Consider the following 57,671-nt stretch of genomic DNA (forward strand, 5'->3'; position numbering starts at 1 on the left):
AATTCGCCATTAACAGCCACAGCAAAAGGCGCAACCGCACCAAAACTTTGAAGTACCTCAACGAGCGCTTTGCTATTAACATTAAGTAGCTCGCCATTAATTGTAATGTTCATTTTATTCTCACTCTATTCGTGAAACTACTTGCGCCACTAATGCCGGTGCCAGCATATAACCGTGGCGATACAAGCCATTAATGCTAATTACATTGCCAACTTGTGATACTTCTGGGCGGTTATCGCTAAATGCAGGGCGTAATCCGGTTTGAATATTAAGTAGTCGTGCTTCGGCAAATCCGCTGTGTACGGTATAAGCCGCTGAAAGTAACTCAAGAGTTGATCGCACTGTTGCGGCGCCGCTATCTTGCGATTCTATTTCGGTCGCACCAATTACATATTCATGATTCGGTTTAGGCGCTATATAAATTGGGTAACGCGGATGCATTAAACGCACAGGTCGCGTTAAATTTACTTCAGGTGCATATAGCCTTGCGACTTCACCGCGCACACCTCTAAGCGGTTTATCACTTTTAGCACCAAGCCCACGACAATCTATAATGTAGTCAAATGGTCGATTATTTATTTCACCGTTTTTAATGGTTACGCGCTGGTTAAACACACACTTAACTTTGCGCTTGTTGAGCATGGTAAAACTTGCTTTATAAAAGGCTTGGTTATCTATTTGCCCCTCGCAGGGTAAAAATAGACCTTGATTAAACCGATTAGCAAGCTCTGGCTCTAACTGCGCTATTTGCTGAGCATTCAATACCTGAGCGCTTTGCCCTGCTATGGGCTTTATTCTCTGAGTAAAGCTTTGTAGATCGCCTTTATCTTGCTGATGCGCAACGACCAATGTGCCTTGCTGCTGAAAAAACACATCCCCCTCAAGTTCACTCACTATTTCTGGCCAGCGCTTCATTGAATCAAGCCCCATTAAAGCTAAATCAGCCTCACACAATACCGACTCAGCCAGCGGGGCAAGCATTGCTGCTGCCACTTTACCGGCGCTATTTGGGGTTTGCTCATCGTCTGCTTCAAACACCGTTACATGATGCAACTTACTTAGCTCAAGGGCAGCTAAGCGCCCTGCTAAACCAAAACCCACCACAGCAATGTTATAAAACATAAAACCTCCAAAAGCAGTTATTAGTAGGTGCGAACTCACTCGCACTTCTTCAATGTTAAAAGAAGCGAGGTATAAAACCTCACCTACATCTGTATCTAACTTCTTGCTATACCGCTTTGTGGTAAATTTCTGAGCCTGTTTGCTTAAACTGGGCAGATTTAGCTTTCATTTCGGCTTCTACATCAATCATTTTGATCTCAATAGCCTCGCCAGCGTCATTTGGATCAATACCGCGTGTTTCTAAATCTTTAGCGTAATCGCGTACTTCTTGGCTAATTTTCATAGAGCAAAATTTAGGACCACACATAGAGCAAAAGTGAGCCACTTTGCCTGACTCTTGCGGAAGGGTTTCGTCGTGATACTCACGAGCTCGGTCTGGATCTAAACCAATATTAAATTGGTCATGCCATCTAAATTCAAAGCGTGCTTTTGATAGCGCGTTATCACGTTCTTGCGCACCTGGGTGACCTTTTGCTAAATCGGCGGCATGCGCTGCAATTTTGTAAGTAATTAAACCCTCTTTAACATCTTCTTTATTTGGCAGACCTAAATGCTCTTTAGGAGTTACATAACAAAGCATTGCACAGCCGTACCATGCTATTTGAGCGGCACCAATACCAGAAGTAATATGGTCATACCCTGGTGCAATATCGGTCGTTAACGGCCCTAAAGTATAAAAAGGCGCTTCGTCGCAATGCTTTAATTGCTCGTCCATATTGGCTTTAATCATGTGCATTGGCACATGCCCTGGGCCTTCAATAAATACTTGTACATCGTGTTTCCACGCAATTTTAGTCAGTTCACCTAATGTGCGCAGCTCACTAAACTGCGCTTCATCGTTGGCATCAGCAATAGAACCTGGGCGAAGGCCATCACCTAATGAAAAACACACATCGTATTGTTTTAAAATTTCACAAATGTCTTCAAAGTGCGTGTATAAAAAGTTTTCTTTGTGATGCGCTAAACACCACTTAGCCATAATTGAGCCACCGCGCGACACAATACCGGTTACACGTTTAGCTGTCATTGGTACGTAGCGAAGCAGTACACCGGCATGAATAGTAAAGTAATCAACGCCCTGCTCAGCTTGCTCTATAAGCGTATCGCGGAAAATCTCCCACGTTAAATCCTCAGCCACACCGTGTACTTTTTCAAGCGCTTGATAAATCGGTACTGTGCCAATAGGTACAGGCGAGTTACGTACAACCCATTCACGCGTTTCGTGAATGTAACGACCCGTTGATAAGTCCATCACGGTGTCTGCGCCCCAGCGGGTAGACCACACCATTTTTTCTACTTCTTCTTCAATAGATGAGCTAACCGATGAGTTACCAATGTTGGCGTTAACTTTTACTAAAAAGTTACGGCCTACAATCATAGGTTCTGTTTCTGGATGGTTTATATTATTTGGTAAAATAGCGCGACCACGGGCTATTTCATCGCGTACAAATTCTGGGGTAATAAATTCAGGAATACTCGCGCCAAACGACTCGCCTTTATGCTGCGCTGCTAATAATTCTTTACGAATTTCTGCACGTCCCATATTTTCGCGAACGGCTACGTATTCCATTTCAGGGGTAATAATCCCTTGGCGTGCGTAGTGCATTTGCGTTACGTTTTTACCAGCGACACCACGGCGAATTTTTGGAAGGTGATCAAAGCGAATATGATCCAGCCCTTCATCTGCCATGCGTTGCTGCGAAAACTGCGACGTCACTGACTCTAAAACCTCAGTGTCACCACGGCTTTCAATCCATTGTTCACGAAATTTTGGTAAGCCTTTGCGCACGTCTAGTTTAAAATTAGGATCGGTATACGGGCCCGACGTATCGTAAACACGAAGCGGATCGTTTGACTCATAAACAGGGTTTTCATCTGTGCCGCCAATAAACGTGTCACTTAACGTGATTTCACGCATACCAACACGCACGCCTGGTTGAGTACCTTCAACGTATACTTTATGAGAATTTGGGAACGGTTGACCCGTTAAGTTATAAATATATTCAGACGCGGCAGCACGAGTTTCTCGGCGTGACGCTTTATTTGTAGTATTTGACATGACTTGCCTCATTGCTTAAGGGTTGTCTTGTCAGATATTCCGAGGAATAGAGAAAGATCGTAAAGTAGCGTACATGCTACTTTGCAGCCTAAAAAATAAATCACTTTATTGTGCGCATAAAAAAAGACGCACAAGCGTCCCATTTTAGGCAGCTTGTTCCCTACGCAGGTATTAACCTGATCAGGTTCACGGATCCCGCTTTCGCGATCTCAGCCAAAAACTAATTCCTTAGCTTTGGCACTCCGACAAGTATTGATATATAAATTTTGTTCGTCGATTCGAAGATATTATTCAACAAATCTGCGCTGAGTGTACGTCAGTTAAAAACTGCCCGCAAGGGGCTGTTTTTCAAAAACTTAAAATTATTTAGGGATAAACACAAATGTTTGCTCGCCTTGCATGACTAATTGCTGGTCTTGCATTTTAAGCTCGGCACCTTGCTTTAAGGCTTGTAATAACTGCTGCTCAAACTCATCAAGCTCTTCGCCGCACGACTTGCGCGTCATTCCTAATTTACTTACGGTAAGGTTACTTTCTTCAAGCGAGCCTTCACCAAAAAATTTGTTACAGCCAGCAAAACCGTTTACTTGCAGTGCTTCAATAAAGCTCATTGATGCATTAAACGAAGGTGGAATTGCTAAACCATCAACACGTGATAATTGCCATTGGGTGTATTTAAGCTGCTCACTGGTAACCGTCCCTGTTGATGCGCAACCAACACATAAACCGACTATAAGCATCGGTATTGCTGCTAATTTCATGCTACTACTAACTAATTGTCTAATTAATGTAATTGTAACAATATTTATGCCCTTTATCCGTTAAAAATGCATGTTTTAAATGTAAATTTTTGTTCTATGATAGTTCAAAAGTTATGCGATTAAGTACTAAGTTGTAGTTTTAAATACGTTATCTATTTGCTCTGGTAAAAACGGTCTACCTTTTTCATTAACAGACGTTCCTATAACCAGTGCATTGAGCATTACTTTTTCATCGCTTTTACGTATAACCGTTTGCTTAAACGCAAATTTTAAACGACTAATACGCTGCGGCTCCACAGCCACATAAAATTCATCACCTGGTAATAGTGAATGTTTATAGTCCATTTCGCTGCGCATCACGACTAGGTTAATTTTATCTTTCGCTAATTGAGCAAAATCAATACCGTGTGCGTACAAAAATTCATGGCGAGCATGCTCTAAATAATTAAAATAGACGCTGTTGTTTACAATGCCTTGTAAGTCACATTCGTAATCACGTACCTTGAAGTCAACTTTAAAGGTCATATTAGTAATCCTGATTATTTAACGTATAATTGCCGCGTTTATAGCACATGTGTTTAAATAATTGCTACCATACGAGTCCCTAAAATGGAGTTAAGTAACCCAATGAACTTACGTTTGTCTTTAATTACTGCCGCACTTTTACCGCTGCTTGGTGCACCAATTGCAGCTAACGCTGATGATAGCGACCTAGAAAGAATTGTTGTAACCGGCGATTTTCAGCGCGAAAGCATTCAAACTTTAAGCGCGAGTGCGAGCTTATTCAGCGAAGATGAAATTAATCAACGTGGTGCAAGTTACTTAGACGAAATGTTAGGCAGTACCGCCAATGTAAATTTTGCATCTGGTGCGTCGCGCGGTCGTTATATTCAAATTCGTGGCGTGGGACTTCGTTCACAATTTGTAGACCCTATTAATCCATCTGTAGGCTTAGTTATTGATGGTATTAACTATTCTGGCCTTGGTGGCAGCTCATTATTATTTGATATAGACCAAGTAGAAATTTATCGAGGGCCACAAGGTACACGCTTTGGCGCAGACGGTATGGCCGGTATGATCCAAATGGGTTCAGCTAAAGCCACAAGCGATCCAAGCTTAAAATTACAAGTAGGTGCTGGCACATACAACACCCGCGAAGCAGGTATTGCAGCAAGCACAGGCTTAACACATGACACTAGCGCACGCGTTAGCTACTTTCGTAGAAAGTCAGACGGTTACGTAGATAACCTGTACTTAAATGACGAAACACAAAATCAAGACGAGCAAGTAGCGCGTTTTAAATTAAACAGCCAGCTTACAAAGCATTTAAATACTGAGTTAAACCTTCACTATATTGACATAAACAATGGTTACGATGCGTTTACGCTTGATAACAGCCGCAATAGTGTTGCCGACGAGCCAGGGCAAGATAATCAAGAAAGCTACGCTATAGGTGTCAAGAATACTTACACGGGTTTTGACGCTTTTGATGTAAATCTAAACCTATCTGCTATTGATACCGAATTACTTTACAGCTTTGACGAAGACTGGGTATGTAACGATACAAGTGAACCACAGTTATGCGCTGCAGGCTTACATCCTGATGGATACAGCTATGAAGACGCTTACTATCGCGATCGTGATGATAGAGCAGCTGAATTACAGCTCAGTGGAAAATTAAAAAATTGGGTCTTGGGGGCATATTACCAAGTGCGTGATGTAGACCTTGACCGTCAACGTAGAAAATTTTCTGAATACCAAACCTTTAATTCTCGATATGAAGTAAGTAATACTGCGATTTATGGCCAAGTAGAGACATCAATTGGTCCAAAAACTACATTAATTACTGGTTTACGTGTAGAGCAATACCAAGGTGACTACACCGATAGCAATGGCTTTATAGAAGATACTGACGATGTAATGGTTGGCGGTAAAATTGCGCTAGAGTATCAGGTAATTGATCGTACGATGATCTACACCAGCATTACGCGTGGCTACAAAGCTGGCGGTATTAATTCAGAAGCATTGGCTAAAGCAAAAGATGAAGGCTTAAACCTAAGCGCTGATTTTCTCCAGCAGCACACCAGCTTCGACCCTGAGTATTTATGGAGTGGCGAATTTGGTGTTAAAGGTTCATCGCTTGATGACAAATTTACACTTCGCTTAGCCGCATTTTACATGCATCGTGACAACATGCAGTTAAAAGGATGGTTAATAGAAGATCAACAATTTACCAGCTATGTTGATAACGCAAGTTCTGGTAGCAATTACGGACTAGAAGTTGAAGGAAGTTACCAACTAACCGATAATCTGTTTTTAACAGGCAGTGCTGGTTACTTAAATACTGAAATAGACGATTTTGTTGCTAGATCTAATATCTATCAAGCCCCTTTAAACCAAGACGGTCGCGAGCAAGCACAATCGCCTAAATATCAATATGCGTTTACTGCTCGCTATAACTTTACAAGTGAGCTTTACGGTATGATTGGTGTTGAAGGGAAAGACGATTACTACTTCTCTGACAGCCATAACTCACAGGCACCAAGCAGCAACTTAGTTAACTTAAGCTTTGGCTACGAAGCAGACATGTGGGCAGTACGCGCATGGGCTCGTAACGTGTTTGACGAAACAGTCCCTACTCGTGGCTTTGAGTTTGGTAATGACCCACAAGATGGTTACGCAACGCATACCTATACACAATTAGGTGAGCCTCGCGTAGCAGGTGTTACGTTTACACTTAATCTGTAAAGCGTAGCCGTTAGCTTTCAAATGAAAGCGACAGCAAGTAAATAAAAACACCGCGTTAATTTAAACGCGGTGTTTTTATTTGTAGGTGAGGTTTTATACCTCGCTTTTTTATAAAGTTAAATTACATGAGCGCGAAATAAATTCGCACCTACAAATATTCCATCTACGCCTACAAGCCAGCATCACGCTCTTTGCACATCAAACGCGATTACATCTTTAATTTTATCTTTATTTGTTGCGAGCATTACAAGCCTATCTATACCCAAAGCCACTCCTGCGCACTGTGGTAATCCATGCTCCAGCGCTTTAATTAAACGCGTATCCATTGGCACTTGCTTTAAACCGTTTTCAGCTCGGTATGCGTTATCTTCATTAAAACGTTTAGCTTGCTCGCTGGCATTTGTGAGTTCGTTAAAGCCATTCGCCAATTCCATATTTTTATAATAAAGCTCAAAGCGCCCTGCTACACGTGTATCGTGTTCACAAATTTGTGCAAGTGCCGCTTGAGAAGCTGGAAAGTGATACACAAAACATGGCTTATCTTGTCCTATTGTGGGCTCTACTTTCATACAAAATAATAATTGCAGTAAAGTATCTTTATGCGTTTCATTTTGGGCTATATCAGCAAATCCATGCTCACACGCTAGTTGCTTTAATTGCTCTATGTTCGCTGTTAACGGATCGAGTCCAAGTGCTTGTTCAAACGCTTGCTGATAGGTAAGCCTTGTTGCCGGCTCGACATCTAAAACAAGCAGCATTAGCTCATCCATTTCATCCATAAGTGCAAATTCATCAAAGCCTGGGCGATACCATTCAAGCATTGTAAATTCAGGATTATGATGACTACCTGCTTCTTCATTTCTAAATGCTTTACAAAGCTGAAAAATAGCGCCTGAGCCTGCTGCTAACAAGCGTTTCATAGCAAACTCTGGAGATGTTTGTAAAAAAAGAGGGAGCCCACCAGCATGCCCTGGACCTACAAATGTGGTGTTAAAACTGGCCAAATGCACATCGGTTACACTGGCACTGCTTAAGCTCGGCGTTTCTACTTCCATTACATCACGTGCATAAAAAAACTCACGAATGCTACGTAATATCGCTGCACGTTGTTTTAGTGTTTCAATGCTTGCGCTTGGGGCCCAAAGATCTGCTGACATATTTTCTCCAAAAAAAATCCCAGCTTAAGCTGGGATTTTATAAACAATGTTAAAGCTTACTTAACACGGCTTACGTATTCACCGTTACGAGTGTCTACTTTAATTACTTCGCCAATTTGTACAAATAATGGAACTCGTACTACAGCGCCTGTGCTAAGCGTTGCTGGTTTACCACCAGTACCCGCTGTATCACCCTTAAGGCCAGGATCTGTTTCAGTGATCTCAAGCTCAACAAAGTTAGGTGGTGTAACAGCAATAGGGCTGCCGTTCCATAATGTGATTGTACATAAATCATTTTCAACTAACCATTTAACTGCATCGCCTAGTGCTTTTTCGTCAGCAGCAATTTGCTCAAATGTTTCGTTGTTCATGAAATGCCAAAATTCGCCGTCTGTGTATAGATACGCTAAATCTGTATCCATTACATCAGCACCTTCAACTGATTCACCCGATTTAAAGGTTTTTTCAAGCACCTTACCAGAGATAAGTTTACGGATACGAACACGGTTGAACGCCTGGCCTTTACCAGGTTTTACCATTTCATTTTCTAAGATACTGCAAGGCTCGCCGTCCATCATAATTTTTAGGCCGCCCTTGAACTCGTTGGTGCTATAATTCGCCATCGTTTCCTCTATTTATATTTTTTCGAGTAATCTACATGCCAATGATACAAAGAAATGAAGCAAATTTGCATAAAAACTGGCAAAAAGAATTAGCAAATGTAGTTACCTGCCCAGAAACCTTGCTTGAAATGGTCGGTTTATCGAGCCAAGTCCATGAAAACGACCTAAAAGCCCGCAGTTTATTTCCGGTACGCGTGCCTATCCCTTTTATAAAAAAAATACGCAAAGGCGATCCAAACGATCCTCTTTTATTGCAAGTCATGCCACGCCATCAAGAATTTTTAACTAAGTCGGGTTTTAATAAAGATCCCCTACTTGAGCAAGATAACGAACAACCCGGCCTTTTACATAAGTATAAATCGCGTGTTTTAGTAATGTTTAAAACCGGCTGTGCAGTCAATTGTCGTTACTGCTTTAGAAGGCATTTTCCGTATCAAGAAAACCAACTTAATAAAAAAAGCCTGCTTGAAACACTAAGCTACATAAAATCTGATGCCAATATAAACGAAGTGATTTTAAGTGGTGGCGATCCGCTGATGGCCAAAGACGATGCAATAAGTTGGTTTTTAGATGAGCTTGAGCAATTACCACAAATTAAACGAATGCGAATTCATAGTCGTTTACCTGTTGTTATTCCTGCACGTATTACCGATGAGTTATGTGAGCGATTAGCAAAATCGCCATTAAAAATTATTTTTATTAATCACATAAACCACGCCAACGAAATAGACGCTGACTTTAAAGCTGCTATGCAAAAGCTTAAACAAGCAAACGTAACGCTTTTAAACCAAGCTGTAATTTTAAAAGATGTGAATGATACGCTCGATGCGCAAATAAATTTAAGCGAAGCGTTATTTGACGCAGACGTATTACCGTATTATTTGTATTTGCTCGATAAAGTTGAAGGGGCCAGCCACTTTGATATTAACGAAGAAGACGCGATAAAAATAATGGCAGAGCTATTAAAAGCCCTGCCTGGATTTTTAGTGCCTAAATTAGTGAGAGAAATAGGTGGTCAAAAAAGCAAAACACCTATCGACCTTAAGCTAATTTAAACATATATATTTACGTTGTTACCCAATGATGCAGTTACCGACTTAGCCGGTGTTTGTGCACTTGACGATTGTGCAGCACCTTCAATAAGTGCAAGTGCTGCTGCGCCATCTGCTAGTTGCTGCTTTTTAGATAAAGCAGCGCTATAAAGCTCACTGCCTTGGCCTGAGCCAGAAACAGCGGGTAAACTTGTGCCTGATATATTCATATAACAAACCTGACTTTTAAATGTAATCCAAGTATTATGTCGGCCATGCAGTACAAAGCTTTAGGAAAACCATGGATTCAATTATTGAACAACTCAATACTAATTTAAAAATTGTTTATCGTCAGGCGCTTGATGCCGACAAAAAACTCGATGAACTACAACAGCAAGGCCATGGCAAATTTAAAGCCTTATTTGCACAAGATGCTGGTTTTAGCTTTGAAGCTAAACGCTTTAAGCCGTATGTTCTTGACGTAGCCGCTGACGTTGAAAGCTTATCTAACGATGGTTTTGATGAAGAAAAACTTAAAACAACCGTTATTAAGTTACAACAAATACTCACGCTGTTAGCTACTTTTAAGTAAAGCTTAAAAATAAAAATGCCGCTATTTAGCGGCATTTTTATTTTAAGTTAATCTAAACTTGGTAATATTTGCTCACCAAACCATTCTGTTAATAAGCGTTTTTCGTAATATAGTGATTCTTCGCGGCCCATTTTAATTTTATCCATAAAGCCCATATCTTTGAGCTCCACATCAGTATCTTTACTAAGCACTGTACCGTCGTTATCGGTTAACGAATAATTAAGCTTAATTCGTGGAAAGTATATTGATTTTACTACGCGAATTTCCTCCATACCACCATAACGCACATCTCCCGCTAAATCTAAATCAGTAAACTCTACGTTTAACTTATAATCTTTTGGTAGTTGCTCAGCTAATTTAGACATATGTTTTTCAAAACTTGCCGCAATACTTTTGTGATACGAGCCCTTAGCTTGGTTAGACGCTCGCACATCACGATAATCATTAAAGTCATTCCATTTAACAACAGACTCACCAGCATGGGCAAGCGCAGGTAATGCGATACACATTGTTGTTGCTATTTTTTTAACTAAATTCATATCTTTCTCCAAAGAGGTAAACCAATCACAAAAGTGTGGATTGGAGTAAACTTAGTATTAGCTATTACTAAAGCTATTTTAGCACTTGTTTATTAACTATAACTTAATCTTACCAATCAAGTGTTACTTGTTTTGCACAAAATGTAATCAAAAGCATTTAATGTGCTGATATCAAAAAAATACGATTAAAATCATATAAATTACAGATAAAACATGTAAATCACCTCTATTTATGGTGAAATTAACTTAATTGATAAAAGGTACCCACGGAGCTTTCATGACTATTTTAGTAACCGGTGGCGCAGGCTATATTGGCTCGCACACTGTTTTAGAACTTTTACAGCAAGGTAACGATGTTGTTGTTATTGATAATTTAAGTAACTCATCACAAGAATCACTTGCGCGCGTAAAAAATATAACAGGTAAAGAAGCCACTTTTTACCAAGGCGATATTCTCGATAAACCCTTTTTAGATTCTGTATTTGCAAAGCACACGGTTGATAGTGTTATACATTTTGCGGGTTTAAAATCAGTAGGCGAGTCGGTTGCAAAGCCAGTTGAGTACTATCAAAACAACGTTCAAGGTACGCTTACGCTTGTTGATGCGATGCGCGATGCGGGTGTATTTAAATTGGTATTTAGCTCGTCAGCCACGGTTTACGGCGACCCAGCAAGCTTACCAATCAAAGAAGACTTTCCTGTGGGCGGTACTACCAACCCTTACGGCACATCTAAACTAATGGTTGAAATGATGCTACAAGATATCGCTAAATCAGATGAGCGCTTTGCGTTTGCTATTTTGCGTTACTTTAATCCAGTGGGTGCACATGAGTCGGGCTTAATTGGTGAAGATCCTAATGGTATTCCAAACAATCTTTTACCGTTTATCGCACAAGTAGCGGTAGGTAAATTAAAGCAACTCGCTGTATTTGGTGATGACTACGACACAGTTGATGGCACCGGTGTGCGCGACTATATACATGTTGTAGATTTAGCGATTGGTCACTTAAAAGCGCTTGATAAAATTGCCAGCAGCACGGGGGCATTAGTTTATAACCTAGGTACTGGTAATGGTTACTCTGTATTACAAATGGTTAATGCATTTATTAAAGCAAGCGATCAGGCTGTACCCTATCAGGTTTCACCTCGCCGCCCTGGTGATATTGCAGCGTGTTATGCAGCGCCAGAAAAAGCACTTAATGAACTTGGCTGGGAAGCAGTGCGCGGTATTGATGAAATGATGCAAGATACCTGGCGCTGGCAGTCAAATAACCCTAACGGTTATAAGGGTTAAGCAAAAACGGCAAGTGAGAAAACATAGTAATTATGTAGTTTTGCTTCTCTAAAGCGCAGCGACCTCTTAGCCTCTTTGTGAATAAATCACTTAAAACCTTATTGCACAAAGAGAAGAAAAAGAGGAATAAATGAGAAGAAACCAAAACCTAGAAATTACGAGCTTCGCGCGTCACGCCAGCAAGCTGCGCATCTACAGGTAATTAAACCATAGCGTTAAGTTTTGGCTGTAGGCGTAGCGCTTGCTCTCGCGAAAAGCGCAGCTTTTAATTACTTATATTTAAATACTTATATCCAGTATGTAATAACGAGTATATTCGTTATGTCTGTGCCCACTGTCTTAGTAAGTTATGGTACACACCTGTTAATTGAATAATCTCTGGGCTATCTTCTACTTTGCTGCGCAAACTTTGAATCGACATATCTAAATCAAATAACAAACCACGTTTTTCGTCGCTGTTTACCATGCTCTGTAACCAAAAAAATGAGGCTAATCTACGCCCACTCGTTACTGGCATTACACGATGTAAACTCGTTGAAGGGTACAACACCATACTGCCTGCTGGCAGCTTTACGCTATGTGAGCCATAAGTATCTTCAATAACAAGTTCACCGCCCTCATAGTCTTCGGGGTCGTTAATAAATAACGTCATTGATACATCTGTACGAATTTTTACTGGCGTACCCGGCACTTGTCTAATTGCATTATCTACATGTACACCAAACGATTGCCCGCCTTGATAGCAATTAAATAACGGAGGAAAAATTTTTGCAGGAAGTGCAGCCGACATAAACAAATTACTACGCGCAAGTGCTGCCATAATAATATCGCCAAGCTCTTGGCATTCAGGACTATTTTCAGGTAGCTGTAAGTTATTTTTTGCTTTGGTTGATTGATGACCTGCGGTAATACTGCCATCGGCCCACTGCGCTTTAAGCAAAACCTCATGGCAATACGCCACTTCTTCTTTCGTTAATAGCTCTGGAATTTTAACTATCATGTGCGCCCTCTCACATTTTCATCAAATAATTAAGGGCAGGTAATAGGCCTGCCCTTATGCTTACTTTTGTTTTTTAATTTGTTTTAAAATTAAAAAGAGTAGCTCGCTGTTAAACTAAACTTACGACCATCACCTGGTACAAAGTGTCCACCACCTAACTGATCAACGTAATCTTTATCACCTAGGTTTTCACCATTAAACTGCAGGCTCAAATCTTTTGATATGTCATACGCAACCATTAGGTCAAAAATAGTATAACCTGGCGCACGAGAGCGTGTTGACGTAGTGCCGTTGTAACGCTCACCTACATACTGCGCACCTAAACCAAACGATAACTTATCCGACATATCGTACGTAGTCCAAACACTCGCGCTATTTTTAGGCGTACGTGCAAGCTCGTTACCGATTTGAGTTGCGTCGTCGCCTAATGCTTCTGTTACTTCGCTATCTTGGTAAGTGTATGAAGCAATTACAGTCCACTCTTTAGTAATTAGGCCCGTTGCTGAAAGCTCTAAACCTTGAACGCGCTGCTCACCACCGAGTATTTCGTCACTTGAGCTATCTGCAAATGGGTCATCAGTACGGGCATTGGTTTTTTCAGTACGGAAAAGTGCAGCATTAGTCTGCAGGCGGCCATCCATTAGGCTCCACTTAGTTCCTAATTCATAACTGCGGCTTTCTTCTGCGTCTAAATCAGCTGCATTTGAACGCGTAGATACCGTTAGGCTTTCAGCCGATGGGTTAAATGAATTACCTGCGCCTAAATATACACTGCCATTTTCTGTAGGTTTATAAACTACAGCTGCATTCCAGCTAAATAAATCGTCACTTGTAGAAATTAAAGCGCTTGGATCATTGTAATCGTTGTGATAATCCGTAGTGAAGCTATCGAAGCGAATTCCACCTGTAACTTCCCATTGCTTGTTAAGCGTCACTGTATCAAATGCATAAATAGCTTGGTTTTTAGCTTTAGCTTCAATGCTTGTACCGTTACGGCCGTACACACCCGTAAATGCAATTGTTGCATCAGGGTTGTATAAGTCGTTACGTATTCCATCTTCAATTAGGTTATCAGGCGTAGTGGCAACAAAGTTATGGCGTGTAAACGTTTCATTTGCAAGTTCAACACCCACTACAACATCGTGAGTAAAGCCAGCAAATTCATAGTTACCAATTAAATCAACTTGAAGTGCAGCAAGTGAATTTTCTGTATCACGTGTTTTTTCATCTGCAAAGGTAATATCAGTGTCTGTTGTAACCGAGAAATAACGCGGTGCAGTTGTTACTGACTCACGCTTAACTTTACCTAAACGACCTTGCACACGTAACGTAGTATTTTGAGAAAAATCATACTCATAACGAGCTGTTGTTGAGTAAGCTTCAATATCTTCGTAATCACGGTAAATATTACCGTAAAAGTTATCAAAGTCGACAGGAGAAGGTGAGCGTGCACTATCTGCAAGTTCAGCTACTGGCGTATCACTGTAAACCCAAGGAATACCATAATCTGGTAAATTGTCTTGGCGTTGATACTCTAGGTTTAAATCAAAACGGCTGTTTGTACCAAGCCCTGTTGCAAATGCAAACGCAACAGCATTTGTTTCATTTTCAACATGGTCACGACCTGCAACATCACCTTTATCAGTAAGAAGATTGATACGTAGTGCGCTTGTATCGTTTACTTGAATGTTAGTATCAAAACGACCACGGTAATCGTTTTCTGTACCTAAACGTAGAGAAACGTCGTTAAAGTTGTCTAACTTCGCCTTTTTACTTTCTAAATTAATACTACCACCTGTTGCGCCACGACCTGAAACTGCAGAGCCTGGGCCTTTTGCAACTTCAACGGCTTCAATGTTGTAAATATCACGTGTGTAACCTGCAACATCACGAATACCATCAACAAAAATATCATTTGTTGCACTAAAACCACGAATCGACATGCTATCGCCAGTAGGTGAGCCACCCTCACCTGCTGCTAAAGAAATACCTGAAACATTACGCAAAGCATCACGTAGGCTATCTACGTTTCTGTCTTTCATTACCGCTTGGTTGATTACTGTTACCGTTTTAGCTGTATCGAGTAGCGGTTGAGTGTATTTATGCGACGTTGATTTTTCTACAACATAACTAGACTCAGTTTTAGTTTCTGCTTTGGTTACCGATAGTTCTTGAACATCCTGTGCACTTGCCCAAGTTGAAAGCGTAGCTGTAACAACCGCTGCAATTGGCTTCACGTACGCATTTCCTTTATTCGATGGCTTACTCATGGTTACTCCGTAGTTTTTATTAAGCACTTAACTATTGTTAATTTAAGGTACATATTTAATTTCGGCGAAATCCTACCACTCAAACAATGCAATGTAAACGATAACTGTTATCAATTGCATTGTTATGTGAATTCCTATATTGTATACACACTCAAAAATTAACAGTAATTACGCCCTTGTAATTGCTTGTCGTAACTTTCAGGATTGTTGTTAAGTAATGCGAAGCTTAATTAAACCAATTAGCGTAGTTATCGCGCTTTGTAGCACTATGGCAGTAAAAGCCGACACTGTTAGTGAGCTAGAACAACTCGTTAATAAATGGCTACAAATAGAAAATCAAAACACAGAATTAAATACTCATTGGCTTGAACAAAAAAGCAGTATGGAGCAAACCTTAACGCTTCTTAATGCCGAGCAGCAGCAACTTAGCGAGCTTAATCAGCGTAGAAAAAAAAGCACCAGTGAGCTTGCCCAAAAACGCGAACAGCTTGTAACTCAGCAATCAGAACTTGAAAATGATCAACAGCAATTAAATGATCAACTAGCACGTATTTCTAGGCAATTACTTTCATTACAAGTGCAACTCCCCCCGCCACTTTTGAGTAGTTGGAAAAACGCTGGTGATTTAAGCGATTCAAAACTCAGTACAACTGACAAATTACAAACAGCACTAAAAATGCTGACTCTACTTAATGATTTTCAACAACGTATTTCTATTCACGAAATGGCTATTAAGCATCCTGACGGGCAAGAAGTATGGGTTAAGCAGCTTTATTTAGGTGCAGCTCAAGCATGGTTTGTAAGCGAAGACTTAAGTTACGTAGGTATTGGTTTTCCAAGTGACTTAGGTTGGCAGTGGGAGTTTGATTCAAGCATTAATGCAGAACAAGTTGCACTGGGTATTGCTGTACAGCAAAAAAAGCGCGCTGCTGATTGGGTAACACTCCCAATATTAAGTTATGTAAATAAAAACCAGCAAGGGGCTAAATAATGGCTACTAACAGCATAATTAAAGTATTTAGCGCCACAGTTTTACTTTTTAGTGCAAACATATCTTTTGCAGCTAGCAGTGATGATGCTAAGCAAAGTATTTTAAGTGATATTAAAACAGCGCAGCGTACTCTAAGTAAAACTCAAAATAGCATTTCAAAAGAGCAAGCCACCCTTGCAAAGCAAATTTTTACCAAGCAGCAATCGCTCAGTAAATTACGCGAACAAGCAGCCGTTAATCGCCGCCTAGCTGACGAAAACACATTAAGCCTTGATCAGTTACAAACCCGATTAGACACTTGGCAACAGCAGCAGCAATATCAATTAAACTTACTTAGCCGTTTTGTACGCCAAAATACCAGCAATAGTGCTAGCAGTAACGAGTCGGCTAATAGCCAAAACGAGTTATTAAGCCGTGTTGTATCGCTAATTAATAATCAAGAGCAGGCACTTTATCCACAGTTAAAAAAACAATCGGTTGTGCTAAGTAATGGCGAATTAAGCCAAGCTAATACCCTTCAAGTCGGGCCTGTTGCATGGTTTAGTACGCAAACACCTAAACTTATGGGTTTATTAAATTTAGATGATGAATCTAATGCATTAAAAGTAGCGTTAGTACAATCAACAAGTGACGACAACCCACTCGATAATACTTTAAAGCAAAACGGTGTAGGCTCTACATTACTTACTTTTGATCCTAGTTTAACGCACTTAGTAACTAGCCAAGCCCAACAAGAAAGTCCGCTTGAACACCTAGAAAAAGGCGGTTTATGGGCTATCCCTATTATTTTATTTGCCTGCTTTGCACTTACCATTGCGCTATTAAAAGCCGCACAGCTACTGCGTTTAAGTAAAATTAAAATGCACTCTCAAATGCAATTACAGCAACTTTTTAAAGCTGAAAATAGCAGTGAATTTGCAGGTATGCAGCAGCAGCTATTTAACTTAACGCTGCAAAGCGAAAAAGGCCAAGTACGAGACGATCAATTATTTAATCAGTTAATTCATGATAAGCATAAACTCGATAACTTTATTGGCGCTATTGCCGTTACTGCAGCAGTAGCCCCACTACTTGGGTTATTAGGCACTGTTAGCGGCATGATCGAAACATTTAAAATGATGACCTTGTTTGGCTCAGGCGACCCAGAAGTTGTATCGGGCGGTATTGCACAAGCACTTATAACAACCGAACTGGGTTTAGTCGTGGCCATACCTGCATTGGTATTAAATGCACTGTTATCGCGTAAAGCAAAAGCGTACTACAGCCAACTAGAAGGCTTTGCATTACAGCTAAGCCAACTAGAAAAAGGAGATAACAATGTTTGAAAAGATAGTTAGTAACCCTATTTGCTGGTGTATTCTTTTACTCGCTTTATTTGTATACCAGCTGATTTTTCATGACTTACTGCACCTTAAACAATACCAAGCGCAGCGCAAAGGTTATTGGCAAGAAGTTAGCTCTATTTTAACTGCAGCGCTTCCGCTACTTGGTTTATTAGGCACCATTGTTGGTTTGCTTGATACATTTAAAGTAATGGCGCTGGGCCATAACGAGTTAATGAGTGACGCCATTGGTGACGCATTACTAACAACTCAACTTGGCCTAGTGTGCGCTATTCCTGCATGGTTAATGCAAGCTTACTTAGCGTATTCGCAGCGTAATCCTAAATTACATACGTTAAGTAAGCAGTTAGGGTAACACTATGCAATCACGATTAAAGCACAAGCTAGAGCAAGAAGCGGGGCAACATATTGATATGTCGCCGCTACTTGATGTGGTATTTATATTGCTAATATTTTTTATTGTTACAACCGTATTTGTACGCGAAAGCGGCGTTGAGGTTGATAAACCACAAGCCGTATCGGCCAGTCGTCTTGAGCAGCAAGTTATATTTTTAGCAATAACCGACAACCAACAAGTATTCTTTGATGGCGGCCAAATTGGTGTTGCCGGTGTACGTAGTAGTGTCGAGCAAATGTTAAAACAGCAACAACGCCCTGTGGTTATTCAAGCTGATAAAACAGTACCTACTGAGTTACTTGTTCAAGTAATTGACGAAGCAAAGCTGGCAGGCGCAGCGCAAGTTAACTTGGCTACGAAACAATAATATGCACACGATTAACCCGCTTCAAAAAACAAAAAACAATCGCCATCCGCTGTTTGCATTTGGCCTTAGCCTCATTGTGCTTAGTGCTGCATTACTGCTTTTATGGCTTGGGCAACTTGCAGAGCATCATATCCAAGACAAAGTGGTTGTACGTGAGATTGCCATGGTGGCACTGCCACCTCCCCCTCCTCCATCTATATCGCAACAGCAAACAAATGAGCCAATGCAAAGCTTAGCGGTAGAAGGTGCCGGCGCGTCAATCCAAGCCGTAAAAATTAAGATAAACAGTGATTTAAGTATTGTAAAACCCGATACACCCAACGTAAAAGTAAGCGCGCCACAATGGCAATCAATGAGTGTAAATTGGGATGCATTTAGCTTAAATCAACTCGATGGTCTCCCCACTTTACTTACTCCCGTCAAGGCCGTTTTACCAAAAAGCTTAACCCGCCGAGGTGTTGATGTATTTACTGTAAAACTCGATGTATTTATTGATGAAAGTGGCAAGTTAAGTTTAATTGAGGTAGTACAAAACCCATACCCTGAACTTAAACCAGCTATCGACAAAATTATTAAACAAAGCCGCTTTAGTGCACCTAAAAAAGAAGGTGAAACCGTACGCGCTCGCTTTATTTGGCCAATCGAATTTAAACCTTAAGCCTATTAAAATGAAAAATATGAATATATTTAAAACGCTAAAACCATTAACTCGCGCAGTTATCACTACTTTAATGTGCTCACTCCCTTTATTAGGTGTAACTAGCGTGCATGCAAGCGCTGCTAGTACGCCATTAAAAAGTGCGCCACTAAAAGTAACTTTATCGCCTAGCGATCCAACATGGCAGTTGGCTATAAATAATAAATTACTAGGCCCTACAGAGGTTCTTATTGAGCCGACCGAGCGCGGTTTTGCTCGCCAAGTACAACCACTATTACAAGCCGGTAATTACAGTGAAGTTGCGGCGCTATTTAAAGGCCGTGATATAAGCCAAGATAGCACTGCTTTAAACTTATTACGTGCACAAGTTCTGCTTTCAACAAAAGACTTTAATAACGCTGAACTAGCTTACTTAGCGTGTTTAAAAGCTTCACCTGATTTAGTAAAAGCACACCAAGGTTTGAGCCTTTTATACATGCAACAAGCAAAGTATGACAAAGCACAAACACACCTAGTTCACAGTATTGAACTTGGCCAAGCTGACGCACAAAGTTATGCGCAACTTGCTTATATACACGTGCAGCATAGCCAACCTTGGAGCGCAGTAGCGGCGTACCGCCAGGCGCTAATGCTAGCGCCAGAAACAAGCCAATATCAACAAGGGCTATTGTTTGCGTTAATTGAATCGGGTGATTTAAGTCAGGCAAGTGCGTTACTAAAAGAATTACTTAATAAAAGCCCTGATAAAGCTGAACTTTGGCTGCAACGTGCACAAATAGCATTACAGCTTGATCAAAAAAAGCAGGCGCTAGCTGCTATTGAAGTGGCCTTAAAACTCAACCCTAAAGATGCCAGTAACCAGCTTTTAGCAGCCCAGCTGCATTTAACTGAAGGCAGCACTGAACGCGCAGTGAGTTTATTAAAGCAAGGTTTAAAACACGCCACTAAACAGCAGCAAGTTGAAGTTATTAATACCACGATGCAAACTTTAGGCTGGCTTGTATCTCAACAAAAATGGGATTTAGCTAAAGAGCTAATAGGCAGCGCAAAAAGATTAACTAAGCGGCTGCCCCGCGATGAACAAGCGCAGTTTTCTGTATACAGCGCACAAATTGCTATGCAACAAGGTAATACTAAACGTGCTCTTAAAAGCTTAAATAATGCACTTAAAATAAACCCGAATTTAGGTGATGCCCTACTTAGTTTAGCAAGTATATATCGTAGTAAAGGTCAACTTACCCAAGCTAAACTTATGTATGTTCGTGCACAAGCTCTGCCTGATTACCAACTATCGGCGTGGCTTGGATTATCGCAAATAGCAATTGATTCTAAAGACTACCCGAGTGCGCTAAAGCATCTTAGAAAAGCATTACAAGCCAATCCACAACGCCAGGACTTAATTACTAATATTCGCGCCCTTGAGAATATAGTGCGCCAAGAAGGGTAAGTTTAACACCGTGGTTAAATTTACTTGTATAAGCACAGCTTGCTGGCTGTGACGAGCAAAGCTCGTAATTTCTATATGCAATAAGATCTTAAGTAATTTGTTCACAAAGAGGTTTAGAGGGCGCTGCGCTTTAGAGAAGTAAAAATATATAATTACTATTGTTTTATGTTTTCTCATTTACTCCTCTTTTACTTCTCTTTGTGCGATAAGTTTTTAGATAATTTATTCACAAGGAAGTTTAGAGGGCGCTTCGCTTTAGAGAAGTAAAAATACATAATTACTATTGTTTTATGTCTTCTCATTTACTCCTCTTCTGCTTCTCTTTGTGCGATAAGTTTTTAGATAATTTATTCACAAAGAGGTTTAGAGGGCGCTTCGCTTTAGAGAAGTAAAAATACATAATTACTATTGTTTTATGTCTTCTCATTTACTCCTCTTTTGCTTCTCTTTATGCAATAAGATCTTAAGTAATTTATTCACAAAAAGGTTAAGAGGGGCTGCGCTTCTCACGTGAGCAAGCTTGTTTACAATCAATATTAAGCGTTACCAATTTTGCATTTCGACTATGCGTGATTGCGTGCGCGCATATTCAAAGCTCAACTTTTTACCTTTATATAAATGTTCAATGTCGGTTTGCGCATTTATTACTAGCAATTTATGGCAATCGTAAAATTCATCGACTAAGGCAATGAAGCGCCGTGCTTCGTCGTCAAAAGTGTGCTCATCAAGTGTTTGTTTTTCGCGTTGGTAGCTATCTTCTATACCGTGAACAATAACTTTACCCGTTGCTTTAACACCCATTTGCGGCACGTTCGATACATACAACACATCAAATTGCGTTGCTAAAAACATATAATCGTTAGCACTACGCGGGCCGGAGCATAGAGCCATAAAATCAATCATCAAGGCATTATCGGCTCTTAATAAATAAGGTAAATCGCGCCCATGCACACTAACTGTATTGCTGGATGTTACAACCGGATACGAAGCTAAAAACTCATTTTGAAAATCGCGTTTAGGTAAATTAATAAAATAGTGACGACTGTTTTTACCATATCTAAAACGGTGATCGTCCTCCCCTGCTACGTTAATTATATGACAATGGTTATTAATTAAATCGATAGTAGATAAAAATCGCGCTCGTTGTAGGCCGTTGTAATAAAGCAGCTCTGGCTTTGCGTTCGATGTGGCCACCAGCACAACACCTTGTTCAAACAATGCATTGAACAATCTGGCCATAATCATGGCATCGCCAATGTCGCTCACAAAAAACTCGTCAAAACACAGTACTCGAATATTTTTAGCCCACTGTTTTGCAATTAGAATGAGTGGATTTTTTTGACCTTGTAGCTGCGAAAGTTGGGCATGCACTTGTGCTATAAAATGATGAAAATGCAGCCGCTGCTTTTGCTCAATAGGTAGGTTTTTATAAAATAAATCCATTAACATGGATTTACCACGCCCTACGGGTCCATATAAATAAATGCCTTTTATTAAAGGCGCTTTTTGCCACCATGATGTGTGAGCTTGAAGTTGCTCGCTTAGCGTATTTAAAGCTTCCACCGCATTTTGCTGCGCAGCATCAAAACACAGTTCACCTGTGTCTATTTTTGCTTGGTAAAGGCTTAAAATTTGTGTGCTGTGCACTGTCATGGTATTTCACTATCGGCTATAATCGCGCCCATTGTAGCCGACTAAAAATGTGAACCAAAATGAAATTCCCTTGCCGCTTAGATAAATTTATTAGCCACTTAGCTGAAATACCGCGCACGCAAGCTCGCGCTAGTATTAAGCGAAAAGAAGTAAGCGTGAATGGCGAAGTAATCACATCACATAATTTTCAGCTAGCCCAGCAAGATGAAGTATTGCACCAAGGTGCACCTTTGGTATTTTTAGGTAAGCGCTATTACATGCTAAATAAACCTGTTGGCTATGTATGCGCTAACAGCGACGAGCTACATAAAACTGTTTTTGACTTACTTGATGAGCCAAATATGAGCGACTTTCACGTGGCAGGTCGCCTTGATATAGATACCACAGGGTTAGTTATTATTACTAATGATGGCGATTGGTCACATAAAATTACGTCGCCTAAAAGCAATAAATTTAAAACCTACCTAGTCGAAACTCAAGAGCCTATTACCGATGAAGCCCTTGAGCAATTACGTACAGGTGTCATGCTGCATAACGAAAAAGATTTAACCCGCCCAGCTATTGCCGAACGACTTGCTAATTACGGACTGCGTTTATCAATAAGTGAAGGAAAGTATCATCAAGTTAAGCGTATGCTTTACGCGGTAGATAACAAAGTGGTTGAGTTACATCGCGAGCAGATTGCGGAGATTACCCTAGATGAAAACTTGGCCAGTGGTGAATATCGATTATTAACACCCGAAGAAATTAAGTTATAAAAGCGCTTTAAAGGAGCCTAAGGCTTGGACTATTAGTTAAAACAATATAGCCAAACTTTTACTTGAGCCTGTTGGCTTGCTCTACTAAAATAGCGCCCTTCAAAATTACTAAGGTCGGCCGTGTTAGTTAACTACAATCCCCCTATGAGTCCGTATTTAACGATACTTTTTCAGGATGACGACTTACTGATAGTTAATAAACCAAGTGAGTTATTAACTGTCCCAGGTAAAGATCCTAAACATGCCGACAGCTTAATTAATCGTGTTAATCGTGTTTTTCCAACAGCAAGAATAGTGCACCGCTTAGATATGGCGACTTCTGGCATACTGTGCCTTGCCATGAATAAAGCAGCGCACAGACATTTAAGTATGCAGTTTCAAGAGCGCGAAACAGCGAAACGTTATATCGCACGTATATACGGACACCTTGAAGCTGAAACAGGGTCAGTAGATTTACCCCTTATTTGTGATTGGCCTAATCGCCCTAAACAAATGGTTGATCACGACAGAGGTAAACCTTCGCTTACGCATTTTAAAATACTTGAGCGTGAAGAAAATGCAACCCGTGTAGAGCTAACCCCCATCACTGGTCGCTCGCATCAACTACGTGTGCATATGTTAAGCTTGGGTCATCCTATTTTAGGTGATAGACTTTACGCCCATAAAGAGGCGCTTGCTGCTGCTCCTCGCTTACAATTACATGCTCAAATGCTGAAGTTAAAGCACCCTAAAACTGAGCAAGTACTTACTTTTGAAGCTGAGCCAGAATTTTAACCGGCGCAAACACTTCTTAAATTATTAAACTTTTAGATGACCTTGCCGATACCTAACTAATTGTCATTAGTTAGGTGCGTTATGCTATTTTCACGGTTTTTAAAGGCAGCTTTTTTTATACAGCTCAGCTGTGCGCTACTTTTAGCTAACCCTATTAGCGCGGCTGAACATATTGCTCCACCTAGCCTATCAAGTATTGAAAATAGCGATATTGAGCGACTACTTCCAAGTGATGAAATAAAGCCAATATTGGCGGGTGAAACAGAATTTTTAAGCCTTTACAGCGAGTATATGAGTAGTAATTTTAGAGGTATCGTAATACTTATACCCGATTGGCATTCTTCACCTACCAATAATTCAGGTATGAGCTACTTGCGCAAAGAGCTTAATAATTTAGGTTACAGCACCTACGCAATGACAGTGCCCGACATTGACTGGCAAGCAAGTAAACTGGCCGAAACAATGCCCAGCGAAACCGAAGCTGCGCCTAGTAAAGCCGATGAGCCTGCATCACCCGACACAGCAACAAACGCACAATCACAGCCTGCAAAAATCAAAGGTGAGCCTCATTACGTTAATGCAATAGAAAAAGTAACTGACGACATACTTGATGACTATAAAATAAATCTCATTTCTCGGTTTAATGCGCTGTATCAAACCGCTATGGAAGATTCGAGTAATATAGTGGTTATTGCACAAGGTACTAGTGCGGGTGTGTTGTTGGAGTACTATGCAGACTTTCCGGACGAGAGACTAGATGCGTTTATAAGTTTAAGCAGTTACTTACCTAATACTAAACGTAACGAAAGTTTGAGCCAAACAGCGTCACTTGTTACACCCGCCTTGCTTGATATTTACTACGCAAATGACAGCACAGACACTTTAATGAGCCTTAAAAGTCGTCAGCGCTGGGTTAACCGAAACGCAAAATTTGATTACCGCCAACGCCAATTGTTTGGCCTGCGCGATCAACCAGGTCAACACGCACGCCTAACAAAAGAAATAGACGGGTTTTTACGCCGACTTTTTTAAATACTCATAAGCGGCTTGAATATCTTGGCTCTTTTTAACAGCCAATTCCATCATATGCTTTGGTAAACCTTGCGACACTAATTTATCTGGATGATGTTGCGACATAAGTTTACGGTACGCTACTTTTATATCACGCTGCGTTGCATCGCTATTTAAGCCTAATAACGCCAATGCTTGCGCACGGTTCATATTATTATTTGGCGGTACATGATGGCCAGAACCCTCACGGTAGCTACTACTTTGACCTTGGTTTTGTTGCTGCTGATTAAAGCGCTGTTGTTGCTTTCTAAAGTTAAACTCAGCTTGATAACGTTTTAATACAAATGCAAAGTGTGTTTTAGAAATCCCTAACTGCTTACTTACCTCTGCTAATAATTGCTTTTCTTGTTCAGCTAATACCCCGTCAGAAAACGCCATTTGTATTTGTATTTCTAAAAATAACTGTATTAGATCGTTTCGTTTAGCAAAGCGTTCTTTAAAATCGTGTACTGTTTCTTTAAGTGAAAAGTCACTCTCTTTACCTGACTGAAATGCATGCTGTGCTTCGCGGCGCTCTTCCCCCTTTAAACCCATTTCGTCCATGAACAAGTTAGCCGCTTTTATATGTATTTCGCTCACTCGGCCATTCGATTTTGCAATGTGCCCCATAACAGCAAAGCAGCTTGAAAAGAATAAAGCTTGGCGCTCGTGAACATCGTCACCACTAAATAAGCTAGAAAAACCGCCTGCTTTATCAAAGTTATTTTTTAAGCTTTTATCAAATAAATGACCTAGGTATAAACCTAAAATAGCACCAAATATTTTGCCAAACATAAAGCCAAAACAAAAACCGAGAATTTTTCCCCACATCTATAATACTGCCTTCTTAAAAATTGAGTTGTTACGCCTCAAGGCGCGTGTTTAATTGGTTTAAACGCTCTGGTGTACCAATGTCATCCCACTGCCCTATGTAGAGCTCAGTAGAGACTAAATGTTCATTTAGCTTTTCACGTAAAATAGGCCCTAAAGGGCGAATACCTTGCGTTAATCCTTTAAAAAAATCAGCCTGATACCGGCCAATCCCCGAAAAGGTATATTTTTGACTCTCGGCCGACAAATGGCTCAATGCAAAGTCGCCATCTGGATTGTGTGGCGGGTTTTCTATAAGCACTATGTGCGCCTCACCGGGTTGCAAATGAAGTTGCATTAGCGCGCTTACATCGTAGTCAGTGTATACATCGCCATTTATTACAATGAACGAGTCGCCCAACAACGGTAACGCTTCAATAATACCGCCGGCAGTTTCAAGGCCACCTTCAACTTCTTGGCTATAAAGTATATTTACGCCCAATTGACTGCCATCTTTAAAGTAGTCTTTTATTTTATCACCCTGCCACGCAAGGTTTATTACAATATCGGTAATGCCGGCAGCTTTAAGGTTATTTATATGGTGCTCAATAAGTGGTTTTTCTGCCACTTTTAACATTGGCTTTGGCATATTTTGCGTTAGCGGCATCATTCTTTGCCCACGCCCTGCAGCTAAAATCATCGCCTTCATGAGCGCTCCTTTGCCAACTTTTCAGTCACTTTTGGCACTATGGTATTCTTTGTCCACTCACTCAATGCTTTAAGCTCTGGGTAATTTGCTGCCACTTCAATAATGTAATCAAGCGTCGGTAAAATATTATCTAAATAACCTGTTTTACCATCGCGTAAATACAATCGACAAAATATACCCGCAGCCTTTAAGTGGCGCTGTAATCCGGTTAAATCAAACCAATATTTAAACTCATCGAATGAAGTGTTAGCCAGTAAATTTTGAGCTGTAAATTCTTGATAAGCAAAATCAAGCAAACTTGTTAACTCTTGCTCTGGCAATTTAAAGTAGCAATCGCGTAGTAGCGATACTAAATCGTAGCAAAGCGGCCCGCGTACAGCATCTTGATAATCTATAATGGCCCACTGGCCGTCACTATTCATAATATTACGGCTATGGTAATCACGATGAACGGTAACCGTAGGTTGCTCAAGCATGGCCTTTATTAATAGCTCTGAACTTGTTAGCCACATTATTTTTTGTTCTGCACTAAGTAACTCATTAATAAAGTCGCTTACTAACCATTGGCTAAATATATCAAGCTCTAGCTTTATAAAATCTTCGTTATACGCTTGCATAGCAGAAGCTGTGGGCGTTTTTGCCCATTGAGCGCTTAAACTAATTAATGCTTGATAGTGCTCGGTGCGGTTTGCATCATCAAGCATATCAGCTAGGTGCGTACTGCCTAAGTCACTGAGAATAAAAAAGCCCTGTTTCTCATCACTTGCAATAATAGTGGGAAGTAAAAAGCCTTGCTCTACAAACACCTGGTTTAGCGAAATATAAGGTTCGTTATTCACTTTTTTTGGATCTGAGTCCATCACTATTAAATGTTTATTATCGTGATTTAAACGATAATAACGGCGAAAGCTAGCATCCCCCGTGATCGCGTTTAAAGTATGCGACTTGGCATTAAGGTGTGTGTTTATAAATTGTTGTAAATTCTCAAAGCGTGTCATTTTATTAGATATCTATTTTTATAGGTCAATTACTGTAATTGCCATTATTTTCCTTTATTATGTGTATATTATATTAAACACAAAGTATTAAGGTCGATAAATGAGCAAAACCTGGGGCATATTGATGCTAAGCGTAGTTAGCGCACCATCGCTTGCCGAAACTGAACTGGCACACAACCTTTGTGGCATTTCAATGCAAACCAGAGCTTGGCAACCACTTGAAGGCCTTAACCTTGGTGAAGTTGATATCCAAGCTGATGATGTTGAGCTACTTGGCACTCAAAGCGCTGAATTTACCGGCAATGTTGATATTAACACCCTTAAGATGAGTTTGTCCGCACAAACTGCGTTGATAGACAAACAGCGTGGTTTATTAAATGCAACGGGACCAATTACTTATCAAGACTACGTAAGTAAAGTAAACAGCACCGGATTAAATGCCGATTTAAATAATTCAGAAGTCAGTTTGTTAGGCGCCGACTACAGCCTAACCGAACAACAAGGTAAAGGCGGCGCTGAAAAGCTCACTGTTAATCAGTCTGGCCTATTACTCATGAATGCAAGCTTTACTACTTGCCCAAGTGACACCCCAGCATGGGAAATTGAAGCTGACGAAATAAACCTTTCACGCGAAGAAGGCTGGGGCGAAACATATAACGCCGTATTGCGTATTTTAGATACACCGGTTTTATATTTACCTTATTTTACATTCCCGCTGGATGAGCGCCGTAAATCGGGCTTACTTACCCCGACCATTTCAAGCTCTGACAAATACGGCCTTGAAACAATTACGCCGTATTATTTAAATATTGCACCTAACTTTGATGCCACTATTACCCCTCGTTATATGTCTAACAAAGGGCTGCAATTACAAACAGAATTTAGATACCTAACAGAGCAACACGAAGGCTTAGTAGGGATTGAATACTTAGATAGTGATGATTCTGAGCCTGATTTGAATGAACGCTACATGTTTCATTGGCAACAGCAAAGCTACCTAGGTGAAAACTGGCGCGCAAACGTTGATGTAACCAATGTGAGCGATGATAACTACATCACCGACTTAACTTCAAACTACGCAAGTAAAACCGATACTCAATTGTATCGTACTGGTTCACTTACCCATTTAGGTGATACATGGCGAACCGATATTAAAGTGCAAAACTTTGAAGTACTCGGCGATCACTTAGAGTCATACACTGCAATACCACAAGTTAATTTTACGCAAACAGCGCCTTGGCGTTTTGATAATTTTGACTTTAGTGTGTCGGGCGAGATTAGTCATTTTACTAATGATTCATCAGAAGTGGCCATAGACAGCGCAACTCGTGTACACGTAGAGCCAAAAGCACGCTACAACTACGCTACGCATGCGTGGTCATTTTTATCTGAAGTAAGCTTATTACAAACTAATTATAAGCAAAGCGGAAACTTAACCGGCACGCAATACAGCGATACCGTATCGCGTACTATCCCAAAAGTACGTTTGTACTCTCAGCTTAACTTTGAGCGTGACGCATCTTACTTTTTTGAAGATGGTATACAAACACTAGAGCCGCAAATTCAGTATTTATATACACCTAATAAAGATCAGTCAGACATTGGCTTGTTTGATACAACCAAACTGCAAGATGATTATTATGGTTTATTTAGAGACGTGCGCTTTTCGGGTGTTGACCGTATAGCAGCTGCTAATCAGTTTACTTTAGGTGCTACAACGCGCTTATTTGATAAAAAACAAGAAGAAGTGTTTAACTTTAGTGCGGGCCAAATATTTTATTTAAGTGACGATGCCAAGCCAACAGAGCAAGGCTTAAACTCAGACACTAATTATAATGCACTATTTGCAGCTCAAACCATGTTACATTGGCACCGCCGTTGGTACCTCGCTGGAGGTATTCAATATGATACAGATGGCAAGCAAATGGTACAGTCAAATGTAACGCTTGATTATAAAGGTGATAATAATCAGCTAGTACAATTGAACCATCGCTATGCAAATGATGTCTCAGGAAATACAATCGAGCAAGCAGGTGTATTTACAAGTATTCCTATTAGCGACGAATGGCAATTTATTGCGAGCTATCATCGAGATCTTGAAAACAACAGAAGTATCGAAGTATTGAGCGGGTTACAGTATGAATCATGCTGTTGGGCTATCCAAATTACTGGCCATCGCCAAATTGAAACTGATTTAAATCAGTCAATAGGACAAGAACAAGCAACTTTTGATTCAGGTATTAGTTTGAATTTTGTATTAAAAGGACTTGGCAGTAAAAGCCGTTATGATGCACAAAAATTATTACAACAAGGTATTTTTGGCTATCGTAGACCGTATTTTCTTAGTAACTAGAGTACTATCAGCAAGAGTAGTAAAAAGAATATGAATTTAAAAAAATTATTAACATCAGCAGTTTTAAGTGCCAGCCTTTGTCAAAGTGTAATGGCTGCACCAGTAGAAATAGATAAAGTTATTGGCGTTGTAAACCAAGGCGTAATTTTAAAAAGCGAAGTAGACACCATAATTGATCGTGTTAAAAAGCAAGCACAAGAACAAGGCCAGCAATTACCAAAAGATGAAACACTTCGTGTACAAGCTGTAGAGCGTTTAGTTAATCAAGCGCTTATGATACAAATGGCTGAGCGTATGGGATTACAAATCTCAGACAGCCAACTCGATCAAACTCTCGCTAACATGGCAAAAGAGCAAGGCGGAACAATCGCCGACTTACGCCGCACTATTGAAGGTTCGGGCGAAAGCTTTCAAGCTTACCGTGAAGAAATTCGTAAAGAAATCACAACGCAGCAAGTAACACGTGCAAGCGTTGATCGTCGTATTTATATTAGCGAACAAGAAGTTGATAACCTTTTAAAAATTATGGAAACCCAAGGTCAAAGTGCTGAAGAGTACGACATTGGTCATATTTTAATAGATATCCCTAACGATGCGACAGCTGACGAAATTGCTGATGCAAAAACACGTGCAGATAAGGTTATTGAGCTATTAAACGATGGCCAAGAATTTAAGCGTATTGCTATTTCATCATCAAGCGGCTCTAAAGCACTTGAAGGTGGACAACTTGGTTACATGGGCATTAACGAAATGCCATCGCTTTTTGCTGAAGCAGTAAAAGGCCAAAAGAAAGGCGCTATTGTTGGCCCACTTCGCTCTGGTGCAGGTTTTCATATCATTAAAGTACAAGACGTTCGTGGTCTACAAGTTGTAGAAACAACTGAAGTACGTTCACGCCATATACTTATTAAACCTTCAATTATTTTAAGTGAAGAAAAAGCACGCTCAATGCTTGCAGGCTTTGCAAAAGACTTACGTGCAGGAACAGCCGACTTTGGTGAACTTGCTAAAGAGTACTCAGAAGATCCAGGCTCTGCACTTAAAGGTGGCGAGTACGATTGGACAGATCCAACTACCTACGTACCTGCGTTTAAAGATACATTACTTTCTCTTAAAGAAAATGAAATAAGCGAACCGTTTAGAACACAGTTTGGTTGGCATATTGTGCAGTTACTTGGTAAGCGTGTAGCTGATAAAACTGAACTAGCTAAACGTAACCGTGCTCACGGTATGTTGTTTAACCGTAAATTTAAGGAAGAAAGTTTTAACTGGCAGCAAGAAATGCGCGAGCAAGCTCACGTTGAAATTTTCCCTATAGACCAATAAATATGACTCTAAGAATTGCTATTACACCGGGTGAACCAGCCGGTATTGGCCCAGATTTACTACTCACGCTTGCTCAGCAAGCGTGGGACGCTCAACTAATAGCGATTGCTGATGGCAAACTATTAAAAGAGCGTGCAAAGCATTTAGGCTTAACAATAAATTTAATTAACTTTGATGATAATGCCCCTGCCATAGCAGCACCTGCGGGCAGTTTGTATATTCATCAGGTTGATTTAGGTGCGGATGTAGAGCTTGGCGTACTAAATGACGGTAACGGCCAATACGTGTTAGATACCTTGCGTATAGCAAGTGAAAAAAACATGGATGGCACGTTCGATGCGGTTGTTACGGGCCCTGTTCACAAAGGCATTATTAACAAAGCGGGCATTTCATTTAGCGGACACACTGAGTATTTTGCGCAGCAATCAAATACTGCAGATGTAGTTATGATGCTTGCAACTGAAGGTTTACGCGTTGCACTTGTAACCACGCATATTCCACTTGCGTATGTATCGCGTGCCATTACTCCTGAGCGCTTAACTAAAGTAGCGGGTATTTTAAATCACGACCTACAAACTAAGTTTGGGATAGAAAAACCACGTATTTTAGTGTGTGGCTTAAACCCACATGCGGGTGAAGATGGCCATTTAGGCCGTGAAGAAATAGAAACAATCACCCCAACGCTTGAAATACTTAGAAGCGAAGGGATGAATTTAATTGGCCCACTACCGGCCGATACCTTATTTCAACATAAATACCTATCTGAAGCAGATGCAGTACTTGCTATGTATCACGATCAGGGATTACCTGTGCTAAAATACAAAGGATTTGGTAAATCGGTAAATATTACCCTTGGCTTACCATTTATCCGCACCTCAGTTGACCACGGTACTGCACTCGATTTAGCAGGGACTGGTACAGCTGACGTTGGCAGTTTTGAATTAGCGATCCGCGAAGCAATTAAGCTCGCCCAAGAAAAAGCACAAAATCAATGACCGATAAAGTACATTTAGGACACCGCGCTCGTAAGCGTTTTGGGCAAAACTTTTTATTTGATGAATCTATCATCGATAAAATAGTCTCTGCGATTGATCCTAAACCAGAAGACAACTTAGTAGAAATTGGCCCCGGCCTTGGCGCAATTACTGAGCCAGTAGCCGACTTAAGCGGCCATTTAACGGTTGTTGAATTAGATAAAGACTTAGCACAACGATTAATTGAACACCCATTTTTGGGTCCTAAATTAACCGTTAACCAAGGCGATGCAATGACGTTTGACTTTGCAAGCTTGGTTCGCGATGACAAAAAATTAAAAGTGTTTGGTAACTTACCTTACAATATTTCGACACCGTTATTGTTTCACCTTTTTGAATTTTCAGATCATATTGAGCACATGCACTTTATGCTTCAAAAAGAAGTAGTAAAACGCATGGTAGCAAGCCCAGGTAGTAAAACATTTGGCCGCTTAAGCGTAATGACTCAATACTACTGTAATGCAATGCCGGTTGTTGAAGTACCACCTGAGTGCTTTAAACCAGCGCCAAAAGTTGACTCTGCTGTTATTCGTTTAATACCTAAAAAGCCAGAGCAACGTACAGCAAAAAGCGTTAAAATTTTAAACACCGTGTGTTTAGAAGCATTTAACCAGCGCCGCAAAACGCTACGTAATAGTTTAGGTAATTTACTTACCGCAGAAGAACTAACTAGCATTGGCATTGATATAACGCTGCGTGCTGAGCGCTTATCTTTACAACAATTTATTGATATAGCTAACTGGATTTATGACAACAAGCAGTAACATTGGATCGCCTGTAAAGGTATCTGTAGAAACATTTTACGTAGAAGGTCAATCTCAACCTGAGCTTGAAAAATATGTATTTGCTTACTCGGTAACAATTAAAAACCATAGTTTATGCAGTGCAAAATTACTGAGCCGCTATTGGTTAATTACCGACGCAAATGGCAAACAAGTAGAAGTTGAAGGCGAAGGCGTTGTTGGCGAAATGCCAGATATTGGCCCAGGCGAAAGCTATAAATACACCAGCGGTGCAATTTTAGATACACCTGTAGGTACTATGCAAGGCCATTACACGTTACGCAACGAGTTTGGCTCTGAGTTTCAGGCGCCTATTAATGTGTTTCGTTTGGCTTGCCCTAACATTTTGCATTAAGCACTTAGATGGCAGATTATGCGATAGGTGATTTACAAGGGTGTTTTAGTGAATTTAACACCCTTTTACAACGGGTTGATTTTAACCCAAGTAAAGATCACCTATATTTAGTTGGCGACATAGTTGCTCGCGGGCCTGACTCCCTAGCCTGCTTAGACTATATTTATCAACATCAAAATAGCATGACCATCACTTTAGGCAATCACGACCTTCACATGGTTGCCTGCTACTTTCTTAACAAACCTATAAATCCAAAAGATAAATTAAACTCAATATTTGAAAGCCCTAAATTGGCTAACTACATCGCTTTTTTACAAACCCAGCCATTGGCTTTAGAGCTTATAAAACATAACTGCTTTATATCTCACGCGGGGTTAAATCCCGATTGGTCTGTTGAAAATGCGCTAAAAAAAGCTCAATTTGCACAAAGCTGTTATCAATCAAGTAACGCAAAAGCGTTTTTTGAACACATGTATCAGGCTCACCCAGCTAGGTGGTCTAACACCCTTGATGACTTTGCAAAGTTTAGATACATAGTGAATTACTTTACCCGCATGCGTTTTTTAACAAGTGATAACAAACTCGAGCTTAATGCAAAGGGTGCAATAACCGACAACGACACTCTCACTCCTTGGTTTAACCACCCCAATATAGCTAAATCTAAACACGATATTATTTTTGGTCACTGGGCCGCACTTGAAGGTAGAACAGGTAATTCACGGGTTCACGCCCTAGATACAGGCTGCGTATGGGGTAACACCATGAGCCTAATGGAGCTGAGTACTAAAAAAGTAATCGTAGAAAATTCCCACCTTTCGTCTAAATAAACTGAAAAAAAACAATACATCTGTTAGATTTATCAATTAATAGTTAAAATTAATTAAAGTAATTGATTTTAATTACTTAACTTATTGGTACAAACGCCGATAAGTTTTAATTGAAGTACTTTTTGAGTGGAAATCTTATGAACCTGACAGTAAGCCAGCGTATTTGGGGTGGTTTTATATTTATCACACTATTATTATTAATAATTGGTGGTAATTCCTTAATAAAAATTGCAAATATTGACCGTTCCACTCAAAAAGTGAACCAACTATCCCTCCCAGCATTAAATAAAAGCTCTGAGCTACAAGCCGAATTTATTTTAATGAGTAAAGCCGCACAAGCGAGCTTTTACACAACATCAGCCAATGAGCTTGCGCCAATAAAAGCTCAGGTCCTTGAGCAAAAACAATTGTTCAACACGCTGCACCGTGAGCTTCAAGACGTAGTAAAAAACGATGCTGCGCTTAATCAAAGTAGCCAAAATGTAGAAAAAACCTACTTAAGCTTTTTAAGCACCGTCGAAAACTTATTAGAAGACAAAGCAAAACAACTAGCATTAAATAAAACATTAAAAGCACAATTAGAAAATATAGAACTAAGTGCAGAAGATGCTAACTCTGTTGTACTCGATATTACCGACATTGACGGGTTTGAACAAAACCACCCTCGCGCTTATCAAGCTGCAAATAATTTAGAAAACAACTTTATGTCGGTAGTTAGTAACAGCACCGACATGCTAACAGTTAAAACGCTTAATACTCTCGATATTGTTAAAAACGAGCAAACGTATTACCTTGAAGAAGTAGTACGTACCGTTGATTTAATTAAGCCAGCAATAGAGCAAACGCATAGCGACTTATATTCAAGCCTAAAAGAGTATGTTGATATTTTAGAAAATAACATCAAGGGCAGTAACAGCTTAGCGGCAAACAAAAAACGTTTAATTGATTCGATTACGCTTACGCAATCAGAGCTTGCACAGTCAGAGCAAGCCACCAAAATGGCACTTAACCAAATTGACGAACTAGTTAATCAAGCGAGTGACGTTGCGTTTAAATTACAACAAGGTGTGCGCAGCGACGTTGACTCAGCTAATTTATGGACCTGGGTTGGTATGGTTATAGCCACTCTTTTAGCAATTGTGATTGCCATTATTACTGTTAGCCGCATTACTAAACCACTTGCCGAAGTTAATCGCATTTTAGATATTGTTGCCAGTGGCGACATGACACAACGTTTAGACGACAGCGCTCAAGACGAGTTTGGCGAACTATCTAAAAGTTGTAATACACTAATTGACAGCCTACGCAGCCTAATTAAAGGTATTATTTCGCGCTCGACTCAGCTTGCAGCAGCATCAGAGCAAACATCAGCCATTACCTCAGAATCAAGCCAAGCAATTCGTAACCAGCAAGCACAAGTTGAACAAGCCGCAACGGCAACAACCGAAATGAGTAGTACATCGCAAACAGTTAGTAACAGCGCTCAACAAGCACTTAGCGAAATTAAAAATGCTGATAAAGAAGCTGAACGCGTTAAAGGTATTTCGAATAACAATAAAGCAACGATCGAACAGCTAGCACGTGAAGTAGACGATGCCTCACAAGTTATAAATAAACTGCATCAAGATAGCGCATCAATAGGCAGCATTTTAGATGTAATACGCGGAATAGCGGATCAAACGAACCTACTTGCACTAAATGCCGCAATTGAAGCTGCGCGAGCTGGTGAATACGGCCGAGGCTTTGCTGTTGTAGCTGACGAAGTGCGCTCTCTAGCGAGTAAAACTCAAGAGTCGACCCAAGAGATACAATCAATGATTGAGTCGCTACAAACAGGCGCTGAAGCTGCAGTAACGGCAATGAGCAAAGGTAAGCAACGCGCTGTATCGTGTGTTGAGCAAACCGACCTAGCAAGTAGCGCACTTGATTCGATTACATTTGCAGTTTCGCAAGCCCACGACGTAAGTGAAGAAATTTCGACTGCCGCACTTGAGCAACAACAAGTAGCACAAGAAATTAGCGAACGCCTTGAGTCGATTGTAGCCATCGCAGAGCAAACAGCCGAAGGCGCAAACCAAACTAATATCTCAAGTTCAGAAGTAGCAAAACTGGCTGAAGAGCTTCGCTTGTCGGTAGACGAATTTAAAGTTTAGGTTTACTAAAACGATTAAAAAACCCCGATGGTACACAGTACCATCGGGGTTTTTTGTTTATTAGGGCTTTAAAGTGAGGTATAAAACCTTACCGGTAAGCGCCGCTCTTACTCACGTAAAAACGCAATTTTAAACATTTATATTACCTGCTTTTGCCTTCACTAAAGTGCAGCGCCCTCTTAACCTTTTTGTGAATAAATTACTTAAAACCTTATTGCACAAAGAGAAGTAAAAGAGGAGTAAATGAGAAGAGACTAAAACACAGAAATTACGAATTTTGCTCGCCTACAAGTAAATTTAACCACAGCATCAAACTTTCCAGGTAGGCGTGAAGCTTGCTCACGCGAAAAAAGTAGCTTTTAATATTTATACTTAATAGACTACCTACTTTTGGCTTCTCTAAAGTGCAGCGCCCTCTTAACCTCTTTGTGAATAAATTACTTAAAACCTGATTGTACAAAGAGGAGTAAATGAGAAGAGACTAAAGCACAGAAATTACGAATTTTGCTCGCCTACAAGTAAATTTAACCACGGCGTCAAACTTTCACAGTAGGCGTGAAGCTTGCTCACGCGAAAAGCGCAGCTTTTAATATTTATACTTAATAAATAACCTACTTTTGGCTTCTCTAAAGCGAAGCGCCCTCTTAACCTCTTTGTGAATAAATCACTGAAAACCTGATTGTACAAAGAGGAGTAAATGAGAAGAGATTAAAGCACAGAAATTACGAATGTTGCTCCCCTACAAGTAAATTTAACCACGGCGTCAAACTTTCACGGTAGGCGTGAAGCTTGCTCACGCGAAAAGCGCAGCTTTAAATATTTATTACTAATAGCTTACCTACTTTTGGCTTCTCTAAAGCGAAGCGCCCTCTTGACCTCTTTGTGAATAAATAACTTATAAATCTATTTTTTGTAGGTATAACTTATTAAATGCGTTCGCCACCTGCTTTATAGCAAAACACTACATGCAAAACGCGCTCGAATTTAACGGATAGTCTATCACCTGCGAATGATAGCCTACTCCTATATATCCCCACTAATATATCGCTTTTTTCTTCCTTACTTAGGCGTTTATTGCTAACCTCGCGTTAACGTTTTTACTTAAACAAATTTTTGCTAACGGAATAATTATGCTCAAAAAAATATCACTGTTTATCGGGATGGCAATCAGTGCAAATGCTGTTGCTAAAGGTGGCGTATCACCCTACTTACCTTTAAATCAAGCCCCAGAACTTGAGCACCAAGTACAACGACTTTTAGCCGTAAGTAAAAACACACATATTATGAGTAAGCCTTATAAGGCGCACGATATTTATAGAGTACTTCAAACAGTTAGGCATACTTATCCAGAGTTATATCAAACACTTTCGTACCAACTTAGTCCTTATATTCAAAGCGACGCGGGCACATTTGCAAGAGTAACGCTTGCTGCTGGCACAAAAGATAAAACACTACCTAACCAACGCGGCCAAACCACTAAAACCAACTTGATAGTTGAAGGCGGCGCTTACGCTAACTTCGGGCGTTACTTTGGTGTAAGTGCTGCAGGCATAGCCAACGAAGACGAAATATTACCTACACAAAGCTTTTTTTACCTTGGTAATAGATACGCGCAGCTAGATGTAGGTTACCGTGAGCATTGGTACTCGCCATTTAACGACAGTGCCATGCTATTAAGCACACAAGCTAAAACAACGCCTTCTATAACGCTTAGTAATGTAGAGCCAATAACCAGCTTTAATATTCGTTACGATATGTTTATTAGTAAAATGACAGAGCAAAGCGGAATTTTAAAAGAAGGTAAGCAAACAGGTGTGGCAAGAGTTTATGAACCAGGTAAACCATATTTATTTGGCTTACATACTAGTTTTGCAGCAACCGATAACTTAACAATAGGCTTAAGCCGCTTAATGCAGTTTGGTGGCGGCCCACGAAGCGTTACAATTAAAGATTTTACAGAAGGATTTTTTACTCCTGGCGCTAAAGATAACGTAGGAAGAGAAGATGCTGATGAGCTTGGTGAAAATTTTGAGCTTGGCGATCAACTAGGCTCAATTACTTTTGCCTATAACAATAGTATTTATACGCTACCGTTCGAGTTTTATGGTGAAGTTGCGCTTGAAGACACCCTAGGCGGCTCTCGCAATAATGCATATAGCTTTGGTGTTTACTTACCGTTTATTGCTAATAACCACAGCTTAAGGTTTGAACACAGTAATTGGCAAAAACTTTGGTACGCCAATGGTATTTATTTAGACGGCAACCGTAATTCAGGTAATGTAATTGGCCACTGGGCAGGTGATGAACACGACTACACCGACTACACTCCGGCTAAATCGATGAGCGTAAACTGGCATTGGCAATTAAGTAAAATAGAAAGCTTAAATACCACTATTCGTATGCTTGAAAATAAAAATGAAGGGTATAAAACAAGTTACGAACTGCAAACAGCGTACACACGCAAGTTGAGTAAACCAATAATGGGCGCTAAAAGTTGGGGAGCTGAGCTGTATCAAGGAAAAGATGTATACGGGGAAACGTTTGCTAGGTTAGGTGTATTTGCTAATTTTTAACACCCTATAAGTGCGAATTTATTTCGCGCTCACCTAACCCAACGTTACCAAGGCGAGGTATAAAACCTCACCTACAATATCCCCTGTAGGTCCGAATTTACTTCGCGCTCATCTAACCCAACTTTACTAAAAGCGAGGTATAAAGCCTCACCTACAATATAACACCCTGTAGGTGCGAATTTACTTCGCGCTCTCTTATTTTAAAAACCTCTGCTATCTTTAAAAAAGTACTGTACGCCTGTAAAAATGTATCGTTCTAATTTATTGCGAAAAGGCAGAGTGTCATTAACAAATAAGTTTTACACAATCGCACTACTGACGCATTCATTAACAATATATTGAATTATTAGCTTATCCACTAATTGGCAACATGCGAATACCAAGGCCAGCAACAGGGATAACGGCTTTCACGGGTAGTCCTTTATCTTTTAAATAAACAGATTATGTTTAGAAAGAGGCTAAACAAGGGAAGTAATAAACCATCATTATATTAATGAGTAAGTACTTTTTCAGTTTTGATATTAAGCTTTTTTTTAGATCTAATTAAAGTATCAAGCTTTTTTTCAATAAAAAAGTAGCATAACCAACCAGATAGTAAGCTTGCCCCTATCATAGAAAAAAAGTACAGAACTGAAAGATTAATTATCCCTAAATATTTAAAAATGAACGTTATTGCAGCAAGTGTAAATGGGTGCACTAAATAAAGTGAATAGGATGACATCCCTAATTCTAAATAAAATTTCTTTTTTCTAACTCTTGATTCCAAGCTAACAAAACCAAGAAAAACAAAAAACATTGGCACACCAGAAGTTAGTGCTTTTCCAAATATTGCGTTGTAGTAACCACTTTCATTCATAAAAATTAAAAGAGCAAAACCAAATAGTAGCAATAATAATGAAATACTAGCTTTAAATTTATACTTTTTAATAAATTCAAACGCTAAAATCCCCATAATAAACTCTAAAAGTAAAGGGCTTGTAATAAACTTTAATATTGGTAAATCAAAATTAAGTATCATTCCAAAAATAAAAAGGGTCATCAACACTATTGACGTAAATAATTTTTGCTTTCCTTTATCAAATAGAAAAAGAGAAAAAATAAAATAGAAAAAAAACTCATAACTCAAAGTCCATCCATTATTTACAAGGTACTTTGTTCCATCAGGAATAAGTAAATAAGATGAAATTATGGAGGTAACCCCGCCAGAAGAATTCACTAAGGAGGGGTTTATAAAAAAAATAATTAACGCAACCGAAGTCATCAACCAATACAAAGGAATTATTCTAATAACTCTTTGCTTCATAAACGTAGTAAAGTTTATTTTTTTATCTTGCACCGTTAGGCACATTATAAAGCCTGAAATTATAAAAAATAAATCGACCCCATAGCCACCAATATTAAACCAGCTAAGCAAATCAGATCCATTATTTTCAAGTTTAAAACTTGTATGAGTAAGTAAAACCATAAAAGCAGCTAGAGCTCTAAGGTATTGAATTGAAAGGTACACGTTAAGTCCATTTAGTTAGTTAAGAGTAAAAGCTTTTGTACCACTTAATAAGCTCACTTACGCCTTGCTTAACATCAACTTGCGCTTTATAGCCTGTCGCATTAAATAAATCCGTAGTATCAGCATAAGTTTTATAAACATCGCCGGCTTGCATTTCACGGAAGTTCTTTTTAGCTTCAGTACCTAGTTCAGCTTCAATGGCTTCTATAAACTTCATTAGGTTTATTGGGCTACCGTGACCAATATTATAAACCGCATACGGAGCGGAGCTAGAAGCAGGTGAACCGGTTTCAACTCTCCAATCTGGGTTTGCTTTAGGTATAACATCGGCAGCACGAACAACACCTTCTACTATGTCATCTATGTAAGTAAAGTCACGCCACATATCGCCGTTGTTATTTATATCAATAATGTCGCCGGCAAGTATTTTTTTAGTAAAAATATACGGTGCCATATCTGGGCGACCCCATGGGCCATATACAGTAAAAAAGCGTAAGCCTGTTGTAGGTAAACTATATAAATGAGAATAGCTATGCGCCATTAGCTCATTGGCTTTTTTAGTTGCAGCATAAAACGACACTGGGTGATCGACACTGTCGGTTGTTTCAAACGGTGTTTTTTCGTTTAAGCCATATACAGAGCTAGATGAAGCATAAACCAAGTGTTTAACTTTATTATTACGACACCCTTCAAGCACATTTAAGTGCCCTACTAAATTAGAGTCTGCATAAGCATCAGGGTTTTCTATTGAATACCTAACACCGGCTTGCGCCGCTAAATGTATTACTTTATCAAACTGCTGTGTTTTAAATAACTCGCCCATTACTGGGCGTTCACTTATATCAAGCTTAATAAATGTAAATGCTTCATGGCTTTCAAACTGCGCTAAACGAGCTAGTTTTAAATTTACATCGTAATAATCGTTAAGGTTATCAATACCGACTACTACATGACCGGCCGCTAACAATTTTTGACATGTTGCCGCGCCAATAAAACCTGCAGCACCCGTTACTAAATATTTCATAATTTCCTAATCTTTAAGCTGATAAAGTTGAAAGTTGAAAGTTGAAAGTCGAAAGTTGAAGACTAAAAGCTTAATCCCAAGTTTCAATAATTTTCATCAAGGCAGATATCATTTTTGATAACTGCCTAGACTCTTACATCCAGGTCCGTACTTTTACCTCAATGCCTTTAACTTTTTAAAGCTATGCTTATTTGCTAACGCGCCAGCAAACAAGGCGCCTACAACAATAATATCGCAATTATACGGCTGAGTCGTAGGCGTAAAGTTTGCGCACGCACGAAAAAGCCTAAACGCACCAGTAAGCAAGGCGCCTACAACAATAACATCGCAATTATACGGCTGAGTCGTAGGCGTGAAGCTTGCTCACGCACAAAAAACACTAATTTCAACTATAAGCCTTTAACCTAACTGCTATTTTTTTTATTAATCGCTACCAAACAAATCGCGAGTATAAACTTTGTCTGCAATATCGCTAAGCTCTTCAACCATACGGTTAGATACAACAACATCAGATATTTGCTTAAACTCGTTTAAGTCTTTAATTACACGTGAGTGATAAAATTCATTTTCTTCAAGTACTGGTTCGTAAACTACTACCTCAATACCTTTCGCCTTAATGCGCTTCATAATGCCTTGTATAGCAGAGGCTCTGAAGTTATCAGACCCTGTTTTCATTACTAAACGATACACGCCAACCACTTTAGGGCTACGCTTAATTATTGAGTCGGCAATAAAGTCTTTACGTGTCGTATTAGCATCAACAATTGCACCAATAATGTTGTTTGGTACATTTGCATAGTTTGCACGTAGCTGCTTAGTATCTTTTGGTAAGCAGTAACCACCGTAACCAAACGATGGATTGTTGTAATGATCACCAATACGTGGGTCTAAACTAACACCCTGTATAATTTGCTTAGAGTTTAAGCCATGCGCTTCAGCGTAGCTATCAAGCTCATTAAAGTAAGCTACACGCATTGCTAAATAAGTGTTTGAGAACAACTTAATAGCTTCGGCTTCTGTTGAGTCAGTAAAAAGTACTTCAATATCTTCTTTTATAGCGCCTTGCTTAAGTAAGCTTGCAAATACACTTGCGCGATCACTTTGCTCACCAACAACAATACGCGATGGGTATAGGTTATCGTGTAGCGCTTTACCTTCACGTAAAAACTCTGGCGAAAATATTAAGTTACTAACGCCTAACGCCTCTTTAATACCTTGCGTAAAACCAACGGGTATAGTCGACTTAATAACCATAACTGCATTTGGGTTATGCGCTATCGCATCTTTAATTACAGCTTCTACAGAGCTTGTATTAAAGTAGTTATTTTCAACATCGTAATCGGTTGGTGTAGCAATAATTACAAAATCAGCGTTTTTGTATGCTGCTACTTTGTCGGTAGTTGCTGTAAAGTTTAAGTCACTACGTGTTAAAAATTCACTAATTTCGGTATCGACAATTGGTGATTTTTTATCATTCAACAGTGCTATTTTGTGTTCGTCTATATCTAATGCGACCACTTCATTGTGTTGTGCTAGCAACATAGCGTTAGAAAGGCCTACATAGCCTGTACCTACTACGGCAATTTTCATATTATTCCCTAATTTAATTAAATGTTAAAATTCCAAAGTTACAGGATAGGTTAGCCTTGCTCCCATAGCTGACCATAGCTTATATCAGCTTCAATTGAAGAAAATGCCTCAAACCCATTTCCTGGTGTAAAAGTCATCTCTCCAAAGTATATTCGGTCTTCGACGAGATAAAGATCTACCCTTACATAATCGAACTCCTTCGCTAACTCAAGTGCAATAGCTTTTAAACGGTTCAAATTTAGTTCAGAAGGTAAGTCGTAGTCCCCGCCTTTATACATTAAATCATAATCCAACCTACGGTAATCAAGTGTGTATAAATTTCGCTTATGACTAGAAAAACGATCAAAGTCTATTTGCAAAAAACCCTCGTTACAATTAAAAATATGAAATTTAAAATCTTCAATATCATTCCCGCCATTCTCTATAAGCTCTTCAATTATTAGCTTTCTTGGAATTAGATCATATTGCGTTTCCCCCAATATTGAGCCCTTATAAGATGAACGCATTGCTTTATTAAACTTCCACTGCAATTTAGCTATATTAATTACAGCTTTATTTTTTACAATTTCTAAATGCTCCTCTCCGCTCCCGAAATTAGTTTTAATGACAAAAGAGTCAGGGAGGTTATCAAATTCGATTTCGTCGAATGAGTTATAAACTCCTAGAAGTGGAATTAAATACTCGCTACCGACTATGTCCTCAACAGTTTTACGAACAAAGTATTTATCAGAAAGTTCTGAATATTTTTCTAACATATTTAACTTTCTTACCTGCAACTTTTCTGTATACTTTTTGGGCTCTTGGAAATTAATAAGCTGCCTATGCTTGTAAAAATAATAGAGCGACACTCTTAACTTCAAAGGCATCAGCAATGCCAAAAATACAATTAACCTATAAAAAACAGTCATTTTAAACCCTTTAACCTATTTAATAAATGCCCAATAACAATTCCCCGAAACTCAGGATTAAGCAGTAAAACTTCTGCCTTTTTTAAGAAACCGGCAAAACGGGTTATTAAATTGCGTTTACTTTCAGAAGTATTATTTATAGGGTTTCTTTCTTCCACTACTCTAGTACACTCACGATGCCACTTATCTTTCGAATACCCCTCCACTTGCAGATCATAAAAAAACCTTGGTTCGATAATGGAACTGATAACTTTTCCCTCAACCGGAATTAGTTTTACAGGTAAGTAATCTATCGTGATATCAGCAGTAGTAAATGATAATTTTAAAATAAGGGAGTCATTGAGGAATGATTTATTTTTATGATTAGGTAAATCAAAAATAAAGTTACCTAATGAATAAAATATATACTTATTATCCGCTATTCTTTCGTAAGGCTGGATAGTGTGAGAGTGGTGGCATATTATAATATCTACTGAATATTTAAAAAGACTTTTCAAAAAATCTCTTTTTTTATACCAAGGATAAATAGTATATTCTTCACCACCATGGAAATTGAGCACGACCCAATTAACATCACTTCGGACACTGTCAATAGTCTTTTTTAAAATTTTTTTATTATAAACTGCTAACTTATCAATACAAGAATTCGTCATACTTTTGAATTGCTGAGTGAAACCAATTAAAGCAACCTTTACACCACTTCTTTCAATTATCTCAACTTTGAATAAACTTTTATCCATTGTACCGATATGTAATAGACCTGCCCCTTCAATGAGACCTAGTGTCTCAATATAACCAGACTCTCCGCAGTCAAATATATGATTATTTGAAATATTTAAACAACTTATATTACAACTTTTTAAGTAGTGAATGCTCTCGACTGGGCTTTTTACTTCTAAATCTTTTCTTAACGAGTTAGTTGATGTGACAGGGCCTTCCAAATTAATCACCGTCAGGTCGCTGTTGTCAATAAAGTCCAGAATCGAACTTGACATTATAGGAGATGCCCCTCTTACGTTACTGGCGTAGGCCCCCGTAAAACTAACATCGCCTGTAAAATTAATACTTAGCATTTACTTTCCATTTAATTTAATTAACTTTGCAGGTATACCACCATAAATTCCTGGTTCATAGAAAGATTTAGATAGAACAGCGCCACCTGCTAGTAAACTTGATTCAGGCAATCTCCCCCCAGCCAATACGAGCGCATTGCCAGCAATCCAAGCTCCAGCCCCTATAAATATTTCTTCGCGTTCTGACTCTCCATAACGGTAGCTTTTTTCTAATAACGTATGATTGCCTGACACTAAGGTACTTCCAATGCCAACCATTACTTCATTACCTAATATAATTTTTTCACATGCGTTTATTACCACATTCGTTGCTATATAAACGTCATTACCACACGTTAAATTAGGCAAACAAAACAACCGAGCCCCAGAAGAGACTTGAAAGTTTTTTCCGCACTCACCCATAGCTAAACTATATAACCCTCCCCTAAACCTCATCAAAACGCCTATATCGGGAAGAAAGAAGGTAAACGCCCAGATAAACCAAGCATACAAAAGAAATAACTTATGCTTCATTTTTATAGCCTATTATATCTAAAGTTCGCTTTATCCAATATTGTTGATTCGATAAACACTGCATTTTTTCAGCTCCTTTCTGTAACTTAGATAGAAGCACTCTGTCGTGGATCAATAGTTCAATGGTTGACAATAAACCAGCACTGTCACCTTGTTCAAAGATTAATCCATTATCACCATGAACTACAAATGCTTTTACTCCACCAACTTTTGATACTATAACTGGCTTTTTATAGGCCCATGCCTCCATAATTACACGTGGAAAACCCTCATAGTAATTATTTGAAGGTATAACAACAAGAGTTGTAGATTCTAGATAGCTAGCCAATTCTGAGTGAGGTAATTGCCCTTTGAAAAATACACTACTAGAAATACCTAGTCGATCAACTAACATCTTGGATGCCTCCAAATCAGGTCCATCACCTATAACTGTTAGCTGAACACTGCCCCCTAACTGACTCATTGAATTTATGAGGTCGAAAATACCTTTATCTTCGACCACACGGCCTATGAACAATAGCTTTATAACATCTGTATTACCTTGATTAAAGCTAGTATTAATAGGAGGCTTTTTTATCATTAAGTCTACAAATTGATATGTATTATTTGGTGCATATTGGTTACTAAACTTCTCCAGCGTAGAGCCCGTACACAAATTGATAGTATTTTTATGAATACAAATTTGACTCAACTTATAACGAATAAAACGAGACAACAAGTACCCAAAAACTTTTTCGATTGCAGAGTACTTACCATCCTTCCAAGTATTAGAAGCATCTGCACACATGTGATGTAAAACCTTTTCACCCGCCTTTAAAGCTCTTAGCCCAAAAATAATACTCCCAATGGAAGGGGTTCTAATCCAAAAATATGAACCACTATGTTTAGAAATAATATTATCAGCAGCTAACTGATAAGACTTTAAATAACCTTTCTTGAACAGACTTTTTAATGCAAAGTCTTTCGTTGAACGATAAGAAGGAAATGAATGGAAGTGGCTTTGATCAACTTCAGTACTGAAATTACGAGGCATTAACTGAACCTCGTAAGAAGGTGAGCATACATATACATTACTTTTACCTATAGCATCTTGTAAAAAAGCTGCGGATGTTGGCTTGGCAAAAAAAGTTTTATCAAATTTTTCATAAGTTTCACCAACGAATGCTATAATTTTCATATATTCCTCAGAAAATAAGGTTTAGAAGTAATAATTTAGAATTAGCTATCGCTATAAAAATCAGAAAAAAAATAAAACCACTTTCGCTTTTTTTTCCAACTGATTTATAGAAGCTATATAATACGAATGGCTCGACCAACATATAAACCACGTTATACCTACCTGATATTATTGAGTACTTATAAAAAACAAGACTAAACACCAGTAATAAGGCTCCCAGGTATACCATTGGAGAATATTCAACAGGCCCGGATTTTTTATTTAGTAAAACTAATATAAAAACTAGCACGCTTGACATATATACTAAAGAAGAAGTAGAGCGAATAACCATATGCTTAGAGTCCTCTTCAGCATAGTAATAATATCCCATAAAGATTAGAATGTAATTCACCAAAACACTTAAAGTAAGTAAGAGAGCAATGTAGAGTAGTAAGCTTTTAAAGTTTTTTGTAAAGGTAACTTTCTCATTTACGTTTAGCATCTTCTTCAAAAAAAACGACAGAAATAGAAAAATAGAAGTAGCATTATGAAATAAAGCCGCGCCAAGAGAGTACATATAAAACCGTCTTTTATTTATAAAAAACTTAAAAATAACTAAACATAGCAAAGTAGCAATACCAAACCTAATTTGCGTACCTAAAAGCCCCTGAGATAAAAACAATAAATTAGGAAAAGCTAATATAAACACATAAGGGTTTGAATATAACAGTGCTATAAAAATCAACTCTATGAAGATTAATACGCTCCAAAAACTCTCAAACGGCAACATGAATGACCTAGATATATCTTCGAGAAATGTATAACCTAATTCAAATTGATTCCATACTTTCTCATAATTATCTTTATAGCCTCCGTAATCTAAGTTCTGAGCACTATCAAAATTAATAAAATAAAAAAGTATTGGTAAAAATAATAGATATAATATAGCGCTATAGAGCAATTCTTTATTCATAGTTAACTTTCTAGTTCTCACAACCCAGCACACCTATCATTTAAATAGCACCAATAATATTTAGTAAAATTCTTATCTTGTATTAAACCTTTATAACAATCTATAGGAAGATATGATTTTCTAAATTATTATAGCCCAATAAAGATTGTACTTAAGTTATACAAGTACATGTAAACAGCGATGTATAGAGTCTACTAAGGTACAATCCACTTTAACTAGCTATTAAAACTAAAATAGCCTCTTATTATTTTTTTCTTATAATATTTTTCATTTGAAGAAACATCAATTTCCCCCATTCAAAAGAGTTAACAAAATCGAACTTATAAATGGACTTCAGTAAAAATTTGAAACTATACCTCATATTACTTGATTTTTCAGGGCGAATATTTAATAAATGTTTCTCAGCTTCATTTAATAAATTACGACTTCCAACACTTCGATTTACAGCTCTTTCTTTAAACCAAACCTGTTTAAACTTATGATCTGGTGAAAAAGAAAATCCATCTGAGAAGATCCTTTGCTCATATAGAAAATCACTTACAGATATAATCTCCCCCAGCTCACTCAACCTAAAGAAAAGATCCCAATCTGCGCAATACTTAAATCTTGCATCATACCCTCCCACCTCCTCGTAAGCAGTTCTTTTGTACATTACTGTTCCATGGACAAATGGCATATTTTTCTGCAGCTGAACATTACTACTATTTTGTTTAGGCTTAAAATATCTCTTTCTAAAAGGGTAAGCAGCCGGGTATTGAATTGTGCCGGAACCTACAGCTACAGCTGATTCATCTGCTATGAAAGCTTCGACAAGTTTAGTAACTCTCTGTGGGTTGGAAATATCGCCAGCCCCATGAATCGCAATAAACTCCCCACTTGTATATGCTATCGCATTACGGATAGTTTGGGTAAAACCTTGGTTTTCTTGGTGTATAACCTTTACTTTATTTGATGAGTAACGCTCCAATATTGGCACAACATCCTTATCTGTACTCCCATCATTTATAATCACTATTTCAATATTGTTATATTCTTGATTAACTAAACTTTCTACTGAGTCAGCAATATATTCAGCTCGATTATACCAGGCGCATACGACTGATACTTTAGGTAAACTATTTTTCATTTTTTCCTACTGATTAAAATTAGAGGTGCGGACAAATACCTACTCATGCTAAAAAGCGTAACTATATAAATATGGCTGAGCATTAGAGTAAATAAACAGGGTGTAGTAACTACTTATATGAACCGATAGCTTAGATAACACCATTAAGAACAGAGATAGTTAAATCATTTTTCACTTTCAATTATTTTAGCTGGTATACCAACAGCGGAAGTGTTATCAGGTACACTCTTAGTCACGACAGCATTTGCTCCTATAGTAGCACCATTACCAATAGTTATATCTCCGATAACTTTTGCCCCTGCAAAAATCACTACATCACTACCAATCTTAGGGTATAATCCCCTCTCACCTTCACCAACTCTTGCAGCCCCCAGAGTAACGTTTTGGTATATAGTAACGCGCTCCGAAATAACTACTCCATCCCCTATTACAACCCCTACGGGATGAGGAAACTTTATACCAGCTCCTACACTAGCTTTCGCGGACAAGTAACAAGAAAAGTTTCTATTAATTTTTTTTATACAAAAAATCGCTATATAACTAAAAAAAAAGCCTCTTTTAGTATATCTTAAAGCTCGATAATAAAGCTTTTCTATAGGCTCGCCAAATAAAAGCTGCCGTATTAAACTTTTCAACACCAATCATACCCTCCATTAAAAGTAAAACTAAATTTCTAACATCAATTATTTATGCAATCAAAGTCTAAAATTAAATTTTCGAAAATAGCATTTAATTTTCACCTAATTTCTTAATCTCATTTTTTAGCACTTTAAAAATCAAGTAAGTGATAAAAAAATAGTGGGCTGTTAGTAGAAAGGAATATAAAAATAGTGTGTTCTCTATAGCTAACCCCAATAAAATTGAAAGTGAAAATAGCCCTATTAATAGTAGGAATCTAGACAGATTAATCCAAAAGTAAAAGGAGTTACGAGCATATACATTTAAGATGTTTATTAATGGTGCAGATGCTAAATTAGCAACAAGGTATATAGCCATTATTCTTGCGTATTTTCCTGCATCAACCCATTCGTTACCGAAAGTAATTTTGAATATCACCTCACCAAAAACTATAATAAGAATAAAAGGTAATAAACTTACAAGTAACAATTTCTTTAAAAGATCACGTGATATTTTTTCGATCTTGATTGGATTTTTACGTCCTATAGTTGCTATTTCACCATAAAATGCTTGACCAACAGTATTCCCGATTAAGCTTATTGGAAGACTTAATACCATGAGCGCTAAGCCTACTTTTCCAGCATCTTCACTTCCATAATAAGATGCATAAAATAAAATAGGCATATTCATACTTAGAGAAAGAAGCACTTGGGAAGGTAAACGGTACTTTGGTATATCGGCATAATATCGAGCTATAAAAAGCATTTTTCTTGTACTAATTATTTTTTTATTATAGTTTGTTAAATAGAACTTAAATAAAGTAATTACAGAGCCAGCCTGAACAAGGGTTTGGCCTATTATCAAACCAATAGGCCCTATACTCATTAAGCCGAATAATATTTTACTCGCAGTTCCCACAAAAGACTGTAAAACATTAGCTTTCGATAGTAATTTAAATTCTTTACACCTAACAGCCCATGTATTAAGTATTTCAACTAAACCAAGTAAGAACACACTTATTGGTAGCAAGTACCAATAAGGGTTTAATACATCTAAATTAAGTAATTGAAAAATTGATGGGTAGCAGAAATAAGTAATAACGAATAGCAAGCTACTAACTACACTTAAAATTACCAAACACAGCATGCTAGAGTTAAGTGCATAACCTAAAGTTCTTGGTAGTGGAATTACGACACTATAACGAAGTGAAGAAAAAGCTAGTAAAACTCCAGAGAGAGAAATGAAAGCCGAGAGCACCCCCATATCTATAGGCGAATATAGCCTTGTAATTATGGGGATACTCAAAATACCTATTAGCCTCGCAGCAATAGAACCTGTCACCAAAGCTAAAATATTGCTATAAAGATTACCCATTAGCTGTTTTATATTCCATATTTATCGGTTTAGGCTAACAAAGTAAGAGCAGCCTGATCTGCATCTATAAGAGCACAATTTTCAGATACATATTTGGCTTCTGACTTTAACCGAAATCCCGTTTTAGCCTGTACCCTGTCCAAAGATAGAAGGATTAAATTCAAAATATCAATGGCTTTAGCATTTCCATCATTAACAATAAAATTTGCGTGTTGAGTAGATATAGATGCGCCGCCTATTTTATAGCCTTTCAAACCAACATCTTCTATTACCTTACCTGGTGGTCCAAAAGTATCGTACATAGCGGGGTCACTAATAAAAACAGAGCCACAACTTGGCTTTTTCCTAGGAAATTTTTTTCTTCTAGATTTAAGTATATTTAAACATTCATGCCTAATTATTGATTTGCTCTGAAAGTTTAATCTGATCTTCGCGCCTATCACTAATTCAGTATTAGATTGAAAAATGCTATTACGATATGAAAACAAGCACTCATCTCTACTTCTCGTGATTAAACTACCGTTCTCATCTAAAGAATCAACACTTATTAAATTATCTGAAAAAGACTTTCTTTGGCTACCTGCATTCATATATACCGCCCCACCCAAGCTAGCAGGAACACCAACGAGGTGCTCTATCCCTGAAAGACCGCGGTTAACACACTGCCTGACTACATAAGGTAAATATGCCCCCCCACCCACAGTGAGAACATTTCTCTCAAATTGACATGAAGAAAACTTAGGACCGAGCTTTATCAGCCCCCCTCGGACCCCTGCATCAGAAAATAACAAGTTTGTTGTATTTCCAATAACTATTGATGGTAAACCCAATTTTTCAAGATATACTAGGGCTTCCTTTAACTCTAAAATTGTATCAACTATAAATAGGAAGTCAGCCTTCCCACCAACTCTCCAATAGGAAAACTCTTTAAGCGAAATATCTTTATATAATGCCATAGTTAGTCTATTTCTTTAACATCGGCACCGAGTCCAAGCAATTTTTCTATAATTTGATTGTAACCTCTCTTAATTTGCCAGGAGTCATTGATAACAGTTTTTCCCTTTGAAGCAGCAAGACCCATAATCAATAACATTATCCCAGCTCTCAAATCTAAAGCTTTAACTTCATTACCGACGATTTTACTTCCTCCTTGTCCATGTATAACTAGTAGATCACCATCAATAGCGCTGGCTACACCCATTTTCTTCATTTCATCACTATAACCGTATCGCCCGGGAAAGCGTAAATCAATAATGTGACTATCGCCATTACAGAAAGCCGCAAATGCAGCAAATATTGGCTGCATATCTGAATTAATTCCTGGATAAGGACCAGTACTAATTTCAACAGGATAACAGTCTCCGGCACCTATAATTGCATTGTTACCGTTTCTATATAAGTTAACACCACTTTCTCGAAGGTGGATAAGCGGAACCTCAAGATCCTTAAACGGGAAATCTTCTATGGTAATTGTACTTTTAGTCACTGCTCCAATTACAGCCCAAGTCAAAGCCTCCATATTATCTGGCATAACAGAATGATTTACAGGAAGTAGCTTTTCAACTCCTATAATCTCTATCCTCTCTTGCCCATGCACAATAATATTAGCACCTGCATTATTCAAAAACTTTGTTAAATCAATTATTTCAGGGCGAATATGTGGGTTATAAATGTTAGTAATACCACTTGCTAATGTGGCCATAATAATGGCATTCTCTGTAGCACCGGTAGAACGCATTCTTAATTTTATATCAGTTCCTACCAAACGACCATTGCTTCTAGCAACGAGATAGTCGCCTTCCTCGTAAACGTTAGCGCCCAACGACTCTAGAACATCCACATGAATATCATATTTACGTTCTCCGAGTTTACATCCACCAGGTAATGGAACCTTACCATGACCATATTTTGTTACTAGCCCACCGAGAATCAAAAGAGTGTTACGAATAGATCTCCCTTCCCAATCTAAAGTGGTTGATAGGGGGGTTAGCTGAGATATATTAACTGTTTCAGGTGTACTATATACTAAGGATTTCCCTAAATGCTTTAGCATCTCTTCATGCACTTGGACATCTAATAATTCTTTTGGGTAGTTACGCAGAATAACATCACTATCGAAAAGAATCGAAGCTGCTAACAGCCTCAAAACGCTATTTTTAGCACCGCTTACTTTAACAGTTCCATTAAGTTGGCTTGGGGCCACCTGAATTTTATTTCTCATTTAAAATATCTCAATATTTTGTAAAACATTACCTAAGTGATCTATTAATCACTCATTTGGATTAGTATCTATTTATATAAAAAGCTAACACTTCTAATTTATGCATTAAGATCAGGAGTGAATAGTTAATCTTTAAACTAGGTATTTAAAGAAGCCTTTAGCGGAGTAAATTATAAAATGGTATATGGCTTTAAATACATTAAGCTTTAAAACATCACGATATAAGAGCCACTGCCACTTTAATATTTCTAACTTGTTTTGTGTCATACCAGAATCAACTCTATAAAAAGCTAAAATATCAGTTAAGCAATATGCTTTAGGTACATTTTCTAATATTTTAAGCCATAACGCCATATCTTGGCGCTTACGTATAAGTGGCATATACTTTTTTCCAAGTATTTGTGCATCATACATAGCAGTTAAGCAACCAATAACATTCCCACTTAACAGCTTATTATAAGTGGTAAACTTAGGTGGTATTACTGAACTTTTTAACCGTCCTTGCTCTATTTTTCTATAAGCAGTAAATGTAAACGGATAATTATGTTTAAGCATAAAATAAACTTGCTTAGTTAATTTTTCCGGTAGCCATTGATCGTCAGCATCTAAAAAAGAGATAAAACGGCCTCTAGCTTGTTTAATTGAATTATTCCTCGCTACACCAGCACCGCCATTTTCGTGGTTTATAAACAACTTAATACGCTCATCTTTAATAACATAATCCCGAACTATATGGTGAGTATTATCGGTTGAGCGGTCATCTGTTATTAATAACTCCCAGTTAGTATAAGTTTGGTTCATAACTGACTCTATGGACTCTGATATATAAAGCTCTGCATTATAAGCGGGCATGATCACTGACACCAAAGGAGCGACCATTATCGCCCCATCCCAAATATTACAGTTTTAACGGTCAATAGCAGTATTTTAAAATCTAGCAATACAGAATGGTGCTTTATGTAATGTATGTCGTATTTATGCTTCCAAATAGCATCATCTACAGAAGCGCCATAAGGGTAGCTTACTTGGGCAAGTCCTGTAACACCTGGTTTAACTGCATGACGGAAGCGATAATAAGGTATCTCTCTTTCTAAATCTTTTATAAATACTTCACGCTCAGGCCGAGGACCTATTATTGACATAGTTCCTTGTAACACATTAATGAGCTGAGGAATTTCATCAATACGTGTTTTACGTATAAATTTACCGACCTTAGTTACTCGTACATCGTTTTTAGCGGCCCATTGCGCGCCATTTTTTTCAGCATCATTGCGCATAGATCTAAACTTATATACCTTAAACTCTTTATTATATTGACCTGTCCGCTTTTGCTTAAAAAGCATTGGCCCTGGGCTTTCTAGTTTAATAAGTAAGGCTGCAATTAGAGAAAAGGGGATTGTCAGGATCAACAAAATAATAGCGCTTAAAATATCAACGAAACGCTTTGCGACCTGGGTTCGCCTATTTGATAAAATTGAAAATGCTTTTTGGTGTAAAAAGTAACTACTATGAAGTAAACGAACCTCTGTGTATTTCAGTCTATCATCTAAATAGCTAACTAATGGCTCTACCCAAGCACCACACTCGGTAGCGCTTACTAAGAATTTACGCTGCTCTTTTGTTAAGTGCGCACTTTGGTAGTGGCATACTACTTTTTTAGTAAAATCAGTTATACTATAATTATTTATAACAATATCGAAAGAATAATCATCAATAATTGTAGTTATTTTTTTAGCGCACTCTTCCGGACAAAAAACATAGATAACACTCTGTTTTAATGCCTCAGCTTTAGATTTGAAACTTTCGGTAATGAAGATAGATTCTAATTCCCCTAAATTATTATTTACAGGTTGCTCTGCTGTAACTAGATTACCTATATTCAGACTCATATACTTCTCTTTTTATATTTATTTATCTGATTTATATTCATAATTATAATAACCATAATATCCATAGGAATTACTGGCTTTTTTAACTACACCATTAAAAACTAGCCCTTTTACATCAATACCGTTTTGTTCAAAGCGATTACGGGTTAATTCTATTTCACGTAGGTGATTTTGACCAAAACGAGCGACTAGCAACGTGGTGCCCGTGTGCGCACTTACAATTGCGGGGTCGGTTACTGCAAGTATTGGAGGTGTATCAATAATTATAATGTCGTAAGCAGCGCTTACCTCTTCAACTAATTTGCTAAAGTTTGAGTGCATTAATAACTCAGAAGGATTTGGCGGTATTTGCCCGCGCGTAATAACACTTAAGCCTTCAACCTTGGTTGGTTTAGTAACTTGCTCTAGATTTAATCGGCCCGATAGGTAATCACTTAGGCCATCGTCCCACTTTAAGCCAAACTGTGTTTGTAAGTAGCCTTTGCGCATATCGGCATCAATAATAAGTACTTTTTTACCGCTTTGTGCGAGTACTGATGCTAAGTTAACCGATATAAACGATTTACCTACGCTTGGGCTTGGGCCCGATATAGCAATAATGTTATTTTTAGCTTCCATCATCGCAAAGTGCAAGCTAGTACGTAAGCTACGTAGAGCCTCTATAGCTAGGTCGGCTGGGTTATCTAGCGCTAATATACTTTTAGGCTTATTTGTTTTGTTTTTACGGGCTCGCTCGGCAAAACCACTTAGTTTATCTTGATAATCTGAATGCGGCACACTTGCGTATACCGGTAAGCCTAACGCTTCTATCTCGCTTGGGTCTTCAACGCCTTTGTGCATTGCCTTTTGTATAAGCACAATAGCCACAGCCAACATACCGCCTAGCATAGTAGCTATTACCACAATTAATGCTTTTTTGGGTTTAACTGGCTTGCTGGTATTTACCTCGGCGAAGTCAATTACACGTACGTTACCTACAGTACCTGCACGCACTATATCTAGCTCTTGTGTTTTACTAAGTAGTAGCGTGTAAATTTGGTTACTTACCTCAACATCGCGTTTTAAGCGTAGTAGCTCTTGTTGAGTTTCTGGCAGGTTACCTACCTCACCTACTAGTTCTTGTTTTTGACTTTCAACCGCTTCTATTTGCTCGAGCATACCTTGATATGTTGGATGGTCTTTTTTAAATTTACGGCCAATATCTAATCGTTTTAGATTTAGCTCTTGTAACTTGGTTTCAAGCTTTACAACTTGTTCAAGCACGCCTTGCGTTTCTAGCGTTATATTTATTGATTGGCGTTTTATTTGATAGTCGTTAAAGCGTTGCTCTGCGTATTCAAGCTGTTTTTTAATTTCAGGTAATTGTACTTCTAAAAACTCAAGCGACTTTTGCGCCTCTGCGCTATTTCGCTCTACGTTACGGCGTACATAAATAGCCGCTACCTTATCAAGTACTTTTTCAGCGTAGCTAGGTTTAGTGCTTTGTAAGCTTAAGTTAATTATGCCTGAATCTTTACCTTTTTCGCTTGCGCCAATAGCCGTTTGCAAATCTAAAATAGTATTTAAGCGATCTTTACGGGTAATTGTAAACTCTGTACCAGGGCGTGCATTTAAAGTACGAATGGTTAGGTTAAACTTACCGTTTGTAAGCTCCTCGCCTACTTTACCCGATAATATTTGCTCGCCGTCACCATTTAATAGTATCAGGCTATTATTAGCTTGTGCTACCAATGTAAATTCTTGATTTACAGCAGTACGTGGTACGTCAAACCTAAATACATTTATGCTCTCACCGCCCCATGCGTAGCTATTAGCACCAAAGCTTGGCTCAGCTAAATCGCCATCTTCTATTGGAGTAAAAGTACGGTATGCTCGGCTACCTATAAACGGGAATAGTTTGGGCTCTGCAATTATATCAAGCTTTAGCGTATCAACGGCCTCACCTATTATACTGCGAGACTTTAATAGCTCTATTTCGGTTACTGCAGCCGATGTACTTTCAAACATGCCTGCCATATCGTCAAAGCCTGGGACTGATGCGCCACCGTCTTCAACTTGTATCATGGCTGTTGCTTGGTAAACTGGGGTACTTAATACAGCATATATAACACCTACAAACATAAACAGTGCGGTTACGGCTACTATAAAGTATTTGCGATCGAGCAGAGCGCCTAGTAGCGCCATTAAATCAATTTCTTGCGTTGGTTGCGTATTATTAGTGTTTTTACTATTCGCGCTACTTGCGCTGTTATTCGGCTGGGTATTCATTAAATTAGCCATTCCTTATAAATACTTTTGCCAAGCGCTACACGCGCTGTCGATTAATGTATAAACGTGTTCAAAAGCCTCTTGGCTTTGGCGATATGGGTCTGGTATTTCTGCGTTATTAATCCACTTACCTAGTAAAAACGTTTTACCGCGCGCCTCTGGATAACGAGCGTGTACGTCGTTTAAATGGCGTTCTTCCATTACGAGTATTACGCTGTTTTGCGCTACTAAGCTTGATGTAAGCTGCTGCCCTTGGTGGGCATCCATATTAACGCCATGTGCGAGCGCTATTTGTTTTGCTTTTGCATCTGCTGGTTTACCTTCAAGTGCTGTTAACCCAGCAGACGATACTTTAATATTTTTGCCTTCAAGCTTTTGTTTTAAAACATACTCACCTGTTGGGCTGCGGCAAATATTACCTGCACATACTACTAAAACTGAATCAAACATTTTTAAAAACCCTTAGTTTGCAGTTATATCGTCAACACTATCTACAGTAGCAATTGACGGTAACAGTAAGCTTATTACACGGTTCCAACGGGCAAGCGGTGCCGATGTTACGTATACAATATCGCGCGGTTGTAGTTCAAACTGTTCAGCTAATACCATTGCCGCTATATTTTTAGCGTGTAATTGGTATACGTTTGCAATAACACCGGTTTGCTCTACGTTACTTTTACGCAGTACAAATACGCCATTGGCGTCGGCTGTTGCTTCGTTTAAGCCGCCTGAGTCGCTTAGCGCTTCGGCCAAGTTTAAACCGTAACGGTTAAGCGTTACTGAACCTGCTTTTTTAACATCACCTAATACGAATATTTTTTGTGCATCGTTTCGGTTTACGTGCACAATGTCGCCATGTTGCAATAAGCGGTTTTGC

The 57,671-nt window shown here is 38.8% G+C and carries 54 protein-coding genes and 1 riboswitch (2 of these 55 only partly in view); of the genes, 21 read left to right on the plus strand and 33 right to left on the minus strand.

The features are described 5' to 3' along the window. The 5 genes from thiS to H5087_RS01915 all read right to left on the minus strand — a co-directional run. Positions 1–113, minus strand: partial view of a sulfur carrier protein ThiS gene (gene thiS / locus H5087_RS01895; protein WP_182670960.1) — the 5' portion only. 82 nt of this gene lie to the left of the window's left edge; the window shows 113 of its 195 coding nt (coding positions 1–113); the start codon lies at positions 111–113; its stop codon lies beyond the left edge, outside the window. A gap of 7 nt (positions 114–120) precedes the next feature. Next, a complete protein-coding gene (locus H5087_RS01900; RefSeq protein ID WP_182670961.1) occupies positions 121–1,122 on the minus strand; it encodes an FAD-dependent oxidoreductase in 1,002 nt (333 codons plus the stop codon). Positions 1,123–1,228: 106 nt separating this feature from the next. Beyond that, the gene (thiC, locus tag H5087_RS01905; protein WP_220491514.1) at positions 1,229–3,181 is read right to left on the minus strand and encodes a phosphomethylpyrimidine synthase ThiC; all 1,953 of its coding nucleotides are present in this window, start codon (positions 3,179–3,181) and stop codon (positions 1,229–1,231) included. Between the two features lie 140 nt (positions 3,182–3,321). After that, positions 3,322–3,436, minus strand: a riboswitch (TPP riboswitch). 107 nt (positions 3,437–3,543) lie between these two features. Then, on the minus strand, positions 3,544–3,942 hold the full coding sequence (locus H5087_RS01910; protein ID WP_032826923.1) for an META domain-containing protein: 399 nt from the start codon (positions 3,940–3,942) through the stop codon (positions 3,544–3,546). A 126-nt stretch (positions 3,943–4,068) separates the two neighbouring features. Next, complete coding sequence (locus H5087_RS01915) at positions 4,069–4,467, minus strand: thioesterase family protein (RefSeq protein ID WP_010555268.1); 399 nt, start codon at positions 4,465–4,467, stop codon at positions 4,069–4,071. An 84-nt stretch (positions 4,468–4,551) separates the two neighbouring features. Between H5087_RS01915 and H5087_RS01920 the strand changes: the two genes are divergently transcribed. After that, a complete protein-coding gene (locus tag H5087_RS01920; RefSeq protein ID WP_182670962.1) occupies positions 4,552–6,690 on the plus strand; it encodes a TonB-dependent receptor in 2,139 nt (712 codons plus the stop codon). Positions 6,691–6,872: 182 nt separating this feature from the next. Here the strand turns inward: H5087_RS01920 and epmA are convergent, their stop codons facing one another. After that, entirely contained in the window at positions 6,873–7,847 is a 975-nt protein-coding gene (epmA, locus tag H5087_RS01925; RefSeq protein WP_182670963.1) for an elongation factor P--(R)-beta-lysine ligase, read from the minus strand. 56 nt (positions 7,848–7,903) lie between these two features. Beyond that, positions 7,904–8,470 carry an elongation factor P gene (gene efp, locus H5087_RS01930; protein ID WP_024596699.1) on the minus strand — a complete coding sequence of 189 codons (567 nt, stop codon included), beginning with the start codon at positions 8,468–8,470 and terminating at the stop codon, positions 7,904–7,906. A 41-nt stretch (positions 8,471–8,511) separates the two neighbouring features. Here efp and epmB point away from each other — a divergent pair, with 41 nt between their 5' ends. Continuing rightward, positions 8,512–9,525 (plus strand): EF-P beta-lysylation protein EpmB, encoded by a 1,014-nt coding sequence (epmB, locus tag H5087_RS01935; protein ID WP_182671059.1) that lies wholly within the window; start codon positions 8,512–8,514, stop codon positions 9,523–9,525. On the opposite strand, the gene H5087_RS01940 is transcribed toward epmB, so the two are convergent. Continuing rightward, on the minus strand, positions 9,522–9,731 hold the full coding sequence (locus H5087_RS01940) for a hypothetical protein (protein WP_002960797.1): 210 nt from the start codon (positions 9,729–9,731) through the stop codon (positions 9,522–9,524). The genes epmB and H5087_RS01940 overlap by 4 nt on opposite strands. A gap of 71 nt (positions 9,732–9,802) precedes the next feature. On the opposite strand from H5087_RS01940, the gene H5087_RS01945 reads away from it, so the two are divergent. Beyond that, on the plus strand, positions 9,803–10,093 hold the full coding sequence (locus H5087_RS01945; protein ID WP_002960798.1) for a hypothetical protein: 291 nt from the start codon (positions 9,803–9,805) through the stop codon (positions 10,091–10,093). Between the two features lie 47 nt (positions 10,094–10,140). Here H5087_RS01945 and H5087_RS01950 read toward each other — a convergent pair whose 3' ends face one another. Beyond that, on the minus strand, positions 10,141–10,632 hold the full coding sequence (locus H5087_RS01950; protein WP_182670964.1) for a DUF3016 domain-containing protein: 492 nt from the start codon (positions 10,630–10,632) through the stop codon (positions 10,141–10,143). A 277-nt stretch (positions 10,633–10,909) separates the two neighbouring features. Between H5087_RS01950 and galE the strand changes: the two genes are divergently transcribed. Further along, positions 10,910–11,926, plus strand: a complete 1,017-nt coding sequence (gene galE / locus H5087_RS01955; RefSeq protein WP_002960801.1) for a UDP-glucose 4-epimerase GalE — start codon at positions 10,910–10,912, stop codon at positions 11,924–11,926. Positions 11,927–12,245: 319 nt separating this feature from the next. Here galE and H5087_RS01960 read toward each other — a convergent pair whose 3' ends face one another. Both H5087_RS01960 and H5087_RS01965 read right to left on the minus strand, forming a co-directional pair. Then, positions 12,246–12,926 (minus strand): Fe2+-dependent dioxygenase, encoded by a 681-nt coding sequence (locus H5087_RS01960; protein WP_002960803.1) that lies wholly within the window; start codon positions 12,924–12,926, stop codon positions 12,246–12,248. An 89-nt stretch (positions 12,927–13,015) separates the two neighbouring features. Beyond that, entirely contained in the window at positions 13,016–15,196 is a 2,181-nt protein-coding gene (locus H5087_RS01965) for a TonB-dependent siderophore receptor (protein ID WP_182670965.1), read from the minus strand. A gap of 217 nt (positions 15,197–15,413) precedes the next feature. Here H5087_RS01965 and H5087_RS01970 point away from each other — a divergent pair, with 217 nt between their 5' ends. The 6 genes from H5087_RS01970 to H5087_RS01995 are packed head-to-tail and all read left to right on the plus strand — an operon-like array spanning position 15,414 to position 20,399. After that, the gene (locus H5087_RS01970; protein WP_182670966.1) at positions 15,414–16,187 is read left to right on the plus strand and encodes a DUF3450 family protein; all 774 of its coding nucleotides are present in this window, start codon (positions 15,414–15,416) and stop codon (positions 16,185–16,187) included. Further along, on the plus strand, positions 16,187–17,512 hold the full coding sequence (locus tag H5087_RS01975; protein WP_182670967.1) for a MotA/TolQ/ExbB proton channel family protein: 1,326 nt from the start codon (positions 16,187–16,189) through the stop codon (positions 17,510–17,512). The genes H5087_RS01970 and H5087_RS01975 overlap by 1 nt, the downstream gene beginning before the upstream one ends. Then, positions 17,505–17,885, plus strand: coding sequence for a MotA/TolQ/ExbB proton channel family protein (locus H5087_RS01980; protein WP_002960812.1), 381 nt, complete (start codon positions 17,505–17,507; stop codon positions 17,883–17,885). The genes H5087_RS01975 and H5087_RS01980 overlap by 8 nt, the downstream gene beginning before the upstream one ends. 4 nt (positions 17,886–17,889) lie before the next feature. Next, complete coding sequence (locus H5087_RS01985; RefSeq protein WP_002960813.1) at positions 17,890–18,294, plus strand: biopolymer transporter ExbD; 405 nt, start codon at positions 17,890–17,892, stop codon at positions 18,292–18,294. A 1-nt stretch (position 18,295) separates the two neighbouring features. Next, positions 18,296–18,952, plus strand: coding sequence for an energy transducer TonB (locus H5087_RS01990; RefSeq protein WP_182670968.1), 657 nt, complete (start codon positions 18,296–18,298; stop codon positions 18,950–18,952). A gap of 19 nt (positions 18,953–18,971) precedes the next feature. Next, complete coding sequence (locus H5087_RS01995) at positions 18,972–20,399, plus strand: lipopolysaccharide assembly protein LapB (protein WP_182670969.1); 1,428 nt, start codon at positions 18,972–18,974, stop codon at positions 20,397–20,399. 543 nt (positions 20,400–20,942) lie between these two features. On the opposite strand, the gene zapE is transcribed toward H5087_RS01995, so the two are convergent. Continuing rightward, on the minus strand, positions 20,943–22,052 hold the full coding sequence (gene zapE / locus H5087_RS02000; RefSeq protein WP_182670970.1) for a cell division protein ZapE: 1,110 nt from the start codon (positions 22,050–22,052) through the stop codon (positions 20,943–20,945). A gap of 59 nt (positions 22,053–22,111) precedes the next feature. Between zapE and rsuA the strand changes: the two genes are divergently transcribed. The 3 genes from rsuA (at position 22,112) to H5087_RS02015 (ending at position 24,616) form a co-directional block, all read left to right on the plus strand. After that, positions 22,112–22,810, plus strand: coding sequence for a 16S rRNA pseudouridine(516) synthase RsuA (gene rsuA, locus H5087_RS02005; protein WP_182670971.1), 699 nt, complete (start codon positions 22,112–22,114; stop codon positions 22,808–22,810). Positions 22,811–22,930: 120 nt separating this feature from the next. Further along, on the plus strand, positions 22,931–23,584 hold the full coding sequence (gene rluA / locus H5087_RS02010; RefSeq protein ID WP_182197649.1) for a bifunctional tRNA pseudouridine(32) synthase/23S rRNA pseudouridine(746) synthase RluA: 654 nt from the start codon (positions 22,931–22,933) through the stop codon (positions 23,582–23,584). 81 nt (positions 23,585–23,665) lie between these two features. Then, on the plus strand, positions 23,666–24,616 hold the full coding sequence (locus H5087_RS02015; RefSeq protein WP_182670972.1) for a DUF3530 family protein: 951 nt from the start codon (positions 23,666–23,668) through the stop codon (positions 24,614–24,616). Here H5087_RS02015 and djlA read toward each other — a convergent pair. Genes djlA through H5087_RS02030 form a run of 3 tightly spaced genes read right to left on the minus strand, consistent with a single transcriptional unit; the run spans position 24,599 to position 27,151 of the window. Next, positions 24,599–25,465, minus strand: a complete 867-nt coding sequence (gene djlA / locus H5087_RS02020; protein WP_182670973.1) for a co-chaperone DjlA — start codon at positions 25,463–25,465, stop codon at positions 24,599–24,601. The two genes, H5087_RS02015 and djlA, sit on opposite strands and share 18 nt — an antisense overlap. A gap of 31 nt (positions 25,466–25,496) precedes the next feature. Beyond that, entirely contained in the window at positions 25,497–26,153 is a 657-nt protein-coding gene (gene murU / locus H5087_RS02025; RefSeq protein WP_182670974.1) for an N-acetylmuramate alpha-1-phosphate uridylyltransferase MurU, read from the minus strand. Then, positions 26,150–27,151: an aminoglycoside phosphotransferase family protein gene (locus H5087_RS02030; RefSeq protein WP_182670975.1), complete on the minus strand. Its 1,002-nt coding sequence runs from the start codon at positions 27,149–27,151 to the stop codon at positions 26,150–26,152. The genes murU and H5087_RS02030 overlap by 4 nt, the downstream gene beginning before the upstream one ends. Positions 27,152–27,251: 100 nt before the next feature. Here H5087_RS02030 and lptD point away from each other — a divergent pair, with 100 nt between their 5' ends. From lptD to H5087_RS02070, 8 genes are all read left to right on the plus strand, one after another. Beyond that, positions 27,252–29,504, plus strand: a complete 2,253-nt coding sequence (gene lptD / locus H5087_RS02035; protein ID WP_039485527.1) for an LPS assembly protein LptD — start codon at positions 27,252–27,254, stop codon at positions 29,502–29,504. A gap of 30 nt (positions 29,505–29,534) precedes the next feature. Continuing rightward, positions 29,535–30,830: a peptidylprolyl isomerase SurA gene (gene surA, locus H5087_RS02040; protein WP_024596717.1), complete on the plus strand. Its 1,296-nt coding sequence runs from the start codon at positions 29,535–29,537 to the stop codon at positions 30,828–30,830. Between the two features lie 2 nt (positions 30,831–30,832). Beyond that, positions 30,833–31,825: a 4-hydroxythreonine-4-phosphate dehydrogenase PdxA gene (gene pdxA, locus H5087_RS02045; RefSeq protein WP_002960836.1), complete on the plus strand. Its 993-nt coding sequence runs from the start codon at positions 30,833–30,835 to the stop codon at positions 31,823–31,825. Continuing rightward, complete coding sequence (gene rsmA, locus H5087_RS02050; RefSeq protein WP_182670976.1) at positions 31,822–32,628, plus strand: 16S rRNA (adenine(1518)-N(6)/adenine(1519)-N(6))-dimethyltransferase RsmA; 807 nt, start codon at positions 31,822–31,824, stop codon at positions 32,626–32,628. Before pdxA ends, rsmA begins: the two co-directional genes overlap by 4 nt. Continuing rightward, positions 32,612–33,001, plus strand: coding sequence for a Co2+/Mg2+ efflux protein ApaG (gene apaG, locus H5087_RS02055; protein ID WP_002960839.1), 390 nt, complete (start codon positions 32,612–32,614; stop codon positions 32,999–33,001). The genes rsmA and apaG overlap by 17 nt, the downstream gene beginning before the upstream one ends. An 8-nt stretch (positions 33,002–33,009) precedes the next feature. Then, positions 33,010–33,828, plus strand: a complete 819-nt coding sequence (locus H5087_RS02060) for a symmetrical bis(5'-nucleosyl)-tetraphosphatase (protein ID WP_182670977.1) — start codon at positions 33,010–33,012, stop codon at positions 33,826–33,828. A 137-nt stretch (positions 33,829–33,965) separates the two neighbouring features. Next, a complete protein-coding gene (locus H5087_RS02065; RefSeq protein WP_182670978.1) occupies positions 33,966–35,981 on the plus strand; it encodes a methyl-accepting chemotaxis protein in 2,016 nt (671 codons plus the stop codon). A gap of 1,130 nt (positions 35,982–37,111) precedes the next feature. Beyond that, entirely contained in the window at positions 37,112–38,554 is a 1,443-nt protein-coding gene (locus tag H5087_RS02070) for a capsule assembly Wzi family protein (RefSeq protein WP_182670979.1), read from the plus strand. A gap of 490 nt (positions 38,555–39,044) precedes the next feature. Here the strand turns inward: H5087_RS02070 and H5087_RS02075 are convergent, their stop codons facing one another. The 18 genes from H5087_RS02075 to H5087_RS02160 all read right to left on the minus strand — a co-directional run. Next, positions 39,045–40,061: an acyltransferase gene (locus tag H5087_RS02075; RefSeq protein ID WP_182670980.1), complete on the minus strand. Its 1,017-nt coding sequence runs from the start codon at positions 40,059–40,061 to the stop codon at positions 39,045–39,047. Between the two features lie 19 nt (positions 40,062–40,080). Then, entirely contained in the window at positions 40,081–41,085 is a 1,005-nt protein-coding gene (locus H5087_RS02080; RefSeq protein ID WP_182670981.1) for an NAD-dependent epimerase, read from the minus strand. A gap of 423 nt (positions 41,086–41,508) precedes the next feature. Next, positions 41,509–42,675: a nucleotide sugar dehydrogenase gene (locus H5087_RS02085; protein ID WP_182670982.1), complete on the minus strand. Its 1,167-nt coding sequence runs from the start codon at positions 42,673–42,675 to the stop codon at positions 41,509–41,511. A 50-nt stretch (positions 42,676–42,725) separates the two neighbouring features. Further along, positions 42,726–43,583, minus strand: coding sequence for an ATP-grasp fold amidoligase family protein (locus H5087_RS02090; protein ID WP_182670983.1), 858 nt, complete (start codon positions 43,581–43,583; stop codon positions 42,726–42,728). Then, positions 43,580–44,656 (minus strand): CapA family protein, encoded by a 1,077-nt coding sequence (locus H5087_RS02095; RefSeq protein WP_182670984.1) that lies wholly within the window; start codon positions 44,654–44,656, stop codon positions 43,580–43,582. The genes H5087_RS02090 and H5087_RS02095 overlap by 4 nt, the downstream gene beginning before the upstream one ends. Then, complete coding sequence (locus H5087_RS02100; RefSeq protein WP_182670985.1) at positions 44,657–45,169, minus strand: acyltransferase; 513 nt, start codon at positions 45,167–45,169, stop codon at positions 44,657–44,659. After that, positions 45,159–46,346 carry a glycosyltransferase family 4 protein gene (locus H5087_RS02105; RefSeq protein WP_182670986.1) on the minus strand — a complete coding sequence of 396 codons (1,188 nt, stop codon included), beginning with the start codon at positions 46,344–46,346 and terminating at the stop codon, positions 45,159–45,161. Before H5087_RS02105 ends, H5087_RS02100 begins: the two co-directional genes overlap by 11 nt. A gap of 7 nt (positions 46,347–46,353) precedes the next feature. After that, positions 46,354–47,298 (minus strand): EpsG family protein, encoded by a 945-nt coding sequence (locus H5087_RS02110; RefSeq protein ID WP_182670987.1) that lies wholly within the window; start codon positions 47,296–47,298, stop codon positions 46,354–46,356. Positions 47,299–47,542: 244 nt separating this feature from the next. Next, complete coding sequence (locus H5087_RS02115; RefSeq protein WP_182670988.1) at positions 47,543–48,424, minus strand: glycosyltransferase; 882 nt, start codon at positions 48,422–48,424, stop codon at positions 47,543–47,545. 164 nt (positions 48,425–48,588) lie between these two features. Next, the gene (locus tag H5087_RS02120; protein ID WP_182670989.1) at positions 48,589–49,059 is read right to left on the minus strand and encodes a serine O-acetyltransferase; all 471 of its coding nucleotides are present in this window, start codon (positions 49,057–49,059) and stop codon (positions 48,589–48,591) included. Positions 49,060–49,153: 94 nt separating this feature from the next. Continuing rightward, on the minus strand, positions 49,154–50,416 hold the full coding sequence (locus H5087_RS02125; RefSeq protein ID WP_182670990.1) for a lipopolysaccharide biosynthesis protein: 1,263 nt from the start codon (positions 50,414–50,416) through the stop codon (positions 49,154–49,156). A gap of 29 nt (positions 50,417–50,445) precedes the next feature. Beyond that, the gene (gene murB, locus H5087_RS02130) at positions 50,446–51,372 is read right to left on the minus strand and encodes a UDP-N-acetylmuramate dehydrogenase (RefSeq protein WP_182670991.1); all 927 of its coding nucleotides are present in this window, start codon (positions 51,370–51,372) and stop codon (positions 50,446–50,448) included. A gap of 2 nt (positions 51,373–51,374) precedes the next feature. Continuing rightward, complete coding sequence (locus H5087_RS02135; protein ID WP_182670992.1) at positions 51,375–52,637, minus strand: UDP-N-acetylglucosamine 1-carboxyvinyltransferase; 1,263 nt, start codon at positions 52,635–52,637, stop codon at positions 51,375–51,377. Between the two features lie 132 nt (positions 52,638–52,769). Continuing rightward, positions 52,770–53,516: a glycosyltransferase family 2 protein gene (locus H5087_RS02140; RefSeq protein WP_182670993.1), complete on the minus strand. Its 747-nt coding sequence runs from the start codon at positions 53,514–53,516 to the stop codon at positions 52,770–52,772. Then, positions 53,516–54,526 (minus strand): exopolysaccharide biosynthesis polyprenyl glycosylphosphotransferase, encoded by a 1,011-nt coding sequence (locus tag H5087_RS02145; RefSeq protein ID WP_182670994.1) that lies wholly within the window; start codon positions 54,524–54,526, stop codon positions 53,516–53,518. Before H5087_RS02145 ends, H5087_RS02140 begins: the two co-directional genes overlap by 1 nt. 18 nt (positions 54,527–54,544) lie before the next feature. Then, positions 54,545–56,794 carry a polysaccharide biosynthesis tyrosine autokinase gene (locus H5087_RS02150; protein ID WP_182670995.1) on the minus strand — a complete coding sequence of 750 codons (2,250 nt, stop codon included), beginning with the start codon at positions 56,792–56,794 and terminating at the stop codon, positions 54,545–54,547. Between the two features lie 15 nt (positions 56,795–56,809). Beyond that, positions 56,810–57,244 carry a low molecular weight protein-tyrosine-phosphatase gene (locus H5087_RS02155; protein ID WP_007582278.1) on the minus strand — a complete coding sequence of 145 codons (435 nt, stop codon included), beginning with the start codon at positions 57,242–57,244 and terminating at the stop codon, positions 56,810–56,812. Between the two features lie 12 nt (positions 57,245–57,256). Beyond that, positions 57,257–57,671, minus strand: partial view of a polysaccharide export protein gene (locus tag H5087_RS02160; RefSeq protein ID WP_182670996.1) — the end only. It continues 701 nt past the right edge of the window; the window shows 415 of its 1,116 coding nt (coding positions 702–1,116); its start codon lies beyond the right edge, outside the window — the gene reads right to left on this strand; the stop codon is at positions 57,257–57,259.

This window comes from Pseudoalteromonas sp. SR43-7 (genome assembly GCF_014163785.1).
GTDB lineage: Bacteria > Pseudomonadota > Gammaproteobacteria > Enterobacterales > Alteromonadaceae > Pseudoalteromonas > Pseudoalteromonas distincta.

Excerpts from the sequence above, each read along its gene's own strand:
- H5087_RS02080 (WP_182670981.1), bottom strand. The coding sequence starts at position 41,085 with ATGAAATATTTAGTAACGGGTGCTGCAGGTTTTATTGGCGCGGCAACA.
- H5087_RS02150 (WP_182670995.1), bottom strand. The coding sequence starts at position 56,794 with ATGAATACCCAGCCGAATAACAGCGCAAGTAGCGCGAATAGTAAAAAC.
- H5087_RS01900 (WP_182670961.1), bottom strand. The coding sequence starts at position 1,122 with ATGTTTTATAACATTGCTGTGGTGGGTTTTGGTTTAGCAGGGCGCTTA.
- galE (WP_002960801.1), top strand. The coding sequence starts at position 10,910 with ATGACTATTTTAGTAACCGGTGGCGCAGGCTATATTGGCTCGCACACT.
- H5087_RS01975 (WP_182670967.1), top strand. The coding sequence starts at position 16,187 with ATGGCTACTAACAGCATAATTAAAGTATTTAGCGCCACAGTTTTACTT.
- thiC (WP_220491514.1), bottom strand. The coding sequence starts at position 3,181 with ATGTCAAATACTACAAATAAAGCGTCACGCCGAGAAACTCGTGCTGCC.
- H5087_RS02065 (WP_182670978.1), top strand. The coding sequence starts at position 33,966 with ATGAACCTGACAGTAAGCCAGCGTATTTGGGGTGGTTTTATATTTATC.
- H5087_RS01960 (WP_002960803.1), bottom strand. The coding sequence starts at position 12,926 with ATGATAGTTAAAATTCCAGAGCTATTAACGAAAGAAGAAGTGGCGTAT.
- rsmA (WP_182670976.1), top strand. The coding sequence starts at position 31,822 with ATGACCGATAAAGTACATTTAGGACACCGCGCTCGTAAGCGTTTTGGG.
- epmB (WP_182671059.1), top strand. The coding sequence starts at position 8,512 with ATGATACAAAGAAATGAAGCAAATTTGCATAAAAACTGGCAAAAAGAA.
- zapE (WP_182670970.1), bottom strand. The coding sequence starts at position 22,052 with ATGACAGTGCACAGCACACAAATTTTAAGCCTTTACCAAGCAAAAATA.
- H5087_RS01980 (WP_002960812.1), top strand. The coding sequence starts at position 17,505 with ATGTTTGAAAAGATAGTTAGTAACCCTATTTGCTGGTGTATTCTTTTA.
- efp (WP_024596699.1), bottom strand. The coding sequence starts at position 8,470 with ATGGCGAATTATAGCACCAACGAGTTCAAGGGCGGCCTAAAAATTATG.
- H5087_RS02070 (WP_182670979.1), top strand. The coding sequence starts at position 37,112 with ATGCTCAAAAAAATATCACTGTTTATCGGGATGGCAATCAGTGCAAAT.
- pdxA (WP_002960836.1), top strand. The coding sequence starts at position 30,833 with ATGACTCTAAGAATTGCTATTACACCGGGTGAACCAGCCGGTATTGGC.
- H5087_RS01920 (WP_182670962.1), top strand. The coding sequence starts at position 4,552 with ATGGAGTTAAGTAACCCAATGAACTTACGTTTGTCTTTAATTACTGCC.
- H5087_RS01970 (WP_182670966.1), top strand. The coding sequence starts at position 15,414 with ATGCGAAGCTTAATTAAACCAATTAGCGTAGTTATCGCGCTTTGTAGC.
- H5087_RS01940 (WP_002960797.1), bottom strand. The coding sequence starts at position 9,731 with ATGAATATATCAGGCACAAGTTTACCCGCTGTTTCTGGCTCAGGCCAA.
- H5087_RS02030 (WP_182670975.1), bottom strand. The coding sequence starts at position 27,151 with ATGACACGCTTTGAGAATTTACAACAATTTATAAACACACACCTTAAT.
- rsuA (WP_182670971.1), top strand. The coding sequence starts at position 22,112 with ATGAAATTCCCTTGCCGCTTAGATAAATTTATTAGCCACTTAGCTGAA.
- lptD (WP_039485527.1), top strand. The coding sequence starts at position 27,252 with ATGAGCAAAACCTGGGGCATATTGATGCTAAGCGTAGTTAGCGCACCA.
- H5087_RS02090 (WP_182670983.1), bottom strand. The coding sequence starts at position 43,583 with ATGACTGTTTTTTATAGGTTAATTGTATTTTTGGCATTGCTGATGCCT.
- H5087_RS02060 (WP_182670977.1), top strand. The coding sequence starts at position 33,010 with ATGGCAGATTATGCGATAGGTGATTTACAAGGGTGTTTTAGTGAATTT.
- H5087_RS02100 (WP_182670985.1), bottom strand. The coding sequence starts at position 45,169 with ATGAAGCATAAGTTATTTCTTTTGTATGCTTGGTTTATCTGGGCGTTT.
- H5087_RS02105 (WP_182670986.1), bottom strand. The coding sequence starts at position 46,346 with ATGAAAATTATAGCATTCGTTGGTGAAACTTATGAAAAATTTGATAAA.
- H5087_RS01945 (WP_002960798.1), top strand. The coding sequence starts at position 9,803 with ATGGATTCAATTATTGAACAACTCAATACTAATTTAAAAATTGTTTAT.
- H5087_RS02115 (WP_182670988.1), bottom strand. The coding sequence starts at position 48,424 with ATGAAAAATAGTTTACCTAAAGTATCAGTCGTATGCGCCTGGTATAAT.
- surA (WP_024596717.1), top strand. The coding sequence starts at position 29,535 with ATGAATTTAAAAAAATTATTAACATCAGCAGTTTTAAGTGCCAGCCTT.
- H5087_RS01985 (WP_002960813.1), top strand. The coding sequence starts at position 17,890 with ATGCAATCACGATTAAAGCACAAGCTAGAGCAAGAAGCGGGGCAACAT.
- H5087_RS02140 (WP_182670993.1), bottom strand. The coding sequence starts at position 53,516 with ATGGTCGCTCCTTTGGTGTCAGTGATCATGCCCGCTTATAATGCAGAG.
- H5087_RS02125 (WP_182670990.1), bottom strand. The coding sequence starts at position 50,416 with ATGGGTAATCTTTATAGCAATATTTTAGCTTTGGTGACAGGTTCTATT.
- H5087_RS02095 (WP_182670984.1), bottom strand. The coding sequence starts at position 44,656 with ATGCTAAGTATTAATTTTACAGGCGATGTTAGTTTTACGGGGGCCTAC.
- murB (WP_182670991.1), bottom strand. The coding sequence starts at position 51,372 with ATGGCATTATATAAAGATATTTCGCTTAAAGAGTTTTCCTATTGGAGA.
- H5087_RS01915 (WP_010555268.1), bottom strand. The coding sequence starts at position 4,467 with ATGACCTTTAAAGTTGACTTCAAGGTACGTGATTACGAATGTGACTTA.
- djlA (WP_182670973.1), bottom strand. The coding sequence starts at position 25,465 with ATGTGGGGAAAAATTCTCGGTTTTTGTTTTGGCTTTATGTTTGGCAAA.
- epmA (WP_182670963.1), bottom strand. The coding sequence starts at position 7,847 with ATGTCAGCAGATCTTTGGGCCCCAAGCGCAAGCATTGAAACACTAAAA.
- H5087_RS02015 (WP_182670972.1), top strand. The coding sequence starts at position 23,666 with ATGCTATTTTCACGGTTTTTAAAGGCAGCTTTTTTTATACAGCTCAGC.
- H5087_RS02155 (WP_007582278.1), bottom strand. The coding sequence starts at position 57,244 with ATGTTTGATTCAGTTTTAGTAGTATGTGCAGGTAATATTTGCCGCAGC.
- H5087_RS01910 (WP_032826923.1), bottom strand. The coding sequence starts at position 3,942 with ATGAAATTAGCAGCAATACCGATGCTTATAGTCGGTTTATGTGTTGGT.
- H5087_RS02135 (WP_182670992.1), bottom strand. The coding sequence starts at position 52,637 with ATGAGAAATAAAATTCAGGTGGCCCCAAGCCAACTTAATGGAACTGTT.
- H5087_RS01995 (WP_182670969.1), top strand. The coding sequence starts at position 18,972 with ATGAATATATTTAAAACGCTAAAACCATTAACTCGCGCAGTTATCACT.
- H5087_RS01990 (WP_182670968.1), top strand. The coding sequence starts at position 18,296 with ATGCACACGATTAACCCGCTTCAAAAAACAAAAAACAATCGCCATCCG.
- H5087_RS02110 (WP_182670987.1), bottom strand. The coding sequence starts at position 47,298 with ATGAATAAAGAATTGCTCTATAGCGCTATATTATATCTATTATTTTTA.
- H5087_RS01965 (WP_182670965.1), bottom strand. The coding sequence starts at position 15,196 with ATGAGTAAGCCATCGAATAAAGGAAATGCGTACGTGAAGCCAATTGCA.
- murU (WP_182670974.1), bottom strand. The coding sequence starts at position 26,153 with ATGAAGGCGATGATTTTAGCTGCAGGGCGTGGGCAAAGAATGATGCCG.
- apaG (WP_002960839.1), top strand. The coding sequence starts at position 32,612 with ATGACAACAAGCAGTAACATTGGATCGCCTGTAAAGGTATCTGTAGAA.
- H5087_RS02145 (WP_182670994.1), bottom strand. The coding sequence starts at position 54,526 with ATGAGTCTGAATATAGGTAATCTAGTTACAGCAGAGCAACCTGTAAAT.
- H5087_RS02085 (WP_182670982.1), bottom strand. The coding sequence starts at position 42,675 with ATGAAAATTGCCGTAGTAGGTACAGGCTATGTAGGCCTTTCTAACGCT.
- H5087_RS01950 (WP_182670964.1), bottom strand. The coding sequence starts at position 10,632 with ATGAATTTAGTTAAAAAAATAGCAACAACAATGTGTATCGCATTACCT.